Here is a 57,671-nt window from a genome sequence, read left to right on the forward strand (position 1 = left end):
CCCTTATCACGTTGGAGAAACGGGGATTGGAGCGACTACGGCGGCAGGTAGAACAGACCGCGACCGCTCTTCTGCCCTGGGAGGGGACCGCCGACGAGCTTAGGTCTCTGAGAGTGCCCGAACCTCGGCAGATGGAGGCTTGGCGTCAGCAGTCTGCGGAGTTGGACCGGCAGACGGCCCGCATGAAGGAAAGCCTGCGCGAAACCCGCACGCGGCTTGCGGAGACGGAGGCGCGTCTTGCTGCATCGCGTAGCGAGGCGGAAAATTTTGATGACGCATCCGCCGCCGCGCTACGCCAGCGTCGAAACGAGGCATGGCAGCAGCATCTAAGGAGTTTAACTCCGGAGACCGCGCAGGCCTTCGACGCCTTGATGCAAGAGTACGACAAGGTCAACGACAGCCGTCTTTCCCACTCCGGGGAGTTGGTTGAGTGGCGGCGGCTGCGGCAAGAGCGGCAGGCGCTCGCGGTGAAACTACGGGAGACCGAAGAGGCTCTCGCCGAGATCAGCCAGGAACGAACGGATCTGTTGCATCGTCTGATGGAGGTACTGCCTTTCGAGCGTGGAAAGGAAGCTGACATCCCGGCTGTGATCTCATGGATCGAAGGTTTCTCCAGAGCGCGGGCAGACTACCTTTCCGCTTACGACAGCTGGGCCGAAGCCAACGATAAAGTGGAGGAGTTACAGGAAACGGAACGGCAGCAGCTAGAAGAACTGAACCTGCTGCTTTCGGATATTCCAGACATTCAAACTTCACCAGCTGATTTCGAGGGCAAACTCGACACCATCAGCCACTGGCTGGCTGCAGGTCAGGAACAGGCCCGGGAGCGGCACCAGCAAGCGAACAGACTTGGCGAGCTGAAGCGTGATTTGAGTGAGCGCCAGCAGGATCTGGCGAACGCGCGCCAGGCGCAAGATGAATGGCACGCAGAGTGGACCAATGCGCTGAACAGGACGTGGTTCGCGGACGAGACGGACCCCGCCGCGGTGCGCGGCATTCTCGATCGACTGGCAGATCTGCCCCGTCTCATTGGACAGCGCGATCAGCTGGCCCATCGCACGGAACTGATGGCACGGGACATTGCGCGGTTCACAGAACAGGTTCGAGAGCTTGGCGCATCTGTCGGCTGGACTGAGACTGATGAGGATGTGATCGCCCTTGCCGGCCGACTGGAACGTGGCAGACAAGAAGTGGAACAGCTGCAATTGCACCGGCAGTCCCGGATGGCCGATCTTGGAAGGCAGAAGGAAGCGCTGGAAGCTGTCGATCTAAGGCTTGCGGCCCATGCATCGCGCAAGGCAGAATTCACGTCATTCTTTGGGGTCGAAAGTCTTGAGGCCGTCAGCCAACATCTGGAGCGGGCCGCAGAGCGCGACAGGTTGGACGTACGCGCGGCCGAACTTCGCCATCAACTGCTAGACATGCTGTCTGTGAATAGCCTGGATGATGCTGTTCGCATGCTGACTGACCTGGATGCAGAACGCGCGGCGTCGGATGTTCAACAGTTGACGCAAACGATTGAGAACCTGTCTCAGCGATCGCGCGAACTTTACGCAGAACTGACGCGTGCGCAGGACAAGATCGACGCGGTTGGCGGCGATGATGCCGTGGCTCGCCTTGAAGCACGACGCGCGACCATCATTCTCGATACTCAGGATCAGGCCCAGCGTTATCTTCGGTTGCGCGCTGGCACCATGGCTGCTGAGACTGCATTGAGCCTTTATCGTGAGAAACACCGCAGTTCGATGATGACCAAGGCCTCTGCTGCGTTCCGGCAGATGACCCGAAATGAATATTCAGGCCTCAGCACCCAGCCCGATGGCGGCAAGGAAATTCTGATCGGCGTAACGAGGGATGGAGGCTCCAAGCTATCGGATGCCATGTCGACCGGTACGCGCTACCAGCTCTATCTGGCACTGAGACTTGCGGGCTACGAAGAATTCGCGGCCGTTCGCCCGTCCATTCCCTTCGTCGCTGACGACATCATGGAAACATTCGACGAACCGCGTTCCGAGGAGGTTTTCCGGCTGTTCGGACAGATGGCGACCATGGGTCAGGTGATCTATCTGACCCACCACCGGCATTTATGCGATATTGCAAGATCCGTGGTTCCCGATGTTCAGATCCACGAATTATAGGCAAACGGCTATGCAGTTATCCTATCCTGCCCTGCCATGGCATCGCCCGCGCTGACGAATTCCGAATAGGCCATCATAAGCGGTGCAACGCCCTTGATGTCGTCATCGCGCAAAACCTCGGTCAGATAGTACTCAGGCGTACCGTCCCGGTAATTGCCATCGAAACCACCAAGCCCGGCCACGCAGCAGATGTTGCCGAGAACCGTTCGGCCATCTGCGTTCTTGATCATGGCGTTGGTCATCAACCCATCCAGAGCTTTCTGACCGGTATCTGCCAAAGCGGGTGAAAGTCCGGGCAGGCGCGCAGCCTTCATGTACGCATAGGCCAGCATCGCCGTTGCGGAACTCTCTGCATAGTTGCCGGCGAGTTCCGGCTGGTCGATGACCTGCAGCCAGCGACCATCGGGAAGTTGCAGTTCCTGTAGCCGCAGCAGCAGGGACAGCAACCTGGCAGAAAGCTGATTGGTGGAAGCTCCCGGTGGCAAGGCATCGATCAGATCGACAAGCGCCATGGCCAACCAGCCAAGGGAGCGTCCCCAATGTGCGGGTGAAAGACCTGTCGCCGGATCTGCCCATTTCTGTTGCCGCGATTCGTCGTAGCCGTGGCGATAGAGATTGGCATCCTTGTCTTCAGTCAGGCGAAGAGCCGTCAACATTTCGCCAAGTGCCTGCTCGGCAAGCCTGGACTGCCGAGCGGCAGCCGCATATTCCGCCTTGAATGGCAAAGCCATGTAAAGGCCGTCCAGCCAGACCTGATGCGGGTAGCGCAGCTTGTGCCAATGTGGTCCGGCCTCAATCCTGGGATGCTTTTCCAGCTGTTTCGCCAGCAGATCCGCCGCCTTGCGATAGCGATCGTCGCCGGTGCGCCCCGCAAGGTAGAGAAACGCACGACCGGGAAGCACGTTGTCGATGTTGTATTCGTCAACTGTGTAGCCAGCCAGTTCCCCGTTTGGGCCGACCTGAGCGTCTGCGAGCCGCTTCAGATGACGGAACCAACGCTCCTCGCCCGTTGCCTCGTGCAGCATGATGAGACCGCGATAAAGACAGCCGTCTTCGTAGCAGGAGGCTCCTCCCTTGTAGAGGCTGTAGTCTCGGGCATAGGCGTCGAAATAGTCAGGCAGGTTGATGTTCATGCGGAAACACTCTGCAAAGAAGGAGTCAGGACGATCCCATCACGGCGATCGAATGCGGCATTTTCGGCAATGATCCCGCCATGACGAAGGGGGATGAAGCCGCAGGCCATGTCCGGCACATCCGGTTTGGCATTCGGATCGAATGTGAACCGATAGTTCTCGATTGAGATTCCTGTCACGGGCGCTTCTGGCAGGCCATAAAATGCGGCTGCGGCAGTGCCCACGTTGTCCGCCACGACATTTCGAAGATGAATTCCGGATATCTTCGGCGTAGCATCGGTAACAGGAAGCGGCGAGCGGGATTGAACGTAATCGGACTTTCCGTCCGCGTCACAGAAGTAAAATGCGTTGATCACGAGCGGCGTTGCAACCCGGTCCATGTAGCAATCATCCAGTGAGATATTGCTCACCTGACCACCGCGTCCGCGCCGGGTCTTGATGCGTAGGCCGCGGTCGGTTTCCCGCAGAGAACATCTGCGGATGGTAACGTCGCGCACCGTGCCGCTCATTTCGCTTCCGATCACGACGCCGCCATGCCCGCGCTGCATATGGCAATTCTCGATGAGGATGCCTTCACAGGGTTGGTCCAGTCCACCTTTCGGATCCCTCTTGCCCGCCTTGATGGCGATACAGTCATCGCCGACGGAGAAATGAATGCCCGCCAATCTGACATCCCGGCTGCATTCCGGGTTCAAACCGTCGGTGTTGGGCGAATGGGGATCGTTGGATATGCGCAGATCCGCAGCCAGAAAGTCCCGACAGAAGACGGGATGAACTGTCCAGGAGGGTGAATTGCATATCGTCAGACCGGTCACTTGCACATGGTCGGAATGCGAAACGAACAGCGTGCGGGGACGCCGGGCGCCATCGCGGGTTTCCTTCGGCCACGTCCACCAATCGGCCGCATCGGCGCCACCGTTGATCAGCCCGGCTCCGGTGATGTTCAGTTTCTGGCAGTCGATGGCAGTAATGAGACTGGCAAAGCAGGCTTCCGCCACCCCTTCCCAGGTTCCAAGAACCCGACCATCGGCATGGCGTGCAGGCAGGATAGGATAGTGCTTCCGGTTTTCATGACCCAGCAGAACAGCACCTTGCTCCAGAAGCAAAGTCATATTGCTCTTCAGAAACAGAGGCCCTGAGCGGAACGTACCAGCGGGAATGACAAGGGTGGCATCATTCGGAAGCGTATTGATCGCCGCCTGTATGCGTGGCGCATTATCGTCCAGTTCCGGTGATGCTCCCTCGTCGACGATGTTGACGAGCCTGCTCTCCCTACTGGTATTGATGTCGAGCTCGTCTTTGTCGCACACAAGTCGATATCGTGTCGAAGGTTGCAGGTCGTAGATCGTGAATACGGCCTGATCGGCAACTCCGGTGGCAACGGTCTCATTCTCATCGTTGATGAGACGCCAGTTCACCAATGCGGGCAGGAAAAAGTGGCTCTGTTCGGCATCAATGCTGATAGTCGCCGTGCGGGTGCTCACGGCAATCAGCGCTAGTCGCGACATGGACAGGTCCTCGGAAAACGGGAGATCGGCCCCGCGCGACATCTACGCGCGAGGCCCTGGGAGGATCAGAATTTCTTCAGGACACCGTTCACGCCATCAATGATGGTTTCTGCAGCTTCCTTGGAATCAATCTGTCCGTAAGCGTATTCTTCGAGCGCATCGAGGAAGACGGAGCGGATTTCCGGATGCTCGTTCAGCGGGGAAACGGTAGGGCCGCTGGCCTTGACGATGATGTCATGCGCCTTCAGAAGTTCCGCCTCGATCTTACCGCCATCCGTCAAGGTCTTGGCTGCAATCTTGCTGGCGGGAAGACCGCGGGATGTACCGAGGATCTTGATGGCTTCCGGCTCGTTCAGCAGGCAGTTGACGATCTGGGCAGCAGCCTTCGGATCCTTCGAACGCTTCGAGATCGAGAAGACCATGGAAGGTTTGCGGTAGACACCATCGGTCTTCGCATCACTTGCCTTCAGGATGGCGACAGGCTCCAACTTCTGGCCCTTCAGTGGGTCAGCATATTTGGAGAAGGTCGAATCCCATTCATAGGAACCGGAAATGCGGCCATCCGCCCACTTCGGGCTTTCGAACAGGTTGAGGTTGCCTTCTGCCGCGACAGACTTCTGCGACATCACGACACCCTCCTTGACCATCTTGCCGTAGAAATCGATGGCCTTGGCCAGTTCTTCAGGCTTCCAGGCAACCTTCTTCGTTGCAGGATCGACAAGATCCTTGCCCGTCGACTGTGTCGCATTCAGCGAGATCAGAAGAACCGCGGTCTCCTTGACCGCATTCATCGGATAGGCATCAGGCCCGATCTTTTCCTTCACCGCCTTGGCGGCCTTGAAAAGTTCGTCCCAGGTGGTCGGGATTGCAACGCCTGCCTTGTCGAGCGCCGTCTTGTTGAACATGAACACGCGGCCCGTCGTCGATACAGACAGGCCGTTCAGCTTACCGTTCATCGTGCCAGCGGCAAGATCATCGGCGGACCATTGGCTGAGATCGATCACATCCTTGAACTGGTTGAGATCGGCGAATCCATCACCCTTGATGGAAAAGAGTGGCAGCCATGGCCAGTTGATCTGCATGATGTCGGCTTCGGTACCGCCTGCGATCTGTGTCGTCACCTTCTCCAGATGACCATCGAAACCGGTAAATTCAGCAGCGATCTTGTGGCCATATTTGTCACCGCAGACCTTCAGGGCCTCCTGTGTTACCTTATGTCGGCTGTCGCCACCCCACCAGGACATGCGCAGATCAGCAGCTTGGCTGACCTGCCCAAGGCTGGTGGCTGCGAAGGCTGTAGCAAGTAGAAGTTTCGTCAGTTTCATGGTCGTTCCTCCCCGAACGTGTTTAATCAAGCTTGGCTAGTGAGATGTTTTCGCCGCTCACGCGGTCGAACAAATGGATGTTTTCCGACTGCGGCGCGAGATAGACCGTATCGCCACTGATCTTACTGCGATCGTACTGGGCAGACGGCACCACGGCGATGACCTGAGAGCCCTCGACCTTCACGTAGAGATAGACCTCGTGGCCCATGAACTCGACGTGGGAAACCTTGCCCGCAAGCGTGCCGGTCTCATCGGATGACGCCACGCGGAAGTGCTGCGGACGAACGCCGAGCGTCAGGCGCTTAGCTGCACCCTGGCTCAGACGGGCCATGACGTCCGATCCGAGCGGAAGGTGCTGGCTGCCGATGGAAAGCGTTGAATCTGCCAGATCGGCTTCCAGCAGGTTCATTTCAGGGCTGCCGATAAAGCCTGCGACAAAGGCATTGGCCGGGCGATTATAGAGTGTGACGGGGTCGGCCACCTGCATGATGCGGCCTTCCTTCATCACGCAGATGCGGTCGCCCATGGTCATGGCTTCCGTCTGGTCGTGGGTGACATAAACGACGGTAGATTGCAGACCGTCTGCTTTCAGCTGCTTGTGAAGATCGGTGATGCGAACGCGCATCGAGGCGCGAAGTTTGGCATCGAGGTTCGATAGCGGCTCGTCGAACAGAAAGACCTGCGGCTTTTTGATGAGCGCGCGGCCCACTGCTACGCGCTGCGCCTGCCCGCCAGAAAGCTGCTTCGGCAGGCGTTCCAGATAGTCCCCAATTTCGAGAATATTGGACACGTCGCGGGTCGCCTGCTCGATCTCCTCCTTCGGACGACGCTTCAGGCGCAGACCGAAGGAAAGGTTTTTCCGGACCTTCATATGCGGATAGAGCGCATAGTTCTGAAACACCATGGCAATGCCACGCTCGCCGGGCGCCTTGTCGTTGACGAGGTTGTCGCCGATACGGATTTCTCCGCCCGTGACCCGCTCGAGACCCGCGATCATGCGCAAGGTCGTGGATTTGGCGCAGCCGGATGGCCCGACCAGAACCATGAACTCGCCGTCATTCACATCGAGGTTGATCCCATGCACGGCTTTGAAGCCGCCATAGTCCTTTTCCAGATTTCTAAGCTGCAAGCGAGCCATCGTCTTATCCTTTCACGCCACCGGCGGAGATGCCTTCGATGAAGTATTTCTGGGCCACGAAGAACACGATCAGCGCAGGCATGATGGTGAGCACGGACATGGCCAGGATGCGGTTCCACTCGAAGGCTTCGGTGGTATCGATCGAGAGTTTGAGCGCCAGCGAGACAGGAAATTTGTCGACCGACGAGATGTAGATGAGCGGGCCGAGGAAATCGTTCATCGTCCACATGAACTGGAACAGGCAGACCGAGATCAGGGCGGGTGTCAGAAGCGGCACCACGATGAACAGCAGAACCTGCCAGGTGGAAGCGCCATCAACACGGGCGGCCTCTTCCATGTCGCGCGGAATGGCGCGCAGGAACTGCACCAGCATGAAGACGAAGAATGCATCCCCCGCAAACGCAGACGGAACCCAGAGCGGCAGGAAGCTGTCGAGCCAACCCAGATCCCGGAACAGGAGATACTGCGGAATGCGGGTCACGACGTTTGGCAAGAGCAGCGTCGCGATCAGGGAAGCGAACAGGATCTTCTTGCCCGGAAAATCAAAGCGGGCGAAACCGTAGGCCACGGCGGTGCAGGAGATGGCCGTGCCGATGATCTTCGGAATGACGATCAGGAACGTGTTCCAGAAAAAGCGACCGAACGTGTAGGGCGTCGAGGTTTGCCAACCGTTGACGTAACCGGCCACCGTACCCTCGTGCGGAATGAAGCCTGCGCCCGCAAAGATTTCCGAGTTGGGTTTGAACGACGCCCCAATCAGCCAGATCAGCGGATAGAGCATGACCAGACCAACGGAAAACAGCACGCCATAGCGAAGAGTAGCACTGATGATCTGGCGGCGGCGCTGCGCCTTCAAGATCTGTTCCGCTTCGCGATCAACGGAGAGTGGTGTGGAAAGTGCGTGATCTGTCACGGGATCAGCTCCTCTTGTCGCCGGCGTAGTAGACCCAATGGCGCGAAGACCAGAAGGCGATGACGGTCAGGACCATGATGATGGCAAAGAGAACCCAGGCAATTGCGGAGGCATAGCCCATATCGAACCGCTTGAAGGCCTCCTCATAAATGTACAGAGGCAGGAGGTAGGTGGACTTCAGCGGACCGCCCTGCGTGATGATGTAAGGCCCGTTGAACTCCTGGAAGGCCTGAACCATCTGCATGATCAGGTTGAAGAAGATGACCGGCGTGATCAGCGGCATGGTGATGTGCCAGAAGGTGGCGAATTTGCCCGCGCCGTCAATGGAGGCTGCCTCATAGAGAGACTTATCGATGCTCTGCAAAGCCGCGAGGAAGATCACCATGGCCGAGCCGAACTGCCAAAGCCGCAGAAGCGTGATGGTGAACAGCGCATTGGTCGGGTCGCCGAACCAGTTGACCGGCTCGAAGCCGATGGCAGCCAGGCCCATGTTCACGATGCCGACATCCGCAAACAGATAGCGCCACATGACCGCAATGGCGATCGATCCACCGAGAATGGAAGGTACGTAGAAGGCGGTCCGGAAGAAGTTGATGAACTTCAGCTTGTAATTCAGAATGACCGCTATGAAGAGTGCGAAGGCCAGCTTCAGCGGAACCGTCGTGAACACATAAACCAGCGTAACCCACAACGACTTACGGAATGTGCGATCGCTGGTAAACAGCTTCACGTAGTTCTCGAGACCGGTAAAGACCGGAGCGCTCATCAGGTTGTAATCGGTGAAGCTGAGATAGAACGACGCTGCAAATGGCAGTGCCGTAAATACCATCAACCCGATGATGTAGGGCGCCAGGTAGACCAACCCCAGGAAACGGCTATCCCCGCTCATGCCCAACCTCCGCATTTCCTGCGGCCGAAGAACATGTCATACAGGTCTAGGTAGCCGGCATTCGGCATTTGCTGCACCGGACCAGCATCAGAAATGGGTCTGAAGGCGCTTACGCAGTTAGCCGGACGATGAATAATCTTATAGTCTGAAATCTGCATCTAAAGTCGTCGGTAAAATCCTATCCCCTCAGCGAAAATTCCCCTGATTGGTACGATCTTGACCCGCTCCTCCCATTGAACAGGCGATAGAGCTATGCAACTCCATCAGTTGGGCGTAATATCCTTGTCATACGAGTTGAAGAGAATAGAGGCTTCAGGACAAAAAGATGGATAAAAACGAACATGGGCCTTTGGGCGCAATTCCGGTTCATGCCCTGACTCTGAAGCTAACCCGTTCTACGATCAAGATGTTGCACTCACCCAGCTGGATGATCGACAAATCGAATAGCGTTCACGATCTTATCATATGTCTTACAGGATCAGCGACCTATGCTATTGGAGATGAGGTTATCGAAATACGGCCGGGAATGGCTCTGCTGATCGATGCCAACACCCGTTTTATCGGCCGGTCCACATCGTCCGAACTTTATACGGGTGCTGCACAGCACTTCACGCTGGATGTATTCGGTCGGATGGACATGATTCAGCAGATGGAACTGCGGCGCGCGGTGCATCTGCCCCGCTGGGACATGCTGGAACCACTCGTCAGGCATTATCGAGAGACCGCACCCTTGTCATCCACAACGCTTGCCCAGCATCACATGTTCATGGTGTTCCTGATTGCCTATATCGAGGCGGCGTTCCTGGGGTGGCGTCAGCAGGTGGAAGCGACCGTCGACAATCCCGATGCTCTGTCACTTGCGGTCATGGTCGCTGCCAGCCGCATCGCTGCCGAACCGCTCAACAACGAGATCGTGGACCTCGTCCTGGCGTCCATCCCCTATAATGTGGATTACTTCCGCCGCATTTTCAGACGACAGGTGGGTCTGACGCCGACAAAATATCAGGAATTCAAAAGGATGGAGCGCGCGATGGGCCTGCTGGCAGCAGGCCGTTCAGTGAAGCAGACGGCGGAAATGGTGGGCTATCTCGATAGCTATTACTTCTCCCGCATGTTCAAGCACTATATTGGCGTTTCCCCCGCGGGCTACAAGGAGGCCGAAAAGCGACACCGGGATGGACACTTTCCCCGCGGGGAAGAGGACGGTCAGGTTGTCTATCCGATTATCCGCCGCATCGAAGAAGACGGAAAAGAAGCCGTCGCGCTATGAAATCCACTGGCTAATTTGACAGTTGCCGCTATTCGGTGAAGCATCTATTCCATTGAACTGATTTAGTTTCCTTCAGTACTCGCATCCAGCGAGGGAGTTCCCCGATGACCAGCACGTCCCACCGCCACTCCTTGGACATCAACCCGAGTTCAGCGGCAGAGGTGGCCATCCGTCAGGAGTTGACGCTCGTTGCACTGGGCAAGCAACCCGCAGATACCGCCTTGCGGGTGGGTCGTCTTTTGGATGTGGCGACGCGCACCTGGAGCATGGATCAGGAGATTGTCATCAAAGGGCGCCGCATCGCCTATGTCGGTCCGGCAGGAAGCTATACGGGCCAGGTCGAAAGGCGCGTCCATGAACCGGATCTGGCAGCAATCCCTGGTCTGGGCGAGGTCCACAAGCATATCGAAAGCTCGCATCTGACACCGGAATACGAGGCAGCACTTGTGCTCCCCCGTGGCAACACCTGGACTTGCGAGGCGAGCCACGAGTTTTCCAATGTGAATGGCGCGAAGACGCTGGAATTCTGGCTGAAGGCACGCGAGGCCGGATCGCCGCTCAAAATCTTCCCACTGCCCGGCTCTGCCGTACCGCCGACAGGCTACGAGCATGGTGGCGGCTTTCTTGGTTATGACGAGCAGAAGGCCTTTCTCAAGGAGAGCCTCATGGTTGCCGGTCTTGACGAGGTCATGGACTGGCCCGCCGTCTGGAATCGCGACAACCCCTCCTATGACCGACTTTGGGGGATGATCCGCGCCACATTCGAGCAGCGCGGCGTCGTGGAAGGACATGCCGCAGGCATTCGCGATCTTCCGACCATCAACGCCTTTGCTGCCGCCGGACTTTCGTCAGATCACGAAGCTTGGACGTTCGAAGAGTTCTGGGACAAACTCACCCATGGACTGTTCATGGAATTGCGTCCTCACAGCCTGCCGGATGTCATCAAGGGTCTCCTGCAAAAGGGCCTCCAGGACTGGTCGCAGATCGCCTTCACCACGGACGATCGCAGCGCATCCGACACACTGAAAATGGGCGCGACCGACTATAACGTCCGTCTCGCCATCGAGTCGGGACTTGCACCAGAGATCGCCATCCAGTGCGCCACCATCAATCCTGCCCGTCATATGCGCCTCACACCCTGGGTCGGATCGATCGCGCCGGGACGTTACGCTGACATCGTCCTCTTGTCTGATGTACAGCGGCTGGAGATCGCAAAAGTCTGGGCAGATGGGCAGCACGTATCCGAGGGCAAGAGCTATCTGCTCGATGTTCCCAGGATTGACTGGCCGGAATGGGCAACGAAGACAATCAATATTGGACGCGACCTCACCGCTGCGGATTTCGCCATCCAGGCTGAGCCGGGTCGAGAAACCATGAAGGCCGCGGTCCTTCGCCCGTTTCATTGGGATGACGATTTTCTGACATTCGAGCTGCCGGTCGTGGATGGGCAGGTCCAGCGGGATGAAGCGCGCAACATTACCAAGTTTTCGGTGATTGATCGCTTTTCGGGTAAGGGCGCCGTCTCAAAAATGTTCTGGATCGGTTGCGGACCGCGCACGCCGAATACGGCTCTTGCCTGCTCCATGGCACATGACAAGCACAATATCTGGTGCGTCGGCTCTTCCGATGAAGCCATGGCGAAGGCCGTGAACGCCATTGCCGCCAACGACGGTGGTTGGGCGCTTGTCAGAGGCGGAGAGGTGGTCGCGACTGTTCGCTACGAAGTAGCGGGACTGATGACGTGCCGCCCGCCAGAAGAATTGCATGAGGAGATGCAGACGCTTTATGCGGAAGGCGAAAAAATCGACTGGATGTATGAGCCGACCTTCAGCCCGCGCTGGTTTCCCGGCTTTCCGGAGCGACTCGCCTTTGCGACACTGACTTGTGCACCTTGGCGCTGGGTACTCGTTGCGCCAAGCAATTACGCTCCGCAAGGGCTCGTCAACGTTCAGACAGGACAGGTGCAGCCGGTCGTCTTCTGACCGGCTGATTGAAGGTCACCCGTCAGCGGGTAGAATGCAGCACTGCTCCGGCACTGGAGAGAGAACGGCGCGATCCCCCGTCTCCAGCGGTTCGCTGAGAGAGCCATTACCGAGATAGCTCTGCCCCTCGGCTGCGCACTGGTACTGATAGGCGCGGCCAAGATAGGTGCGGATTCCGAGGGTTACCGGAATTCCGTTCCCGTCTCGCGTAACGGCCAGACCATCCGGTCGTGCAGCCAGAATGAAGCGATCCGGTATTGCACCGAGACGTTCCTGGGAAAGCTGAAGCAGTGCGCCGTCCTTGGTACGGGCCGTGACCGTTTCGCCGAGACGCTCAACGACGGTCATGTCAATCAGGTTTTCAAACCCGACGAACCGCGCGACGAAACTATTGGCAGGCCGCTGGTATAGCACTTCTGGCGTATCAAGCTGCATGATGCGGCCAGCATTCATGATCGCAACACGGTCGGAAATCGAAAAGGCCTCTTCCTGATCATGCGTGACATAAAGCGAGGTCGTGCCGTTTGCCCGTTGCAGGCGGCGGATCTCGACCCGCATGTCGACGCGCAACTTGGCGTCCAGGTTGGAGAGTGGCTCATCGAACATCAGCAGAGGCGGCTCGATGACGAGAGCACGAGCCAGCGCGACGCGCTGCTTCTGACCGCCGGACAAGGCCGCAGGCATGCGGTCTGCGAAGCTTGAAAGACCGACGCGCTCCAGCATGCGGTCTGCGCGCTTTTTCCGCTCCGCCGCGTCAGCTCCCCGCTGCTTCAAGCCGAAGGCAACGTTATCGCGCACAGAAAGATGCGGGAACAGGGCGTAATTTTGAAACACCAGACCGATATCGCGCTGATGCGCGGGAAGGCGTGTGAGATCCCGGTCGCCGAGGCGAATCGTCCCACTACTTGGTTGGAGAAACCCAGCCACAAGCCGCAATGTCGTGGTCTTGCCGCATCCGCTGGCGCCCAGAAGAGACACGAGTTCACCTGCAGCCACCGCAAGCGTGAGATCCTTCAGCACCTGCGTGGAGCCGTAGTGGGCGGAAACATTTTCGAGCGTCAGAGATACGGTCACAGCGATTCACTTTGTCAGGAAGGTAAGGCCAAGGGTGGCTTCTACAATGGCCATGACGCCAACAGTCAGCAGCATCAGCAGAACCGAAACCGAGGCGATGGTGGGGTCGAAGAACTGTTCCATATGCGCAAGAATCTGGATCGGCAGCGTGGAGACACCTGGACCGGTGAGAAACAGCGAAATCGAAACATCGTTGATCGACGTGATGAAGGCGAGAATAAACGCGGCGACCACCCCGGCGCTGATGTTGGGTAGCACAACAGTGAGGAAGGTTTTCAGCGGCGGGCACCCCAAGCTGATCGCGGCCTCCTCAATGGAGAAATCAAAAGACGCAAGGCTTGCGCCCACCACACGCACCGCATAGGGGAGCACCAGAAGCGTATGCCCCAGCAGCAGCGTGGTATAGACCGGCAATTGCAGACCGATCGTGATGTTCTTCATCAGAGAGAAGCCAAGCACAATCTCCGGGACAAGAATTGGCAGGACGAAGACGTTGGAAAGCCAGGATGGCAGGCGGATCTTGAACCTGTTCAATGCATAGGCCGCAGGAATACCGATGAGCAGCGCCAGAAATGTTCCGAGAAACGCGATCTGGAGGCTGGTGATGGCGGTGGTGCGGAACGCCTCGATCTGGAAGATATTGCTGAACCACTTCAGCGTGAAACCCTGCGGGGGAAAGGTCAGGAAAGGCGTATCGCTGACAGCGGCGCCCAGGATGATGAACAAGGGCGCGATCAAAATCAGGAAGATGAGAGACGCAATCGCGATCAGCGCGGGATGAAGCTTTGTCTGCATGATCATGCTGCCATGGGGTTCATGCGGCGCGCAAGCCGCGTCATCAGGACAACGATGGCAATCGTCACGACAACCATGATGGCGGCAACCGTTGAGGCACCAGTCCAGTCAAACGTCACCATTGCCCGCTGATAGAGGAAGGTACCCATCATCATTTGTCGCTCGCCGCCCAGGAGTTGCGGAGTGGCATAGGAGGTAAAGCTTCCTGTGAAAACGAGCACGGCGCCGATGATGAGGCCCGGCATGGCAAGCGGCAGGATGACTTGGCGGAACACCGCAAACGGCTTGGCGCCAAGCGAAGACGCGGCCTCAACCACATCCTTGGGGATACCTTCCAGGACGCCCGCAAGGGTCAGGATCATCAACGGTACGAACAGATAGACCATGGCCGCAATGACAGCGCCCTTGGTGTAGAGCATGGAAAATGGCTCTGCGATCAGGCCCAGCGAAAGAAGCGCAGAATTCAAGATTCCGTTCTTTCCGAGCAGGATCAACCACGCGAATGAACGGACAACAACGCCCGTCAACAGCGGGAAGACGGCGGCGATGATCATGATGCTCTTCAGGCGCCCCGGCATATGCGCGACCACATAGGCGGCGATAAAACCTAGAACGACGGAGATAACCGTCGTAATCAGCGAAATCTCGATCGTCCGCATCAGGACCGTGCGTCGCAGGCTGCTGTTGAAGAACGCCATGTAGGGGGCAAGCCAACCCTTGGCATCCGTCAATGTTGCAAAAAGCGTAGAACCGACAGGAAAGATCAGGAAGATCAGGACCAGCAATGTCGCGGGACCCGCCAAAAGCCAGGGGCTTAAACGTTTAACCATCTTGTTTCGAAGCCACCTGTCCGCAAGCATTCATCGGAAGCGATTTCCAGATTTCAATGGAGAATTTTCGCGGCACATACCGCATCTAGAGCGCAAGAATGCCCAAATGTTGCAATGCAATCAAGTGCGTCGGCCCGGCAAAATACCGGGCCGACGCAAATATCATCAAATATCCGCACTTACTTGCTGAAGATTTCGTTCCAGCGATCAATCCAGTCGGTTTTCGCCTGATTCAGCTTCACATAGTCCAAACGGTTCAGCTTGGAGATCATGTCTGCGCCATAGGTCCAGATCTTGGCCTGTTCCGGCGTCAGTTGCACCTTGGTAGACACCGGCGCGTCAACGCCCTGCTCTGCCTCGATCTGCTGGATTTCCTTGGAGAGAATGAAGTTGATGAACTGATAGGCCAGTTCGACATTCTCCGCGCCCTTTGGAATGTTGACGGTGTTCAGCGTCGCGATATCACCGTCCGAGAGCTGCGCCCAGGTCATGGTCGGGACCGCAGCCTTCAGCGAGGCCAGCGTGAAGTCCTGCGTCACCGCAACCTTGGCTTCACCCGTGGAAACGAGGTTCACCATTTCGGATCCGGTATTGTAGTTCTTCGCAACGTTGGCCTTCAGCTTGCCGATGGATTCGAAAGCCTTGTCCGCATCGCTGAAAGCATCAACCTTGGCATTTTTGCCAGCCTGCAGAACCACCATCGGACCAGCCGTCGTCGTGATGCCCGGAAGCGTGACGGCACCCTTCAGATCGGCGCGCCACAGATCGTTCCAAGAGGTAATCGGAGGATTGACCTTGGCACTATCGTAGACGATGCCAACACGACCAATGGTATAGGCTGGGCCGTAACCGCCTTGCGGGTTCTTGGCGATGTCATAGAGATCGGCCAGGTTCGGCAGCTTCGCCGGATCAACCTTCTGGAAGAGGCCTTCGGCGATCCCAATCTGCGAGAAACTGTCGGTCAGGTAAATGACATCAACGCCCTTTCCATCGCGAAGCTTCAGCTTGTTGAGGCGATCAGCGTTGTTGCCCGTCTCGAAGACGATGTCGCAGCCGCAGATCTTCTTGAACGGCTCGATGATGTTGGCGTTCAGCTTGTCGCCGTTATAGCCCCACCATGAAATGGTCAGGGTCTTGGCCTGTGCGGCCGCACCAAAAGTGCCGGCCATGACAATACCAAGCGCCATCGCAGAAGCGCGCAGGCGGTTCGAATAGGTCATCTTGTTGTTCCTTCTCTGGGGAGGTCGGGTGAACCAAGCGTGCTCAAGGCCCACCGCTCGCTAAAGCATACCGACAGATTCCGGAACATTTCAAGCCAGAGAATCAAAGACCTTATAGTTCAACCTGGAAGGGTATCATGCAAGAATCTCCCAGAAGCCACGATAAAGCATGTAAAGAGCAACGGCGAAAATCAATCCGGCAAAGAGGGTATTCAGAGTTCCCTTTTTTGTAGACAGATGATCGGCAACGACCCCACCCGCTAGCCCGCCCGAGATGCCGCCCGCAATGAAAATTCCTGCAAGCGCCCAATCCACATAACCCGAAATCGCATAATTCAGCGCGGTCGTGAGTCCGAAGGCCGTGACAGCCACAAGGGAAGAACCAATTGCGAACAGAATAGGCATGCCCGTGGAAGCAATAAGCCCCGGGACAATCAAAAAGCCTCCGCCGATGCCGAAGAAACCGGAGAAAATTCCCGTCATTCCGCCAAAACCGGCGACTTTGGAAACGTTCTCTCTCGAACATTGGGCACCCGGGTTCCCTTCCGATCCCCGTTTCCGGAACATGAGAACACCCACGAAAATCATCAGGAAAGCGAATAGCATCAGCAGCTTTTGACCATCGACCAGCTTGCCGATACTAGAGCCGATCAAGGCTCCCAGAATACCGGCCACGCTGTACACACCGGCGCAACGCCATTTCACATGACCGGCGCGTGCGTGGCCCAACAAGTTTGTGAACGCATTCGCAGAGACGGCAAAGGCGCTGGTACCGATTGCCATGTGCGCATTTGGGACCCCAACCAGATAAACCATAAGTGGAACCGCAAGGATCGACCCCCCGCCCCCGAAGAGACCAAGGGTAAAGCCAACCAGTACGCCTGAGAGCCCGCCGAGCCCGTATTGCATCGGATCAAGAACCATGGTGAAAGCTCCCTGACCTAAGCAAAACGGTTCTGGAACAGGCGATGGATCGCCATACCACCGATCATCGCGGCGACGAACAGAACGATTTCCCATCTGCCAAGAGCAAGACCGGCGAAAGCCGGCCCTGGGCACAAGCCCACGAGACCCCAGCCCAGTCCGAAAAGGGCAGAGCCCGCGATCAACTTACGGTCCGGATTTCGATTCTTAGGAACATGAAATGAAGTATCGAACACGGGGATTTGGCGGCGAGCCTTGATGCGATACGCGATCGCCGACGGAATCAAGGCACCTCCCATGACGAAAGCGAGAGACGGATCCCAATCACCGGCAACATCGAGAAAGGCAAGGACACGCGCCGGATTGATCATATCCGAGATAACCAGGCCGATTCCGAAAAGGATACCCGCAACGACTGCGACGATAACCCGAGCATTCATGAGCTTACCCCCGGAAAGTGACGCATGATCAGGACGGTGACAGCGGCAACCGACATGAAAACCACCGTCGCGACGATGGAGCGCGGAGACAGGCGCGCCAGACCACACACACCGTGACCGCTGGTACAACCGGAGCCGAGCCGTGTGCCGAAGCCAACGATGAGACCGCCCGCGACCAGAAGAAGCGGCGACGAAGACACTTCGATGATTGGGAACCGAAGGAATGAGGCCGCAAATGCAGCCCCTGCCAGGATGCCGCCCAGAAAGCCGACGCCGAGCCAACTGATGCCTGAGCCCGTCAATCCAAAGGCGGACGCGGCAAGACCGGAAATCCCGGCGATGCGGCCATTTAGCAGCAGATAAATCGCCGCCGACAAACCGATCAGCAGACCGCCGGCCAAGGGCAAGAGGAATGAACTATAAGACATCGCTTGCTGCCGCCCTCAAAGCGTATTGATCGGGATTTTCAGGTACTGCACGCCATTGTCTTCCGCCGCAGGCAACTTGCCCGCCCGCATGTTGACTTGCACCGACGGCAGGATGAGCTTCGGCATCGCAAGTGTAGCGTCCCGCTCCGTCCGCATTTTTACAAATTCGTCTTCGCTAACCCCGTCATGGACATGAATATTACCTTGACGTTGCTCCGCGACCGTAGTTTCCCACGCATAGTTGTCTCGACCCGGCGCCTTGTAGTCATGGCATAGGAACATGCGCGTAGAACCGGGTAACTGCATCAACCGCGTGATAGAGCGATACAGGGTGCGGGCATCGCCGCCGGGGAAATCACAACGCGCCGTACCATAGTCCGGCATGAACAAGGTATCGCCGGGAAAAACGGCATCGCCGATCACATAGGCAAGACATGCGGGCGTATGTCCTGGAACATGAAGAACAGTCGCATCGAGTGAGCCGATCTTGAATCGATCGCCATCCTGAAACAGTTGGTCGAACTGGCTGCCGTCGCGCTGAAACTCCGTACCCGCATTGAAGATCTTGCCGAAGACTTCCTGGACACGAATGATTTCGCGGCCGATAGCAAGCTGCCCACCAAGCTCCTTCTGCAGAAGCGGGGCAGCAGACAGGTGGTCGGCATGCGCATGCGTTTCAAGAAGCCATTGAACCTCGAGACTTTCGGATTTTACGTAATCAATCACTTCTCGTGCAGAGGCATTCATCGTCCGACCTGAGGCAGGATCGTAATCGAGAACGCTATCAATGATGGCACACGCGCTTGAGCGAGGGTCGCGCACGACATGCGTAACCGTATATGTTGCAGGGTCAAAGAACGATCTCACTAGCGGTCTAGAGGAAGGCTCTTCCAGAGCTGAAGCAACGATCTTCGAGGCAAATTCCAGCGGCGCATCCAACATGGCGACAATCTCCGTTTACGCCAATAATACATATTTACGGTAACTATGCAACTATGTATGTTTGGTTTTGGGTTTGGCGCCTGCCGCGATATGTTTTCTCGGCAAAACAGGAGATTCGCTTGTCAGAAGATTGCACCGTGGAACGAGCAGTTGCTCTGCGCATCCATGATCCCGCTCCAGAATTTACAGCGCGCTCAACCCGCGGCCTCGTGAAGCTGTCAGATTACCGAGGGCGCTGGCTGCTTCTCTTCTCGCATCCAGCCGATTTTACGTCGGTCTGCACAAGCGAGTTCATAGCCTTCGCAAAGGCGGCCCCCGAATTCGAACGCTTGAAATGCGCCCTTCTGGGGCTCTCGGTCGACAGCCTCTATGCTCATCTCGCCTGGCTGCAGGATATAGAGACGCGCTTCGGCGTCAGAGTTGATTTCCCGCTGATCGAAGATTCCGGCATGGCCATTGCACGCGCCTACGGCATGCTGGACCGGCATTCCTCCGGAAGCGCCACTGTCCGCGCAACCTACGTTATTGATGCATCCGGCATAATCCGCGCCATTGTATGGTATCCGATGACAGTGGGGCGCTCTGTTGCGGAGCTTCTGCGCTTAGTTGAGGCCTTGCAGACATCAGACCGGGAACAGGCGCTCACCCCTGAAGGCTGGAAAGTTGGCGACAAGCTCATGGAACCTGCCGCTGCTTCGCTTGACGACGCATCTGCTGTCCCACACGGAGATATCTGGTACTTCAGGGAGCGCTCAAAATGAGGAAAACGACTCTCCCACTCGAGCAAATGATAGAAGCATCGGGCGAAGCGGCTGAATTCATTCGCCTGTTTTCAACCTCAAGCAGACTGATGCTGCTCTGCTTCCTGTCGGGACGCGAAGTCTCAGTCGGCGAAATACAGGAAGGGCTTGGTTTCAAGCAGCCAGGCCTCTCCCAGCAACTGGCAGAGTTGCGCCAAGCTGGCGTGGTCCAGACGCGACGCGAATCACGTCAGATCTACTATTCAATCGCGGATGCACGCGTGGCGCGAATACTGGATGTTCTGGTCAGCATGTTTTGCAAGGGCGAGGAACCGCCACCGGCGCATGCATCTATTGAAGGGTCATCCTCTTGCGCACCGACACTTGGCGAGATGGCACAATGGGCCGTCATCACATCGGACACAGGTTTGAAGTAGTGCAGGAAAAGAAAAGGGCCGCGATTGATGCGGCCCGAGTGGATGCTTCAAATTTTCTTTGCTTCTCTGAACGGTTACGTCAGTGAATACATGCATCGGCAGGATGTACGAACGTTAAATTCTTCACTTTGCTTCGAACAGTGGTTGCGACTATACTGCGCAGCAGCATATCCCACAATTACCAATATTCAGGTATATATCAGATAAATCCAATATTAACTTCGTGGCGCATGGGGATGACGCTATTCAGCCTCCGTTGCGCGGCTGATGTCCATTTTGTGTGGAACCTGCTGATCGCCTTCCGCTCTATCGCGGTGAAGCGCAGCCCTTGCCAAAAGCATGAAAGTTATCGGCGTTGTTACCGTGACAAAAATTCCGATCAGAATTTCGTGGATGACAAACCGCTCCGCACCCACGGTGAAAAAGATCATGGAAGCAACCATCGTACCGCCGACGCCCCAACTCGTCCCGAGGGTCGGCGCATGTAGCCTCTCGTAAAAACTCGGCAAACGAAGAAGTCCGATCGTACCGATGAGTGTGAGTGCCGCACCCAACAAGAGGAAAAAAGCAACCGCGATTGCGGCCCACACCGGGAAATCGGAAATTGGCTGTATCATTCAATGACCTCCCCTCTCATCAGAAACTTGGCAAGAGCAACCGTTGCAACAAAGCCCAGCATGCCGATCACGAGGGCTGCCTCAAAATAGACCGTTCTTCCAGTACCAATCCCGAATGTGACAAGCAGCAGCATTGCGTTGATGTATAGCGTGTCCAGAGCGATAATCCGATCCTGAGCACGCGGTCCGCGCAACATCCGAACGGAGGCGATGACCATCGCGAGTGCGAATATGAATTGAGCCAAAGAAACGGCTGTCAGCAGAATGATTGCACTCATTCGAAAATCTCCAGCAACAGCACTTCGTACCGGTTTTTGATCATCGCAACCCACTCGTCTCGATCAATGAGATCAAGCACATGCAAAAGCACTGTCTTGTTGCGCGAGTCATATTCCAGCCAGGCAGATCCGGGCGTGGATGTCAGAATTACAGCAAGAACTGCGAGCGCAAAGGGATTCTCCGTTTGGACGGGCAAAAGGATAAACCCGGAGGAATCGGGCCTTTTCTGTCCCATGACAATCAATCGCGCCACGGAGAAATTGGAGCGGATGATATCTACAATCACGATCGCGGCCAGTTTCGGCAAAAGATACCATTTTTTGAGACGAGGCTTCTCCGGACGCAAGGATGCGAGCGCCCAGCCAGCAACGAATCCGACCAAAGAGCCGAGGATTAGGTGACCAAGCGTGAAGCCGTTGAGTAGCATCCACATGATCATCAAACAGAAGGTCAAGATCGGGAACGGAAGCATCAGGGGTCTCCCACCTTTGTCGGTGCGCCTTGATATCCCGGAACCCGATACGCCTTCTGGACGGCCTCAATGTAGTTGGCAGGGTTGCCCAGTGTGCGGATGGTCGTATCCATGTACTGCATCGCAGGCCCCGCCCATACGGTCAGCAGCAATGTCAGCGCCAGCAGGAACATGACAGGCGTCAATTCGATGACCAGGACCCGTGGCACCGTTCCTTCAAGCGAGCCCCAGAACGTCCGGATACCGACGCGTGTCATGGCGATCAGCGATGCAACGCCGGACAGGATAACGAGAACGATCAGGGTCCATACCGCAGCGGTAGGCGGCACCCCAATTGCACCGGCACCAAGCATGGCTGAGAGCATTGCGAATTTTGCGATGAACCCCGAGAGGGGCGGCAGTCCGGCAAGCAATATGCCACAGGCGGCAAAGCAAAGACCGAGAATAGCCATGGTTCCAGGCATAGTCACGCCTTCGGCTTCGTCGATCCCGTCCTCGTCACCCTCGCCATAGGCTTCCATCGTGACGGCGAGAACGTTTGCGCCCGCATCCTGCCCTCGTTCCACAAGCTCGATCAGCATGAAAAACGCACTGATGGTGAATGTCGAACTGACCAGATACAACAAGGCTCCGGATGAAACGACCCCATCATTGATGCCGAGAACCATCAAGAGCGTACCGGACGACACGAGTACCGAGTACCCGGCCAGACGACCAAGAGCCTGGGAGGCGAGCACCCCGATAATGCCGTAGATCAAGGTGACCATGCCACCCAGCAACAGCGCGTTGGCGCCAAATCCATCCAGCGGCCCATCGCCAAACAGCAGCATGGTGAGCCGAAGAATGACATAAATGCCGAGCTTGCTGAGAATGGCGAAGATTCCGGCAACGGGCGCCGAGGCGGCACTGTAGGCCGTTGGCAGCCAGAAGCAGAGCGGCCACATACCCGCCTTGATCAGGAACGCCACGCCAAGTACGCCCGCCCCTGCCTGCAACAGCATGAGCCGATCCGGCTCGATCTGAGGAAGGCGGGCGGCCAGATCCGCCATGTTCAGTGTTCCAGCCGTTCCGTAGATCAGGCTGACACCAATGAGGAAGAACAGCGCGGCGACCAGATTGACCGCAATGTAGTGCATGCCTGCCTTGACGCGAAGCGGACCGGATCCGTGGAGCATGAGCCCGTAGGACGCAGCCAGCATGACTTCGAAGAAGACGAAGAGATTGAACAGGTCACCGGTTAGAAAGGCGCCGTTCAGGCCCGCAAGCAAGAGCTGGAACATGCTGTGAAAATGCGCGCCTTTGGCATGCCAGCGTGCAAGCGAGAAGACCAGCGCCGCAATTCCGAGTAGAGCCGCCAGGAAAAGCATGAGTGCGGAAAGCCCATCCAGCACTAGGACGATGCCAAATGGCGCAGCCCAGTTCCCGAGCAGATAAACGCCGCCAAAGTCGTTCGGTCCGCTTTCGATCTTCAACAGGATGAAAGCAATGAGGACCAGAAGCAGCGTCGAGATGACGCTGATCATTGCCTTGGCAACGCGTTGACGCTCGTCCAGAAAGAGCAGCAGTGCGCTTGCGAGGAGAGGCACTAGAATGGGTGCGATGATCAGATGATGCGACCACTGGATCATCGCTGTTCCTCGCGTCCATCGACATGGTCGTTACCGGTCAGCCCGCGCGATGCGAGAAGGACAACGAGAAACAAAGCTGTCGTTGCGAAACCGATGACGATAGCCGTCAGCACCAATGCCTGCGGAACCGGATCGGAAAGGGTGGCAGGCAGAACATCGTCCGACAGAATCGGAGGCATGTTGCTCTTCACTCCGCCGACGCCGAAAATAAACAGATTTACAGCATAGGACAGAAGCGAAAGCCCGACGATCACCTGATATGTGCGTGGACGCAGGATCAGCCAGACGCCGCATCCCGTCATCACACCGATGGCAAGAGATAGAATCAGTTCCATCAGGTTTCCTCCGCCTTGGCCGCTTCCATGGCCCGCAAGCGATTGATGCGGATCGACTGGTGCGCAAGTGCCACGAGTATCAGCACGGTCGAGCCGACAACGAGCATGAAGACGCCGAGATCGAACAAGAGCGCGGTCGCTGCCGGTACTTTGCCAACAAGAGGCAGGTCGAGATACTGGAAATGCGAGGTGAGGAAGGGATAGCCAAGTAGCCAGGCTCCCATTCCTGTTGCCATCGCAGTCAGGAGACCAACTCCCATCCAGCGAAGCGGTAGAATACGGATGCGATCTTCCGCCCAGCGCGTGCCGCCCGCGAGATACTGAAGAAGGAAGGCGATCGACATTGTTAACCCCGCCGAGAATCCACCGCCCGGCATGTCATGTCCGCGCATGAAAAGATAAACCGCGAATGTGATGATGACGGGGAACATCCATTGCATGATTACGGATGGTACGAGCAGGTAGTCGCGTACGGTGTCACCCGGAGCACGTTCCGGCTGCTCCTCGTCGAACCGAGCCTGAATACGTTGTTGCTCGGGCACGGCAAAGCTGTCGGCGGCGGGGCGGAAACGTCGCAGAAGCGCATAGACTGTCAACGCGACGACACCAAGCACCGCAATTTCGCCCATCGTGTCGAAGCCGCGAAAGTCGACCAGAATGACATTGACGACGTTACGCCCGCCCCCTTCAGAATAGGCATTCTCAAGGAAATAGTTGGCAATCGCATCGGGCACCGGCATCGTCATGACCGCAAACGCGATGAAGGACATGCCGATGCCACAAGAAACAGCGAGCACCAGATCCCGGAAACGCCGTGCGCGTGCGCGAATCGTCATCTGATCGACCAATAGAGCATTTCGTTTCGGCAACCAGCGCAGACCCAACAGGATCAGGACTGTCGTCACGACTTCTACCAGCAATTGGGTGATCGCCAGGTCAGGTGCAGAGAGCCACACGAAGGTTACGCAAACGACCAGACCGACGCCGCCCAGCAGGACAAGTGCCGCCAGCCGGTGGTATTTGGCGAGATAGGCTGCGGCCAGCGACATTCCAGCACCCAGCGCCCACAGCACGGCGAATGCCGGGTCGACGCCGGTGAAGACGAAGGGGCGCGCTTCGAAACCCGCCAACCATAGCGGTAACAACCCGGCAAGGAACCCGATGAAAACGATCCAGCGAAGTTGTGGCTGAAGATTGCGGGTGCCAATCCTGCTCTCGGCCCAGCGCGCCCAGCGCCAGGAAACGGCGACAAGAACGCGCTCGAATATTCGTTGCCCGCGTAGACGGCGAATGAAGGGCGGTCCATCCTCACACATTGCCAGGTAGCGACGAATAGCAACATAAATCAGAACACCACCGATGAGAGCGATGGCGCTCATCAGAAGAGGGATGTTGAAGCCGTGCCAGATCGCAAGGCTGTATTCAGGCGTTTTTGCGCCGAGTACGCTCATGACCGCCGTCGCCAAAAAGGGTGCGATCGAAATCGAAGGAACGATCCCGACGATCAGGCAGACGATAACGAGGAACTCGATCGGAAACCGCATCCAGTGCGGCGGCTCGTGCGGCTCCGACTTCGGCAAGCCCTCAGGCTTCGGTCCGAAAAACACCGTATGAATAAAGCGAAGCGAATAGGTGACGCTGAACGCGCCAGCAAGCGTGGCAACGTAGGGAAGAATCCGGTCAAGCCAGGAATCGGCATGTGTTTCGACGGCTTCTGCGAAAAACATCTCCTTCGAGAGAAACCCGTTCAGCAGCGGCACCCCGGCCATGGCTGCGCTGGCGACCATGGCAAGCGTTGCCGTAATGGGCAGGTAGCGCAAAAGGCCGCTCAGACGGCGCATGTCCCGTGTTCCGGTTTCATGGTCGATGATGCCCGCCGCCATGAAGAGCGACGCCTTGAAGGTCGCATGGTTCAGCATATGGAAAATCGCGGCTACGGTCGCGAGCGGACTGCCAAGGCTGAGCAGAGTGGTGATCAGCCCCAGATGGCTGATTGTCGAATAGGCCAGGAGCCCCTTCAAGTCCTGCTGGAAAATGGCGAAATAGGCGCCTAGTAACAGCGTAAGCATTCCGGCAAGGCCGACCAGGAAAAACCATTCATAGGTACCGGAAAGCGCGGGCCATAGACGCACCAGCAAAAACACACCAGCCTTTACCATGGTTGCCGAATGGAGGAAGGCCGAAACCGGGGTCGGTGCCGCCATCGCATTGGGCAGCCAGAAATGAAAGGGAAACTGCGCGCTTTTCGTCAAGGCGCCGAGAAGAATGAAAATCAGCGTCGGAAGATAGAGTGGATGTTCGCGGATCACGTCGCCGGAGGCAAGGATCTTGTCGAGATCATAGGTGCCGGTGATATTACCCAGGAGAAGCATTCCGACCAGCAGGCAAAAGCCACCGATCCCGGTGATGGTGAGCGCCATTCGCGCACCATCGCGTGCCGCAGCATTGTGGTGCCAGTAGCTGATCAGCAGGAACGAGAATATGCTTGTGAGCTCCCAGAAGACGGAGAGCAGGATTACGTTGCCGGATACGACAATCCCGAGCATGGCGCCCATGAACGCCAAGAGAAACGAGAAGAAACGAGGGATCGGATCGTCTTCCGACATGTAATAACGGGCGTAGAGAACAACCAGCAAACCGATGGCGGTGATCAGCGTGGAGAAAATCCAGGCGAAACCATCCATGCGCAGCGTGAAATTAAGGCCGAACTGCGGAAGCCACTCCGCCTCGAAGCGCAGAACGTTTCCGTCAACGACGTTCGGATAAGCCAGTATGCACAGGGCGAGACAGCACGCGGTTACCGTTGCGGCAACCGCCACGGGTAGATCCCGAGAGGTCGTATTGAGAATGAACGCCGACGCCAGGCTGCCAAGAAATGGCAACAGAACAATAAGTACAAGAATGTAGGGCCCGAGCGTTATCCCAAGGACTTAAACCTTTCTGGTTGAGAACGCACCATCCAGACTTGCAAAGCAGAGCCTCTGGAAATCAGCGCAGAAACGATTTATATGATCACTGTCGACCAATATGGGCAGGTTGTTGAGATGGGTCAACCCGGTAGCAGCAGAATATTGACGCCTGCGCTCTGTCGCGCGGCCCGTGGCTTTCTGGATTGGACGCAGACGGATCTGGCGGATCGGTCAGGTGTATCCCGAAGCACGATCCGGGATTACGAAGGCAGCCGTCACGATGTTCATCGCGCGACCGAGGCACAACTTCGGCAAGCATTTGAAGCGGGTGGCGTGCGGTTTATTTCAGCTCCAGGAAATTCAATCGGTATTGGCGGAGCTTCCCCTTGAGCAAGGCGGGCGACTAGAGCATTTCCGGCAAACTCGGGATCACTCTGACACATCGATTGTGTGACGGGATCAAGCCGAGACACGAAGGGCATATCCCTTGAGACCTTCGAGTGTATCGGCGTGGATATCGGTGCAAACGCGCAGTGGAGTTTGCCGGAAATGCTCGGCTTTTCAGGTCGGACCGATGCTTATGCCCTGCCAACCATCAACGCATATCCAATACCGCGTACAGTCAGAATGGGTGCGTCTTTGCCATCCAGCTGCATCTTCTTTCGCAAACGGGCGATGAGGTTGTCGACGGTATGTCCGCTAATCGAGGTCGGATCGCGATTGGCAATAACGTCCAGTAGAAAGTCTCGCGAAAGCGGCTCACCCGGCCTTGAGGCAAGGGCGACCAGTATATTCATCTCACCGGCGGTCAATTCCAGCAATTGTCCATTCGGGCGAAAGAGTTCGCGGCGAACGACATCGAGGATCCACCCGTCGAACGTGATCACCGGCTCGCGTGAGCGTCGGAGCACACTTCGAATCCGCGCATGAAGCGTTTTCAGATTGATCGGCTTCGTAACATAATCATCGCCGCCAGCGTCCAGGCCTGCCAGAATATCGTCATCGGAATCGCGCGCAGTGACGAAAATCAGCCCGTAAAGAGAACCGAGCCTGAGCTTGCGAGCAGCTTCAATGCCGTCACCATCTGGCAGGTTCACGTCGAGAAGAATGATGTCAGGCTGATGGCTCTGCAGACGTTGACGCATCTCCGCCAGGGAGCGGGCTGCGAAAGTTGTCATGCCGTTCTGTTTGAGAAATGAGCAGATCAGCTCCAGGCTCTCAGGCGCATCTTCAACCACAAGAACCGTTGTACTCATGACGTTACTCGATACTCCGCCGCTGACTTGCGGCACTGACTGCGTTTATTCGGGATATGCTGAAATAAACGGCGTCCCGCAATTTCGAGCACGTTTCTATGTGATGCTGCGGTTCTGCTGTCAACGCCTGCGCTGCTGCTTCGGCAAGTATCTGATCTCCCATGTTCGCAGCACTTCCTTTCAAACGATGGGCAATCTCCCTTAATCCGACGTCAGTCATGTCGGCATTCTGAAGAAGGTCGTGCTCATCTGCCAGGTGCTTCAGGAACAGGTCGTTCACGTTGGAGTATATTTGTTCACCGGGCAGGATAATGGAATCGTCGTCGCTTGATGCACGCAGCAGACGCGCGGCGAGCTCTTCGTCAGACATCGTCAAGCTGAGCGAAATTGCCGGACTTTGCTGAGGATCTTTGCCATGTGACACGGGCATTTCGTTCCTGAACATGACGAGGGAGGCTGATGCGGGCAGAAGCGGCTTGAGATCTCGCAAATCATCTGCCCCGTCGAGTGCAATCACGCCTGGGAAGGACCGGGCTTTCAACATGGCTTGAGCAGCCGAAAAATCCCGCGCAGGGAACAAGCGCAAATCCAGTCTGCGCAGCCGTAATTGCAGCGTCTTGGGAACTTCCCCGACGAGCAATACATCATCGCCTCTTTGCAGAAGACCAGTCGACTTTTTTCTCTCCGGCAGAGAGGCCAGAAGATGCAAGAGAGCGTCGATGTCAATTGGCTTGGAAAGATGCCCGTCCATCCCTGCGGCGAGTGACCGATCGATATCTTCGCGCATCGCATTGGCCGTCAATGCGATGATGGGGAGGCCTGTGCACCGGCCGCCAAGCGCCCGAATACGTCGGGTGGCTTCGAAACCATCCATTCCCGGCATCTGTAGATCCATAAGCACGACATCGAACGAGCGTTGCTGGATACGTTCGAGAGCCGACAGACCGCCATCGACAACCTCGCAGCGATGCCCCGCTGCCGTCAAAAGACCAGAGGCAACAGCCTGGTTCACCGGATTGTCCTCGACGATGAGGATATTCAGCCTTTGCCTTCCAACCACATCTTCCGTGCCAGCAGCATTGGCGACGGTGAGTTCCGGCGCCACTGGCAAGAGTGGCAGGCTCACGAGGAAAGCGCTCCCCTCTCCGGGCGCGCTCTGAACCGCAATCGTTCCCTTCATGGTCTCTACTAGACGCCGCACGATAGCCAAGCCAAGGCCCGAACCGCCGAAGCGCCGCTTGATGGTTGCATCAACCTGCACGAATGGCTGGAAGAGATTAGGAATTTCGTCTGAGGGAATGCCGATACCGCTATCCTTGACTTCAATCGTGACCTGGTCCCCTACCGGATCCCGCTGTATATCGATAACGACATAGCCCTTTTCGGTGAACTTGACCGCATTGCCTACCAGATTGAAGAGGATCTGCCGTAGACGCGCTGCATCACCCAGCACCCAGCCAATGGAGGCTGTCTCCTGCACAAGCCTCAGTTCAATCGCCTTTTCCCTTGCGCGCGGCATCATGAGGTCCACAACATCCTGGGTCAGGCGTCCAAGATCGACCGGTTCATGCAGAACGACATCCACGCCGCGCTCCAGACTGGAGAGATCCAGCACGTCATCCAGAATGGCACGCAAAGCCTCCGCGGAGCGACGGACAACGCTCAATCGCTTGCGCACCGAAGCGCTGAGTTTCTCGCTCAGCAAGAGCTGAATCATGCCAAGGATGCCATTCATCGGCGTGCGGATTTCATGGCTCATGACCGCGAGAAACTCGCTCTTGATCCTTTCTCCAGCCTCGGCCCGATCCTTCGCAGCGATCAGTTCGCGGTTGATGCGTCGCATCTCTTCCATGTGCAAGAACTCGACGCGTCGCATGCGGTTCAACTGGATACGGGCCATATTGCCTGCGACATAGGCGACGGTCGCCACCAGAAAAATAGACGAGAGATCCAGCAGGCTTTCAGGATCTGGCCGCAACACGCCCCAAAACATAAGGCTGATAATCCAGGCATAGGCGCTGGCCAGAGCAACCGGAAAAGCGCGGCCAGGCAGATACATTGGCAGCGCAATCGCGATCAGCGGGATGAGAGTCCCGCCATGCCGTGTCAGAGCAGGGTGATTGAAGATCAGCGCATTGAAAAAGAAGAAGATGATGGTTTGCGCATAACTCGCGAACACGATCTCCCGCTGAGAGTTGGCTTTCGCCAGGGCAAGCAGCGTCGCCACGCACAAAATCGCAAGACCGAACCGAATGCCGAGGAACTCATAGAGTATCGGCGGTTCGATCATCATCAGGTCCATCGGGGCAAACGATACGCTCGCCACTGTCGTCGCAATGACGCAAAGGCGGGCAATGTTGAGTGTTTCGGCTCGCGCAGTTTCTGCATAGCGGGCCTCGACATCACGGTCGCGAAATTCGCCGGTCCATATGATCGCATGACGCTGATCAACCGGTTGTTGTTGCATTGAGGTCATGGAGACAAACGCTACTGAGGAAACTACGCCTGTTATGGCACAGTTCCCTCAGATGACGAAAGGCTGCCGGTTCTCACATAGCTTGAGACGTCAGTACTTTCTCCAGCGCAATCTTGACCTGTTCCTGATGGTAAGGCTTGCGCAAAAGAGTGGATCGCTCCGGCGCGCCAGGAGGCGCATGTGTTTCGCCCGTTGCGAAAACGACATGCAGTGCCGGATTATGTTCCACCGCACGTTTCGCAAGGCTTCCGCCATCAATGTCGGGGAGGCCAACATCGGTCACAAGCACGTCGATCGGTTCGGAAGAAAGAGCCGCCAGAGCTTCCGCTCCATTGGCTGCCTCGATGACCTGATAGCCGAAATCAGCAAGCATTTCCGCTGTGCTCGACCGGATCAGCATATCGTCTTCCACCAGCAGAACAACTGTTTCGCTTGCCAAGGCTTGTGGCACGACCGCTGTGCGATCACGCAGAACAGTTTCGGCAACCTCAGCCTGCTTCTGGTTGGCAATCACATGACGAATGCGTCGCGCAAGCGCCTCCCGCGAATAAGGCTTCGACAAAAGCTCGACGCCTGCATCCAGAATTCCGCCATGAACGATAGAGTTCTCCGTGTATCCGGACGTGAAGAGAACGGCGAGGTTCGGTAGGCGTTCCTTCGCACGTCGCGCCATCTCGCGGCTTTTCATGGGACCGGGCATGACGACGTCCGTGAAGATGACGTCGATGGGCAGGCCGCTCTCGACGACATTCAGACCCGCCTGCGCGTCCTTTGCCGTGAGAACTCTGTAGCCGAGATCTGCAAGAGTTTCGACGACAGTGTTGCGAACCTCTTCGTCGTCCTCAACGACAAGGACCGTCTCCGTACCGCCAACGATGGGACCGGTCTGGATCGTGACCTCGCGATCTTCGTCAGCGATGGAGCGTGGAAGGTAGATCTTGACGGTCGTCCCCTGACCTATCTCGCTGTAGATCTTGATATGTCCACCGGACTGCTTGACGAAGCCGTAGACCATGGACAGTCCGAGACCTGTTCCCTTGCCTTCAGGCTTGGTGGAGAAAAATGGCTCGAAGACCTTTTCGAGGATTTCGGTAGGCATGCCCGATCCGGTATCTGTGACGGCCAACATGACATACTGACCGGGCGAGACTTCCGCATGGGTGCGCGCATAGTCCTGGTCGAGGCTTGCATTGCCAACTTCGATTGTCAGCTTGCCCGAGCCATCCATGGCGTCGCGCGCATTGATGGCCAAATTCAGAAGCGCGTTCTCCACCTGCGCCGGATCAGCATAGGTATTCCATAGACCGCCAGATGTTATGACTTCGATCTCGATTGCTTCACCCAACGAGCGTCTAAGCAGATCATCCATGCCGGCAATGAAACGGCTGATGTTGATGACCCTCGGTTCGAGTGCCTGACGCCGCCCGAAGGCCAGTAGCTGGCTGGCAAGCTTTGCACCGCGGCTGACACCTGCCAGCGCATTGCTGACACGCCGTTCAGCCCGACCGTTACCGGCAACATCCTTCAGCAAAAGCTGGAGGTTGCCTTGGACGACTTGCAGCAGGTTGTTGAAGTCGTGCGCGACGCCGCCGGTCAACTGGCCAATGGCTTCCATCTTCTGCGCCTGCTGCAGCGCCCGCTCCGCCTGACGACGTTCAGCCATCTCTGTTTCAATACGCGCCTCAAGGCTTTCGTTGAGCTGCCGCAACTGCTCTTCGGCACGCTGTCGGTGGCGGATCTGCCTCTCCAGACTGCTTGCATGCTCCTGAAGGCTGAGTTCCGCCTGGCGCTGCTCGGTAATGTCGGTATGGACACCAACCCATTCCTCGATCTCGCCTTGCGCGTCCAGAATGGGCACGGCCCGGATGATGAAGGTCCGATAGACCCCATCGTGACGGCGCACCCGATGCTCCCAGATGTACGTCGTCTTTTCAGCGACAGCCTCCCGCCAGCTGGCGATCGATCCCGCCCGGTCATCCGGATGAACGGCATTGGACCAACCATATCCCTGGTATTCTTCAAAGGTCTGACCCGTCAACGCCGACCAGCCAGGCTGCGCACCCACCATTCGTCCGTCAGCCGTGTTGGTCCAGAGAACACCATGAACGGCGCTCACCGCGGCCTTGAACCTGTCATTGCTGCGACGAAGTGCAATTTCGCTCTGCTTGCGGCTTTCGATGTCGATAATCAGGATGTAGAGACCGTCGACCACGCCCTCAGACGTCGAGCGCGGAATGTAGCGAACCTCTGCGGTGCGGCTTTCGCCGTCTGGACGCCGGATCACAGTGTCCGTGATGACAACCTCACCCGCCAAGGCACGGTCCAGAAGCGGCTTTCTGGCCTCGTAATAAGCTTGCCCAATCACCTCTGAGGCGTGTTTGCCTACCACCTCGTCTGCGTTCAGCCCGAACCACTCGATGTAGCCCTGATTTGCAAAGCGATAGACGTGGTTGCGATCGAGAAAGCCGACGAGGATCGGCATTGCATCGGTCAGCCGGCGCAACTCCTCACGGCTCTCTGCCAAAGCGCGAACTGCGATGACTTTCTCGGTGTTTTCAAGAACCGTGCAAAGGACGCCGTCCACACGGCCGTCTTCGCAATAAATCGGCGTGTAGAAGAGATCGAAGATCACATCTTCTGCTTCACCATGGCGGTACAGCGTCATGACCTGATCGCGGAAAGACTGCACCTCGCCACGGAAACCGGCTTCCAGGATCTTGCGGTTCCAATCCCAGATCTCCGGCCAGATATCCTGCACCCGCGCACCCAGAGCGCTTGGGTGATAACTCCCGGCAATTTCGACATAGGCGTCGTTATAGATCATCACATGATCCGCACCCCACATCAGAACCTGCGGGATGGGAGAATTGACGATCGAATTGACCTTGATCCGCAAATGTTGCGGCCATTCGGAAATGGGGCCCAACGAAGTCTGCGACCAGTCGAACTGCCGAATGAGTTCACCGGTCTCACCGCCGCCGAGAGGCCAGTGCGCGGACACGAACTGAAGGTTCATCAGAAACCCCAAATATAAGGAAAATCGCTGCGGCGTGATATGGTGCGCAATCGGTTTTGTCCAAGGGATTCTGAGTGCCAATCCGATATTTTTTCAGGTTCGGAAACGGCAGCAAAGAAACTTTCGGCAAGCGTGGCCGTTTGACCACGCCTTTCAGGTCAACAAATGCTGGAAATCGCGATCGTCATGATCTTCCGCCAGCGGGAGCTGGACGATGGTTTTTCCGCGCGCTGAAGTGTAGATGGCCGTCATCAACTCCGCTGAATGATAGCCTTCGGCGATGGTCGGGAGGTATGTATCCGGCTGTCCCGTTAGTGCACGATGGATATCGGCGAAGAAGCCAGGGAAGCGCGGTGGCACCTCTTCCGTGCCTGCCACGATGGCATCCACCTCAGCCTGAAGCGATGGGTCACGCGCTATAAATGTCCATGGCGCCGAGCAGACGTTGTAAGGCTCATCGCTTGACGTGATCGTCACCTGTTCGAAGCAGGCCCTGAAGCGCGAAATGTTCCCGGCAGATCCGAGCGTAATCGACGAGGTGACCATCGCGCCTTCGGTGGTGCGCATGGAAATGGCGGCGCAATCCTCTGTTTCGATGGGGTTGACCCGCGTATCCAGGAAAGCGGCGACTTCGCACACATTGCCCGCCAGATGCGTTGCGAGATTATGCAGATGGCACGCGTGGCTGACGATGACGCCGCCCAGCTCTCCCGCCCATGTTCCTCGCCAGCGCTCTGCGTAATAGTCCGCGCCGCGCTGCCAATGGGTTTCCAGTGAAATCACATAGGGACGCCCCAGCAGTCCTACCTGTTTCAGCCGATGCGTTGCGAGATAGCTCCGGCCATAGCGGTATTGGAACACCGGGAACAGCCGACCGGTGCTATTTCCGGCTGCTAACATGAGCTTTCGCATGTCTGCAAGCGATCCGGCCAAGGGCTTTTCGCAGACCACATGCTTGCCCGCCTCAAGCGCCTTGACCGACATGGACACATGCAGCCCCGGGGGCAGGCAAATGTCGACAATATCGATCGACGGATCAGCAAGCACCGCATCAAAACTGGTGACGGCCTGCGCCCTGGGCGCAAGGCTGGCTGCGTCCTCGGCGCGGGCAAGGTTGAGATCGCAAACGCAAGCGACCTCGAACGCCTCTGGCAGTTGCAGATATCCGACCACATGGGCCTTGCCGATACCGGCTCCGATGACTGCCACGCGAAATCGACTGCTCATTCTACTGCTGACTTTCTGCCTTTGCCTGCGCCTGAAGCGCGAGTTGCGTCGCAAGAAACGCATGCGCCTGCGTCATCGCAACCTCGGTTCGCTCGATGATATCGGTATAGAATTTGCCGAAGAATGGCAGTCCCGCGCCGGTCGCTTCGAAATGCTCGACACCCTTCTGATCCGCCAGAAACACATGATCCTTGCCGGGTCGTCCCGCGATATCAATGTATTTACGAAGCTCGATCGTGCCATGCGTACCGAGGATGGTCATCCGGCCATCTCCCCACGTCGGCAGGCCATCCGGGGTAAGCCAGTCAACGCGCGCGTAACCTCTACCGCCATTGCCTTCCAGCAAGACTTCGCCGAAATCCTGAAAGTCCGGGCGGTCGGGATTAGCCACATTCCCAATATGCGCAGTGACGACGCTAGCTTGCGTCGATCCGGTGAAGTGTAGGAACTGATCGAACTGATGGGCACAGATGTCGGTCAGAATTCCACCATAGCGCAACCTTTGCCAGAACCAGTTAGCGCGGAGTGATGGATTATGGCGGTGCGGTCCCAATCCGACCGTTTGCACCACTTTGCCAATGCGCCCTTCCCTGATCAGTTGATCGGCCAGCGTGACGCTTTCAACCTGCAAACGCTCCGAGAAGCATACAACCCACTTTCGGCCCGTGGCGTTGACGCACTCGCGGATTGCCTCAAGTTCGGAAAGCGTCGTACAGCCGGGCTTGTCTACGAAAGCGTCCTTGCCCGCCTGCATGACGGCAATGGCGATGCCTGCCCGCTGGTCGTTAATCGCGGCCGATACGATCAGTTGCACGGAAGCATCGTCAAGCAAGGCATCCGGCTCTACCATCGGCACATCAGGATAGGATTCGCCAAATCTCTGGCATTGAGAAAGCGGGGTTTCAGCGCTGGTGGCCCAACCGGTGAATTCCGCCCCCTCGCCTATGAGACCATTGATCATGCCGTAGATATGGTTGTGATCAATGCCGATGACGGCAAATTTCAGGGGCGGCCTCATCGCTATCGCTCCAGTTGAATGCCGCGTGCGCGCAGCATGGCTTGGATTTCGACGACCGAACCCGTTTCGATCGACGCATTTGCCGCTATGCCGGTCAGGATGGACCAGGCACCTGCAACATGATCGGATGCACGATTGAAACGGTCCGGCTCCATGCCTTCAGGATCGAAGATATAGCCGAGCATCACCGGATCAGCTCCGCCGTGATGCCCCTTGGCCTTTGGCACCTCCAGCATCCGGGGCTGCTCACCCGCCAGATGAAGCTCCGTGGTGATCGCATCCTCGTCAGCATGCGCGCGCTCACCCCCGAAGACTCCATGTACTTCGACGTGGCGATGAGTGATGTCGCCCTTGGTGCCTTGGAACTTGATCTCCAGACCTTCCCACGGCGAATAGGCGGTCAGCGTGTAATTCGCCGTAACACCGGATGCGTAGCGGATATGCGCCTGCATCGTATCCTCGATACCGATTTCCTTGTCGAACACACAGAGGTCGCGGTAGTAGCCATCGGCAGCTTCCGCATCCAAATAGAGGCTTTTGAGTGCTGCGTCTTCCGCCATATTCAGCTCAAAATCGCACTTGTGCGCGACAGGACAGTCGGCACAGCGACGACCGCGATCCTCAAGACCAAATTCGATAGCTGTCTCCGGACGATAAAAGACGCGCTTTCCTGAAGCGAACACTTGGGTCGGAACAGTGCCCAGCCACCAGTTCAACAGATCGAAATGGTGCGTGGACTTGTGAACCAGAAGCCCGCCTGAGTTCTCCTTCTGGCGGTGCCAGCGTCTGAAATAATCCGCACCATGGACGCGATCCAGATGCCAGCGGAAGTCTACGGCCGTCACGGTGCCAATCGCGCCGGAAGCGATCAACTCGCGGATCTGCGTACGGGCTGGAGAGTAACGATAATTGAAGGTGACCTTGACCTGACGACCGGTGCGTTTCTGCGCATCGATGATAATCTTCAGGCGTGAGAGATCGATGGTGAGCGGCTTCTCGCAGATGACATCGCAACCAGCTTCGAAGGCCCGAACGATGTAATCCGAATGCAGGAAATCAGGCGTTGCGACCACGACCGTGTCCGGCCTCTGCTCGGCAATCAGACGGTCGAAATCCTCAGCCAGATAGGTTGCCACACCGTTGGTGCCGGGAACCGATGCGGCTTGGGCTGCTTCGCTCAGCCGATGCGGATTGCTATCGCACAAAGCCACGATTTCATGTTTATCGGAGTAGTCCTCGATCACGGAATCCCGGAACATCTTGTGCCGCGATCCGCATCCTACGATAGCGATTTTCACTGGATTCTGCCTTCAATCTCTGTGGGTTCGACGCGTTGCCCCGCCGCATCGAAGTAATGCAGGTCGAATGGGTCAAAGCCAATCGTGACAGGGTCTCCGGTACGATAGCCGACCTTGCCATTGTCGCTGACCAGCAATACCTGACCCGAAGAGAGCGTTACGTGCATGAGCGTTTCGTTGCCGAGATATTCCACCAGCTTCACAGTTCCCTCGGCGGTGACTTTGCCTGATCCGATGCGGACACTTCCCGGGCGCACACACAGCGTCAGTTCCTGATCGGTCGTGCCAAGGGCTGGCAGCGCAAAGGCGGGAAGGCCATCCACGACAGCCTGATTATCGGAAACCTTGGCCTTCAGCATGTTGATCTTCGGGGAGCCAATGAAGCCCGCGACGAAAAGGTTCTGCGGCTTTTCGTAAAGCTCCTGCGGCGTGCCTACCTGCTCTATCTTGCCGCCGCGCAGCACCACGATACGGCTGGCCATGGTCATGGCTTCCACCTGATCGTGCGTCACATAGATCATCGTTGTGCCGAGGCGCGTGTAGAGAGAGGCAAGCTCGGCGCGCATTTGAACGCGCAGCTCCGCATCGAGATTTGACAGCGGCTCATCGAACAGGAAAAGCTTCGGTTCGCGCACGATGGCGCGACCAATCGCAACGCGCTGCTTCTGACCACCGGAAAGCTGGCGCGGCTTGCGATCCATGAGCTTTTCGATCTGCAGAATACGTGCGGCTTCCGCGACACGCCGATCCACCTCAGCCTTCGGCATCTTGAAGTTCTGCAGGCCGAAAGCGAGGTTCTTGGCCACGCTCATGTGCGGATAGAGTGCGTATGACTGGAATACCATCGAAAGCTCGCGCTTGGACGCAGGCAGATCGTTCACGATCTTGTTGCCGATCGCGACCGTGCCCTCGCTGATGTCCTCCAGCCCGGCAATCATGCGAAGAAGTGTCGACTTTCCGCAGCCGGATGGCCCAACCAGCACCAGAAACTCGCCATCATGAATATCCAGGTTCAGGCCCTGGATGATCGACAACGCACCGTAGCGCTTGCCGACATTACGAAGTGTCAATCCAGCCATTTCAAGCCATTCCTTACTTCATTCCGGAGGTGGCGATGCCACGAACAATCAGCTTCTGGAACATGATGAAGGCAATCACCACCGGAACCAGGGAGAGAACAGACATTGCAAACATCTGCCCGTAGGATGACTGGCCTTCCTGATCGAGGAAGAGGCGCAGCGCCAAAGGCACGGTGTAGCTCTTGATGTCGTTGAGATAGATGAGCGGAGCCAGGAAATCCTCCCAGGTCCATATCAGCGAGAAGATGGCCGCCGTGCCCAGTGCCGGAAGGGAAAGCGGCAGGATGATCGCCCAGTAGATCTTGAAGGGAGAGCAGCCATCGATCATCGCCGCCTCATCCAGTTCCCGCGGCAACTGGCGAAAAAACTGCACCATCAGGAAGATGAAGAACGCATCCGAGGCCAGAAACCGCGGCACGACGAGCGGCAGATAGGTATCAACCCAACCCAGACGGAGGAACTGCACATACTGCGGAATGAGAACGACGTGATAGGGGATCATCAGCGTCATCATCATGAGGCCGAACAGAAACGTGCGTCCCGTGAACTGCAAGCGCGCAAAGGCGTAGGCCGCAAAGGAGCAGGAAATCAGATTTCCGATGACGGACAGGACCGTCACGATCGTTGAGTTGATGTAGAAGGTCGTAAAGCTTACCGGAAGGCCGTGCCAGCCATCGACATAGTTGTGCCACTGGAATTCGGTCGGCCACAGCGTAAGGCTGCCGAAGATATCATTCTCGGGCTTGAGCGACGAGGCGAGCAGCCAGAGCAGCGGATAGAGCATCACAATCGAGACGCTGATCAGGAAGAGATGCTTGAGCAGACGCCCCATGCGGGCGCGCTGATCGCGCTTCACGCGCAACTCATGCGCCACGCGCGCGGCTTCCTCCATCTCGTGCGCGAGGGTCATGTCAGTCGCGCTCGTTTTCATAATGCACCCAGTATTTCGAGGTCAGGAAGGAAATGGCCGTGAAGATCGCGATGATGATCAACAGAACCCAGGCCAGCGCCGAGGCATAGCCCATGCGGAAGAACTTGAAGGCTTCATTGAACAGGTAGACCGTATAGAACAGCAGACTGTCTGCCGGAGCGCCCGTACCGTTCGAAATAATGAAGGCGCTCGAAAAGGTCTTGAAGGCCTCGATTGTCTGCAGAACGAGATTGAAGAAAATGACAGGTGCCAGAAGCGGCAGCGTGATGCGGGTGAACTGCCGCCATTTGGGCGTTCCATCGATCTCTGCGGCCTCATACAAATCTTTCGGAATGCCGCGCAAACCGGCGAGGAAGATCAGCATCGGCGAGCCGAACTGCCACATGGCCAACACCACGAGCGTATAGAGCGACGTATCGGGATTGGTGATCCATGCAGCGCCCTGAATGCCGAAATAGCCAAGAACAGCATTCACCACGCCGTCGGCGGCAAACAGCTGGCGCCAGAGAATGGCAATCGCGATCGAGGCACCCAGAAGCGACGGCAGATAAAAGATGGCGCGGTAGAGCCCGATTGTGCGCAACCCCTTATCCAGCAGCATGGCGACACCAAGCGCCATGATGAGACGGGCCGGAACAGCGAGCGCCACATAGGTAAAGGTTACGTTCAACGCCTTCCAGAAGCGCCGGTCACGCGTGAACATGTATTCATAGTTGGCGAGACCAACCCATCTGGGCGCGTTCACCATATCATAGCGCGTGAACGAAAGATAAAGCGATGCCAGGATAGGGCCGAGCGCCAGCAGGAAGAAGCCGAGCAGCCAAGGCGTCAAAAAGGCATAGGCAGGCGCGTTTCGCGCGATGAAACGTCTCATGAAACTTGCTTTCAGTGGAGAGGTGGAGCCCCGCGACACCTGTTGCGGGGCTCTTGCAGGTCAAACCCTTTACTGGGCGCGTTCCACGATATCGGACGCATCGGCGATAAACTGTTCCGCCGCATCCTTCACCTTGGCACGATCAAGCACGACACTGGTGCCAATGCGCATGAAGGCATCACGCACTTCGCCCGCACCCTTTGGCGCCGGGAGTGGAAGCGCGCCGACCTTGCTCTGGATCGCATCGAAATAGGCGACCGACAGCTTTTCGGTTTCGTTCAAGCCCGGTGCCAGAGCATCACGCACCGCCTTGGAGGCTGGAATGCCGCGTTCGAGACCGAGGATCTTGGTGATGGCCGGATCCGTGACCCAGGCATTCATGTACTTGATCGCGCTTTCCGGATCCTTGGTGTCGCGAGAAAGCGACATGAACATGGAAGGCTTGATGAACTGGCCGGGCTTGCCACCCTTCTTGTGCGGAACCATGGCCGCACCGATCTTGTCCTTGGCAACGGCCTGAATGCCGACGAGCTGGTTCGACCAGTAATGCGACATGGCGGTGTCGCCAACGGCCACGCCGGATTCCGCGATCGGCGGGTCCAGGATGACAGTCTTGTCCTTGGAGCGCACGACATCCTTCTTGCGCAGGTCCGCCCACATCTGCCAGTAGCTGGCAACATCGTCCACAGTGGCTGCAACCTTGCCATCAGCCCCGTAGAACTCGCGGCCGTTCTGACGAACCCAGGATTCAAACGCCTCGATCATCAGCGAAAGGTCGTCTGAACCTTTCACCTTGCCGCCGCTCTTCGCAGTGATCTGTTCGCAAGCCTTGGCAAAATCATCCCAGGTCCAATTGATCAGATCCACATCCACGCCAGCTTCCTTGAAGACGCGCGTATTGTGCACGATGACCTGGCTGTTGGAGCCGATATTCAGGGCATAGAGCTTGCCGTCTACCATGCCGCCGGCGATTGGCCCCTGATCGAAATCCTTGATCATCAGGCTCTTGCCGACATATTCATCCAGCGGCTTCAGCGCGCCGCGGCGCACATATTCGAACAGATAGCGGTAGTCCATCTGAACGAGGTCCGCCATGTTGCGGCCCGCGGTCTGCGTTGCCATCTTGGTCCAGTAGTCGCCCCAACCAATGGTTTCGCCGGACACCTCGATACCGGCATTCGCCTTCTGGAAGGTTTCGATGACAGCGAACGTGCGCTTGTCACGCTCCGGGTTACCCCACCAGTAGTGGCGAATACGGGTTGCGGCCTTGGCAGGCACGGCCGAAAGCGCACTTGCCGCAACGCCTGCCCCGACAGCCCCCAAAAGCCGCCGACGTGTTAATTCCATCATGTCATCCTCCTCCAGATTTCGGATTTATCGATCCGGCGGCTTCTGCCGCTTGTTCACCTTGCTTACCAGTTCGCACCCTTCTCCCGGGGATGCGCTGTATTCTCTCACGTCAGATGTGGCTTCTCAGAAGTTCCGTCAGGCAAAGCATGGCCATCGCCTGTCCATAGGGCATCGAAGTCAGCTTGATCTCGCGGTAAAAATCGAGGTCATTGCCCATGGCGGTTCCAAAAGATACCTGCGTCAACTCACCTTCCGGATTGATTTTCTCCACAACGCCGCGCATCGCCCGTTCCGCCGTTTCGAGATAATCGCGACTCAGGTAGCGCTTGCGAACGCCCTTCATCAGGCCATAGGCGAAACCTGCCGTCGCGGAAGCCTCCAGATAGCTGCCCGGATCGTCGATCAGGGTATGCCAGAGACCCGAAGCGTGCTGATGTGCCTTGAGCGCTGCAGCCTGCCGATCGAGAACCGAAAGCAGATGCCTGCGCAGGAAATCGCCTTCCGGCAGATCCAGCATCTCGATGAATTCCGGAATTGCGATCGTGATCCAGCTATTGCCGCGCGCCCAGCGAGCACGGGCAAAATTGTGATTGCCGTCAAACGTCCATCCGTGGAACCACAGGCCTGTCTGCGTATCCATGAGATACTGCGTATGGATCAGAAACTGATACTTCGCCTCTTCTACGAATTCCGGGCGGTTGAGAACGAGACCGATCTTGGCGAGCGGCAGAACGCTCATCATCAGCGTGTCGTCCCACATCTGCTGATCATTCACGTTGTTGTAGACGATGTGCTGCAAACCGCCTTCACGAGTGCGCGGCATTTCGTACATCACCCACTCCGCCCAGGTTTCCAGGTAGGGCTTCCAGTGAGGGTTCGGCGAAAGTTCCATCAGGTGAGCGAGCGTCAGGAATGGCGCTACAGTGTTGATGTTTTTGGTTGGCGTTCCTTCTGCCAGCCGCGCATCAAACCAACCGGTGATGGTATCCATCGCCTGCTTGCTGCCGGTAAGCTGCCAGTACTTCAACAGCCCGTAGAGACCGATGCCGTGCGTCCATTCCCAGCCTGCCCAACCCTTCGTGTCGATCACGCGGCCATCTTCAAGGCGCAGCAGGAACTCGCCCGTCCTGTCTTCGATGTTGACGAGATTATGCGTCAAACGCTCGATGAGAGCGCATACTTCCGCTCGCTGAATGAAATGCTGTTTCTGCCTCAGCAGCGGGTGCATGCAACAATTCCTCGCATAAAAAAATTTTCGGAACATCATTCCGGAAAATAAGAAATCACATCCCTTAACGCTTTTCAATCCTGTTTTTTCGGTTAGGCTTGTGAAAGAAGGCTCTGCTAGACACCCTGCTCGTCAGCCGGTTGACAGACTGAGCTTTAAATTTCAGAATGCAATTCCAAATTTTGTGAAACGCGCCTCATGTCCGATCTTCAAGTCAAAACCGAAAATGTTGCCGCCGTGCTGAAGGTCTTTGCGGTGATGGAGGCGCTCGTCGAAGACAAGCGAGCGAGCCTTGCCGATCTGGCGCAAAAAGCGATGACGTCCAAGACCACGGCCCATCGCCTGCTGCAGACAATGGTGGAGCTCGGCTATGTCGAACAGGATCCGGAAACGGAGAAATACGGCCTGACGCTCAAGCTGTTCAGCCTTGGGGCGCGCTCCTTGAACGAGCATGCGGATATGCTGAAAGTGGCCGATACCGCCATGGGGAGGTTGTCACGCGCCACAGGCGAGGCAGTCAACCTGGGCATCCTGGATGATCGCGATCAGCGCGTGGTCTACATTCACAAATATGATTCCGTCTTCAATCTCTCGATGAAATCGACGCTTGGTCTGCGCAACCCGCTCCATAGCACATCACTTGGCAAAGCGCTTCTTGCATGGCGCAATGACGAAGAGATCAGCGACCGCCTTGCCAAGATGGAGTTCACGCCTCTCGCACCGAATACGATCACCGAGCGCGGTCGCTTCTCAGAAGAATTGAAGAAGACACGTGAACGTGGCTTTGCCGAAGAGATAGAGGAAAGCGAAGCAGGCGTGCGATGCATGGCCGTTCCGATCTTCAATCATCTTGGAAAACCAATCGCGGCCATGTCGATCTCGTTTCCTCTCTTCCGTTTCCAGGAAGATCGCAAGCCGGAATATATTGCGCTTCTGAAGGATGCCAGTTCCGAGGCCTCCCGCTCGCTCGGGTTCGAAGCATAAGCCTGGCTTCAAACGTCCCATGTCGGGTTGTCATGCGTTGGGAAAACGGTCACAACCAAGCGAGTTCGACAGGGGAAACACATGCGTCTCGGAGGCCTTGATCTGAACCTCGTGGTTGCGCTTGAAGCCATACTGCGGCTGAGATCCGTCTCGGCAGCAGCACGCGAGACGCATCTCACACAGCCTGCCTTGTCCCGCGCACTGGCCCGACTTCGGGATCACTTCGGTGATCCAATCGTCGTTCAGGTGGGCCGCCGATTCGTACCGACGGCTTTCGGCGAAACACTTTACCTGAAGGTACAGGGACTGATCCAGGAGGCACGAAGCTTCAGCCAGATGCGTGCTGATTTCGACCCTTCAAGGGAGGTGCGAGAGTTCTCGATCCTGTGCTCTGACTACGTCACCGTCGTATTCCTCACGCGTCTCATCCAACGACTGTGTCTACTGGCCCCCGGCATCACCATTCGCTCGATCTCCATCGACAATCACAGCGAGGAGCTGTTCCTGAAGGGCGATATCGACTTTCGAATCTTGCCGGACGACTTTATCGATCCGACATTTCCCGGCAGCCCACTGTTCGAGGATCATTTCGTCAGCATCGCCTGGGACGCGAACCCGGACATCGGCGAGACGCTGGACGAGAAGACCTTCCTGACCTCCCGGCATGTTGCAACAGCCTTTGGTTCGCACCGATTTGACAGCCATCTCGAAAGTTATCTCAAAGTCGCAGGGATTGATCTCAAGGTCGCAATGTTCGTGCCGAGCTTCGTCCTTCTGCCCAGTTGCGTCATAGGTACGCCGCTTCTGGCGACGATCCACGCCCGTCTGGCAGCCCAGCTTCCCACCAACCTGCCCTTGCGGCGAATGAAACCTCCCATCGACATTCCGCCGATTCAGCAGACATTACAATGGCATCCCAAGCGGGCTGATGACCTGGCCTTCAGATGGGTGCACACCGTCATGAAGGATGTACTCCAGGAGATGCAGGGAGAGCCCGCACCTATAGCATGATCAGAAATCATGCATTGAATGATTTCAAGTCATTCGACACATATGTCGCAATCGCCTACCAGTGTTGTCCGGGACGCTGGGAGGCAAGGAATGAAACAGGACGCAGTTCGCCTGACCGGTGAGGCCGAAGCCAAGGCGCAGCGACGCGTAGCCTTGCAGTTGCAGCAGGCGACGGTGCGCTTCGGTGCAATCGAGATACTGAAAAATATCGATTTCAGCCTTCATGAGCGAGAGTTTGTCTGTGTCATCGGCCCGTCGGGCAGCGGCAAGACGACTTTGCTGCGCGTGCTGGCCGGGCTGCAGAGGCCAAGCGAGGGCCTCGTGCTTTACCGCGACAGGCCGCATATGCAACCGTCCCCGGAAATTGCGATTGTTTTTCAAGATTATGCCAACGCACTTCTGCCGTGGCGAGATGTAGCGGGCAACGTCGCCTTAGCGCTCGAAGCAATAGGCACACCCAAGGAAGAGCGTCGCGAAAGAATTGCTGATCTTCTGGAGACTGTTGGTCTGCATGGGCATGCGCATCATTACCCGTCGGAACTTTCCGGTGGCATGCAACAGCGGCTACAGATTGCCCGGTGTCTGGCACAGAACCCCAGCGTTCTGCTGATGGATGAACCCTTCGGGGCCCTCGATGCAATGACCCGCCAGCGTCTTCAGGACGAACTGCTGCGGATCGTCAGCGATAGGGGTATCACCGCGTTTTTCGTAACGCATGATCTTGAAGAGGCAATCTATCTCGGTGACCGGGTTATCGCACTTGAGCCAAGACCCGGCCGCATTGCCGAAGATTTTCCTGTCTGCCTCTCTCATCCGCGAGATCAATTGGAAACCAGGGAGAACCAGGCCTTCGTTACCCTGCGTCGACAATTGTTCGACTTTGTCTGGCGGTACGAGAAATGAGGAGCTTACGTGGCCTTTATGTCCCTGTTTGTCTCATCGTCCTCTGGCAGGGCCTGGCTCTGATCTACGGCATCAGGAGTGACAGTCTTGCCGCACCGGTCGAGATCGCCTCTGCTCTTGTGGCTGCCATTGTGAGCCCATCTCTCTGGTTGGACGTGCGGGACACCGTCGCTGCCGCGACCTTGGGCCTGCTCGTCGGGGGAATGCTCGGATTTGCAACAGGCATCAGCCTCGGGTTGCTGCCTCCGGCCTCGCGGTTGCTACGTCTCACAATCGAAGTGCTTCGACCGGTTCCGGCAATCGCGCTCGCACCGATTGCCATTCTGGTCTTCGGCTTCGGCTACACGATGGAAATTGCGATTGTGGCCTTCGCGACCTTCTTTCCGATGCTGATACTGACGGAAAGCGCGGTCGGACAAATTGCGCCGAGACTTTCGGAAGTAGCCCGCGCATTGAACCTCTCGACTTATGGCTACATCAACAAGATCGTCATTCCTTCAGTCATTCCACGTGTCTTCATTGCGCTTCGCCTGGCGGCCGGCTTGGCGCTGATCGTCGCCATCACCGTGGAAATCGCTGCCAATCCGATCGGTCTGGGCAACCGGCTGATCAAGGCAGGTCAGTCACTGCGACCGGCGGACATGTTTGCAACTCTTTTCCTGGTGTGCCTCCTGGGCTGGCTTGTGAATTGGCTTTTTCTGCAGATCGAGAAGTTTCTGTTTCCAAAGCGAGGGAGCGAAGCACAATGACCAAGGTCGAAAAGTTTGCGTGGTCGCTCGGCTCCTGTCTGGTCTTCGCAGGCCTGATTTTGGCATGGCAGATGGTTGCAGATGCGCAGCTTCTCCCCAAGGCCTTCTTTCCCGGTCCGGACAGAACATGGGCCGCTCTGCAAAAGGGGTTCTCGAACGGATCTCTGTGGGCGGATACTCTTCTCACGCTTCGCCGCATGGCGCTCGGCTGGGCTCTGGCCTCTTTGACCGGCATCGCACTTGGCGTTGTGATCGGCCTTTCGGAGCGAGCGCGGATCTTCATCCTGCCGATGTTCGAGGCGATACGTCCTCTTCCCGCCTCTGCCATTGCGCCATTGGCAATCCTGCTCTTTGGCCTATCCGATACGATGATCCTGATTCTCGTGGCATTCGGTGCCTTGTGGCCGGCTCTATTGACCACGGCTCATGGCATTTCCGTCGTGCATATCCGCAGGCGCGAGGTGGCCCGCTCGCTTGGAATGACACGTCTCAGTTTTGCCTGGAAGATCGCTCTGCCTGCCTCGATGCCGGATATTCTCAGCGGATTGCGTCTGGCACTGACCGTTGCGCTCATCCTTACGGTCGTTGGAGAGATGATCACCGTACAGGGCGGGCTTGGTGCTCTCATCATCAACGGTGCGCGACGCTTCAATTCCCCGAACATATTTGCAGGCATCGTCCTCCTCGGTCTGATCGGCCTGCTGACGAACGCGGGATTGTCCATCCTTCAAAATCATCTCTTACGCTGGCAACGCAGATAATTCACAATTTCAAGAGGGGGGAGACCATGATGAAGTTTCTGAGGGGCATAGCCGCGTCGATGCTACTGGCATTCGCTACAACGGTTCACGCCGATGAGGCAAAGACGGATGTGAAGCTTCTGTATACTGCGGCTTCGCCCTTTGTGGCCGTATACGTGGCGAAAGAACAGGGGTTCTTTGACAAGAACGGTGTTCGGGTTGAACTGCAACTGGCGCAGAACGGTTCGGTTCTTCTGGCGGGGATCCTGTCCAACTCCGCGCAAGTCGGCTTGCCGACCCCAACCGTCATTCTGCAGGCCATCAACAACGGTATGGATTTACGCGTTTTTGCTGCCACAAACATTTTCCCGGATTCCACCGCTGCCAGCCTGATTGTCGGCACCGACAGCGGAATCCGAAAAGCGGCAGACCTGAGCGGCAAGAAAGTAGGCGTACCGGGCATCGGAGGGCTTCTGGATGTCGTCATGCGGAAATGGGTCGACGAAAACGGCGGCGATAGCGGCAAAATGAATATTGTCGAAGTCATTCTGCCTCAAACGGGTGACGCACTCAGGTCGAAGCAGGTCGATGCGGTCACCTCGGTGGATCCGTTCGCAAGCCGCGCCGTTGAGAGCGGAGCAGGCACCATCCTCGGCAGCTATATGAGCGTCATCGAACCAGGCTCGCCAGCTGCACTTTTGACAACGACAGGTGAATGGGCCTCGTCCCATCCGGAGGCGATTGCCGGCATGCAGCGCGCGCTTGAAGAAGCGGCGGCATTCATCGCAACGCATCCTGGCGAAGCACGTGCTGCCATTGCGAAATACACGTCGCTGCCTTTGCCCGTGCTGGCAAACATCCCCATGCCGAACCTGACAAATCTTCGCCTCGACCCGAACAAAAGCCTCGGCTTCTGGCAGAAGATTGCGCTGGAACAGGGCCTCATCACAGAACCGGTAAACCTCACCAAGGTTGTCATTCCGTTCCGCCCCTGAGGAGGCATCGCGGGCATTCATCTCTATCTCCAAGCCTTTTCAATCAAGGAAACACATTCGCATGGCCAAACGCATCATTGACCTATCCGTACCGCTTATGAGCGGCATAGCATCGGACCCGCCCGGACTTGGTCCAAAAATCGAATACATGGCACACGATCAGGGTGCGCGCGAGTTTGAGCAGATTTTCGGCATCCCAGTCAGCTCACAGCTGGAAGGCAAGGGTGCCGCGGCTGAAAAATGCATTATCACAACGCATAACGGCACGCATATGGATGCACCGTGGCACTATCACCCGACCATGGATAACGGCAGGCGGGCCCTCACCATAGATGAGGTACCGCTGGAATGGTGCATGGGCCGAGGCGTGAAGCTGGATTTCCGCCATCTGCCCGACGGCCATGTTGTGACTGCTGCAGAGGTGAAGCAGGAACTGGTACGCATCGACCATGATCTGAGGCCCGGTGATATCGTCCTGGTCAACACGCGCGCAGGCGAACGCTATGGCCAAGATGATTATGTCTCCGCCGGGTGCGGAATGGGCAGGGAGGCAACTCTATGGCTGACCGGGCGCGGCATGAAGGTCTGCGGCACCGACGGATGGAGTTGGGATGCGCCGATAGCCTCCCAGATGGAGCGGATTCGCGAAACGGGAGACTACTCCCTGTTCTGGGAGGGCCATAAGGCCGGAGCCGAGTGCGTCTTTTGCCATATCGAAAAACTCGGCAATCTGGAGACGCTTCCGTCGACCGGCTTCGATGTCATCTGCTTTCCAGTCAACGTGAAGGCCGCGTCAGCCGGCTGGTGTCGTCCCGTCGCAATTCTCGACGAATCCCATTGATCGAACTTCAAAAGGAAATCCAATGCGTTTCGCCACTTTGCCTGATGGCAGCCCCGATGGCCGCCTTCATCTCATTTCCCGTGACAATGCCTTTGCCGTGGCCGCCGAGGCGTGCACAACTCTTCAGTCACTGCTCGAAAACTGGGACGCCTTGATCCCTCATCTGGAAGCACAATCCAGCGCCTTGAACAGCGGGCAGGCCAAGACTGCGTTTTCATTTGAGCCGACGTCAGCGCTGGCGCCACTGCCCCGCGCCTGGCAATGGCTGGATGGATCGGCCTTCGATAGCCATGGCGATCTGCTGGCGTCGGTCTTTGGCTTCGATGCAAAGCAGGGTAATCCAGACACCATTCTCATGTATCAGGGGATTTCCGACCGCTTTCTGGCTCCCACCGAAACAGCAGTCTTCCCGAGAGAGGACGACCAAATCGACTTCGAAGGTGAATTCGGCGTGATCGTGGACAAGGTTCCGATGGGTGTGAGCCCTGAACAGGCGGGTCGCCACATCCGTCTGCTCGTGCAGATCAATGACTGGAGCCTGAGAGCGATCGGTCCGCATGAGATGAAGACGGGCTTCGGTGTGTTGCGTTGCAAACCTCGTTGCTCAATGGCGCCTGTCGCCGTGACGCCAGACGAACTCGGTGCATCCTGGCGTGACTACCAGCTGGATATCGATCTGGCAGTCGATTTTCGGGGAGAGAGGTTCGGGGCGGCAAACGGCTACGCAATGTCCGCCGGTTTCGATCGTCTCGTCGCACATGCGGCATATTCTCGCGATCTCGTCGCCGGGACGGTTATTGGCTCCGGCACAGTGTCCAACGCAACTTACCGCGAAGTCGGCTCTTCGTGCATAGCGGAGCGGCGGGGCATCGAGATCCTGGATCATGGTCAAGCTTCGACTCCGTTCATGCGTAACGGAGAATATGTCCGCATGGAGGCCAGACTACCCGGCGGCCAGCCGCTTTTCGGCGCGATCGACCAGACTGTCAGCGTGCTCTGAATTGCCCGCTATTTGGTAGCATCCCGCATCATATCATGGATGACTTATCTAAACGGCAGACTTAGAGTGACAGGCGGCGCGCCGCCAGTGTAGCGCGCGCCGCCAGTTCCGGCTCCGTAAGGCGCTGCCGTCAGTTACGCATCTTCAGCAGGGATGAATTCGAAATGTATGTTGGTACACAGGTCACGGCCCGGGACGACGATGATTTTCGCGTCTGGGCGCAGTTGGGACTGAAACACATCTGCGCCGATCCGCCAGGAGACCCGGCCAGCTGGACGCTGGATGATATCGAGCGGCACAGAGACAAGGTCGAGAGCTTTGACCTGATCCTGGATATGATCCAGCTGCCTCTGCCTTCGCAGCCAATCGAAAAGGCATCCTATCCGGATATTCTTCTGGCCGGACCAGATCGCGACCGTCAGATCGATGCCGTATGCCGCATGATCGAAAACATCGCGAAAGCGGGCATTCCCGCAGCGAAATACAATCTCAACCTCATTGGCATTCCCCGCACCGAGATGGAGCGAGGCCGCGGCGGCTCGCTGAACGAGGCATGGCGCTGGGAAAAGGCGGACCCGAACGCTGCGCCGGGCCTTGCAGGCGTCTTGTCCGAAGACGAGAACTGGGAGCGGATAGACTACTTCCTGGAACGCGTCGTGCCCGTAGCCGAAAGCAATCGCGTTCGTCTGGCCTGCCATCCGCATGATCCTTACACGCCGCCCGGCTACAAAGGGGTAACCCGCGTTCTGGGCACCGTGGAAGGTCTGAAGAAGTTTGTGCTCATGCGCGAGAACCCCTACCACGGCCTCAACTTCTGCCAAGGGTCGATCGGGGAAATGCTGGACAATCCGCATGACGAAATCGACGATATCATTCGCTGGTTCGGCAGCCGCGACAAGATCTTCAACGTCCACTACCGCAACATACGCGGCGGCAAGCTGTCCTTTATGGAAACCTTCCCGGACGAGGGCGACATGGACATGGTTCGCTCGCTCAAGGTCTACAAGGAAGTCGGCTATAAGTACATGATCATGCCCGATCATGTTCCAACGATATCGGGACGCGATCCCGTCGGCGTCGCCTTTAGCTTCTGCTATGGCTATATTGCCGCCCTGCTGGAGGCACTGGATCGCGGCCACCTCTGAACAGGCGGCGGCCTGCCTAAAAATAGATTACCGCGCGGGCCTCTCCTGGGAAGAGCCCGCGCGGCATGGATGCCAACTTACTCCGCTGGAGAGAAACCCGGAGAAGCTGGCACCTCACCATGCTGCCGCAGTGGGCGGCTGCCGGTTAGCAAACGGGCGAGCATGTAGAAGACAGGCGTCATGAAGATCCCGAAGAAGGTGACGCCGATCATGCCTGAAAAGACGGCGATGCCCATGGCAACGCGCATTTCCGCACCGGCACCCGTTGAAAGCACGAGCGGAACGACACCCATGATGAAGGCCATTGAGGTCATGAGAATTGGACGCAGTCTCAACCGGCTGGCTTCCACCGCTGCCTGGAAGGGCGTTCGTCCATCGAACTCAAGCTCTCTCGCGAACTCTACGATAAGGATCGCATTTTTCGCAGAAAGCCCGACGAGCACCACCAGCCCGATCTGTGTGAAGATGTTGTTGTCGCCACCGGTCAACCAGACGCCTGTCAATGCAGCGAGTACACCCATCGGCACGATCATGATGATGGCGAGCGGCAGGGTCAGGCTTTCATATTGCGCAGCCAGAACGAGGAAGACGAGCAGCAACGCGAGCGGGAACACGACGATACTGGAATTTCCGGCCAGGATCTGCTGATAGGTCAGATCTGTCCACTCGAACTCGATACCGGCGGGAAGTGTCTCATTCAGGATCTTGGTGATCGCCGCCTCTGCCTGACCGGAGGAAAAACCGGGTGCCGGACCACCATTGATGTCTGCGGCCAGGAAGCCGTTGTAACGGGTCGTGCGTTCCGGACCGGTCTGGGCATCCACCTTCAGAAGAGCCGAAAGCGGTATCATCTGCCCCGACTGGGAACGAACCTTGAGCTGGCCGATATCCTCCGGCTTGGCGCGAAATTTCGCATCTGCCTGAACCCTGACGCTGTAGGTGCGCCCGAACGCGTTGAAGTCGTTCACATAGAGCGAGCCCAGATAGATCTGCAGCGTCTCGAATACATCGGTTACGGATACGCCCAGTTGCTCGGCCTTTGCACGATCAAGATCGGCGTAGAGCTGAGGTACATTGATCTGGAAGCTCGAGAATATTCCGGCCAGTTCCGGTGTCTGATAGGCTTTTGCGAGAACTGCCTTGACAGCTTCATTCAAAGCCTGATTTCCAAGCCCGGCACGATCTTCGATCTGGAGCTTGAAGCCACCCGTGGTGCCCAGGCCGTTGACGGGCGGCGGCGGGAACATGGCGATGTAGGCATCCTGGATTCCGGCAAACTTCTGGTTCAGCGCCATGGCAATCGCACCACCTGAAAGCTCAGGCGACTTGCGCTCCTCGAAGTCATCGAGCACAGCAAAGACGATGCCCGCATTCGAGCCGATTGTGAAACCATTGATCGACAGGCCGGGGAACGCGATGGCATGGGCAACGCCAGGCTGTTCCAGTGCAATATCGCTCATTCGTTTGATCACGGTTTCAGTGCGGTCGAGGGTTGCTCCATCGGGCAATTGTGCGAAGCCGATGAGATATTGCTTGTCCTGAGCCGGGACGAAGCCACTCGGCACCGCGCTGAACATGCTGTAGGTCGCGCCCACGAGTGCCAGATAAAGGATCATGACCAGGCTTTTGCGCGACAGAAGCCCGCCGACCGTTCGCCCATATCCATTGGACGCAGCGCCGAACGCACGGTTAAAGCCGCGGAAGAACCATCCGAAGATCGCATCCATGAACCTCGTCAGCCAATCCTTTTTGGCGTGGTGGTCCTTGAGCAGAAGCGCTGCAAGCGCGGGAGACAACGTCAGGGAATTGATGGCCGAAATGACGGTCGAAATAGCGATCGTCAGTGCGAACTGGCGGTAGAACTGACCGGACAGGCCGCTGATGAAGGCGAGAGGCACGAACACGGCAACAAGCACAAGTGCAATCGCGATAATCGGGCCGGAAACCTCCTTCATGGCCTTATAGGTTGCATCGCGTGGACTGAGGCCGCTCTCGATGTTTCGTTCGACGTTTTCCACTACAACGATGGCATCATCGACGACAATCCCGATCGCCAGAACGAGGCCGAACAGCGTCAACGCGTTGATGGAAAAGCCGAAGGCATACATCACGGCGAAGGTACCGATGATCGACACGGGAACGGCGATCAACGGAATGATGGAGGCACGCCATGTCTGGAGGAAGACGATGACGACGAGGACAACAAGGGCAATCGCCTCGAGCAGGGTATCAACGACCTTTTCGATTGAGGCACGTACGAACTTGGTTGTATCGTAGACGATCTCGTATTTGACGCCCTGCGGCATTGCGAGCTGAAGCTGATCCATCGTCGCCTTGACGTTATCGGCGATCTCGATGGCATTGGAGCCCGGTGCCTGAAGCACGGCGACAGCAACAGCCGGGCGACCGTCAAGCAGCGAGCGCAACGAGTAGTCGGCGGCACCGAGTTCGATCCGCGCGACGTCTCGCAGACGCGTGATTTCTCCGTTGGCACCGCTTTTGACGATGATGTTTCCGAACTCTTCCGGCGTACGCAGACGACCCTGAGCGTTGACGTTGAGCTGCAGGTTGACCCCCGGCTGGCTTGGCGATGCGCCAATCGTGCCTGCGGCGGCCTGTACGTTCTGGCTCCGGATGGCATTAGAGACGTCGCTTGCCGCCAGACTATGTTCGGCAGCCTTCTGGGGATCAATCCAGACACGCATCGAGTAATCGCCAGCGCCGAAAACCTGCACCTGGCCGACGCCCTGGATGCGGTTCAGCCGGTCCTTGACGTTCAGTGTCGCATAGTTGCGAAGATAGGTGATATCGTAGCGCTCGACATCCGAAACCAGATTGACCACCATGATGAAATCCGGTGAGCTCTTGACCGTGGTCAGTCCCAAGGCACGCACTTCGGCGGGCAGGCGTGGCTCTGCCTGCGATACCCGGTTTTGCACGAGCTGCTGGGCCTTGTCAGGGTCGGTCCCGAGCTTGAACGTGACGGTGACGTTCAGAACGCCGTCAGATGTCGCCTGGCTGGACATGTAGAGCATGTCTTCAACGCCGTTGATCTGCTCTTCGAGCGGGGTGGCAACCGTTTCGGCAATGACCGTCGGGTTGGCCCCAGGATACGTGGCCCTCACGACAATCGAAGGCGGAACGACATTCGGGTATTCCGAAATCGGCAAAGATCGCAGACCGATCAATCCGGCGATCACGATAAGGATCGACAAGACGGCCGCGAAAACAGGCCGGTCGATAAAAAAGCGGGAAATATTCATCTCGAAACCCTCTCTCCAGAGGTAAGCAGAAAGCTAAGCGTCCCTGCCCCACGGCCAGAGGGCCGCAGGCAAACAGGAGGATCGGTGGATTGTGTCAGGACAGACGTGCGTTTGCGCGCGCGGCGATTTACTTGTTGGCGACCTGAGCTTCGTCCTGCGGCGCGACGACGACACCGGGGCGAACGCGCTGCAGACCATTGACGACGATACGGTCGCCCGGATTGAGGCCCTTTTCGACGATTCTCAAACCATCGACTGCAGAACCAAGCTCTACCTGCCGATAGTCGACTTTGTTTTCACCGTTGACCACGAAGACGAATTTTTTGTCCTGGTCGATCCCGACAGCCTTTTCGCTGACCATCAAATGATCCTGCGCTTTCGGCTGCCCCATACGCACGCGCACGAACTGGCCGGGAATGAGCTTCGAACCGGGATTGTCGAAGACTGCCCGAACCCGGATCGTACCGCTCGCGGCATTCACTTCATTGTCGATCAATTGTAGCTTGCCGCGAACCGGCGCATCGGCTGCGAGGGTTACAACTTCCACCGGAACCTGATCGATTGCCGGAACGCCGTTTGCGACCGGAAGATCGGCAAGGATGCGTGCCACCAGTTCTTCACTGGCATCGAAGCTGGCATAGATCGGATCGCTGGAGACCAATGTGACCAAAGGCGCGGAAGCAGAACCTGCCGCCACCAGATTCCCAACGGTAATTTCGAGCTTGCCCGCACGACCGGCAATCGGCGCCCGGATTTGCGTATAATCCAGGTTCAGTTGCGCGGTCTTGAGAGTAGCCTTTGCCGATTGCAGATTGGCAAGAGCTTCGCTCTGTACGCTTTGACGTTGGGTCAGATCACTCTGGGAAATCGTGTTCCTGGCCGCGAGACTCTTTCCACGCTCGAGTTCGGAGCTTGCAAACTCAAGCTTTGCCTCAGCCGAAGCCACCTGCCCCTGGGCCTGCGCTACCTCGGCACGATAGGGTTCGGGATCGATCGTCACCAGAAGGTCGCCAGCTTTGACGAGACCACCTTCCCGGAAATGAACCGATTGTATGGCACCCGCGACGCGCGGGCGGACCTGAACGCGATCAACGGCTTCAAGGCGCCCCGAGAATTCTTGCCACGTCGTGACGTTTCGCGGATTGACGACTGCTACGGTTACCGGAACGGCTGGTGGCGGCGCGGCAGCTGCCGTCGCTTGTGCTGCGACTGCTGACTGCGACAGATCCAGATAGATCGATCCGCCTGCAAGCAGGACGGCCGCAACCGCTCCGGTGCCCCACAGGGCCCAGCTTTTGGACTTCGATATCATTGTTACTCTCCTTGCGACCCTGGGAGTCGGTCGCCTTCATTCCTCAATGCAATTCGTTTTATTCACTCAACACGTGGACGAAGTTCGCGAATTCATCGCGCAAGACGTCCATCCACCTGCCACTCTCGCCTCGATAAACATCGGGCCATTCAAGAGCAGGCGGGAAAATCTTTTTGGTAACCGAGACACCTGAGGCTGCCAGCCGATCCGCATATCCATCCACCTCATCATGCAAGGGGTCGTCGTCTGATGTCACAACAAGTGCAGGCGCGACACCCGAAAGCCGCGAACAGATACAAGGCGCCGCATAGGGATGCTGGGAACCGCAAGCATTCCCCAAATAGTGGCTCCATCCTTCAGCCCATCGACGGGCCATCCCGATTTCGTCCGCCCTCCGAAAGGATTCGGACGTCATCATCGGATCAATCATCGGCGACAGGAGAAGCTGCCCGGAAAGATCCCCCGGCAACACGTCCCTCGCCTTCAAGGCAACGCCAGCGGCAATATTGCCCCCGGCTTCCTCCCCGGCAACAAAGAGCAGGGATTTGTTCATGCCACTATAAAGCTTGCGTTTGGTGCTAAGGTAGGCCAAGGCCATGAACGCGTGCTCCATGGCCTGCGGAAACCGGTTGTCAGAGCCGCGCGCATAATCGGCTTCAATGACAGTCGCACCCGCCGCAACCAGCGCTGTCCCAACCGGACGCTCAGCTTGAGACATGCTGCGTCCTTGAAACGCATCACCGCGAAAATACAGAACGATTGGCGCACCCTTGGTTTTCGACACCTCTCCGTAGAGCCGCATTGGGATAGGCGGCGTCAGAGGGCCATTCACTCCAATGTTTTCCCAACGATCGGTCATAGGCATCCTATCGGTCGGCATGAGACCGCGCTTGCTAAAGTGTACCGTTGCATATTATTGTTCGGCGAAATTTGCACAAGTCATCCTCTTGGGCATCACTATTCGCAAAATCCGAACAATGAGGCACGCCCATGGATCAGCTTTCGGCAATGCGCGTTTTTGTGCGCGTCGTGGAAACTGGCAATTTTACGCGCGCTGCCGCCGCGCTCGACATGCCCAAGACCACAGTGACGAACATGGTACAGGGCCTTGAGCAGCATCTGCGCACGACGCTTCTCAACCGCACGACCCGGCGCGTGATGGTCACCACCGACGGCGCCCTCTACTATGAGCGCGCGCAGCAAATCCTGTCCGAGATCGATGAGCTAGATGGGAGCATGTCGAATTCGCAAGCCCAACCTTCCGGCCGCTTGCGCGTGGAGATGGCAGGTGCCTTTGCGGATTTGCTCGTCTTGCCCAATCTATGCGATTTTCATAACCGCTTTCCGCAGATCCGGCTCGACATCGGGGTTGGTGATCGCCTTGTTGACTATATTGCGGAGAACGTTGACTGCGCACTTCGGGCAGGCACTCCAACCGATCAGTCGCTGATTGCACGCAAGGTCGGGGAACTTGCCATGAATGCCTATGCTGCACCCAACTATATCCAGAAATTCGGTGAACCGCAGCATCCGCGAGATCTGGAGCAGGATCATTTCTCCGTCGGTTATCTCAACGCAACTTCTGGCAGGGTCATGTCGGCAGAATTTCAGAACAGTCAGGAAAAGATCGAGATCAGTCCGCGCTATCTAGTCTCGGTCAACGATGCGCGCTCCTATGTCAATGCGGCGATCGCGGGACTGGGCGTCGTGCAGTCACCGCGTTTCATGGTGCGAGACGCTGTGGCGCGAGGAGAGCTTGTCGAGGTATTGCAGGATTGGCATTGCGAGAGCCTGGCGCTCTATATCGTCTATCCGCAGACCCGTCACCTGTCGAACAAGGTCAGGGTATTCGTGGACTGGCTTGCCAGGCTGGTTCACAATCTGCGCGTCAGCGATCAGCACTGAAGGGTGAGCAAAGGCACAAGCTTGCTTTTCCGCGCCTACCGAGCAATTCGCGTTGAAAGTATGATTGAAGACAGCGTCCGCTCCACGCCGTCGATGGTCCCGATCTCGTCAATGGCTTGGTCCAGTTCGAGAATGGATGGCGCGGCGAGAAGCGCAATGAGATCAAAGCTGCCGCTGACGGAATGAAGAGTAGTCACCGGCTTCAACCTATCAAGCGCACGGACAACCTGTGACAGGGCCTTGGGCGCAATCGTAATCAGGATATGGGCGCGGATGAGCGAGGAGGCATACTGTTCTGACAGACGGATGCCGTAGCCCGCAATCACACCCTCACGTTCCAGCCGCTCTATCCTCGCCTGAACCGTAGTTCGCGACAAGCCGAGTTTCTTTGCCAAAGTCGCTACAGGGATACGGCTGTTTTCGCCGAGAAGTGCAAGAAGCTCGCGATCTTTTTCAGTCAGCATCGAAACATCATTATGATCAGATTGATCGGCGTTCTGCAAAATTTGATACCACATAATGCTCATAATCTAGCTATGAATCAACAGTCTCTCCTTGCACACTTCTAATGTTGAAATCTGAAGGGGACGCTCGGTGAAAAACATTATTGTTATTGGTGGCGGCAAGATCGGTGGGGCCATCGCGCTCATGCTGGCATCGACAGGAGACTATCAGGTCACGGTGGCCGATCGTAACGAACAGCA

Annotated in this window: 52 protein-coding genes (2 of these 52 running past the window's edge); 17 read left to right on the forward strand and 35 right to left on the reverse strand. The window is 57.1% G+C overall.

Annotation, left to right across the window (positions count from 1 at the left end; genetic code table 11):
- Window positions 1-2,138, forward strand: partial view of an AAA family ATPase gene (locus tag ASD54_RS22455; RefSeq protein WP_062556777.1) — the 3' portion only. The gene continues 1,330 nt to the left of window position 1, outside the view; the window shows 2,138 of its 3,468 coding nt (coding positions 1,331-3,468); its start codon lies beyond the left edge, outside the window; its stop codon occupies window positions 2,136-2,138.
- 8 nt (window positions 2,139-2,146) lie between these two features.
- Here the strand turns inward: ASD54_RS22455 and ASD54_RS22460 are convergent, their stop codons facing one another.
- The 6 genes from ASD54_RS22460 to ASD54_RS22485 form a co-directional block, all read right to left on the reverse strand.
- The gene (locus ASD54_RS22460; RefSeq protein WP_162249605.1) at window positions 2,147-3,265 is read right to left on the reverse strand and encodes a glycoside hydrolase family 88 protein; all 1,119 of its coding nucleotides are present in this window, start codon (window positions 3,263-3,265) and stop codon (window positions 2,147-2,149) included.
- A gap of 2 nt (window positions 3,266-3,267) precedes the next feature.
- Complete coding sequence (locus tag ASD54_RS22465) at window positions 3,268-4,779, reverse strand: glycoside hydrolase family 28 protein (protein WP_062556924.1); 1,512 nt, start codon at window positions 4,777-4,779, stop codon at window positions 3,268-3,270.
- Between the two features lie 65 nt (window positions 4,780-4,844).
- Window positions 4,845-6,104: an ABC transporter substrate-binding protein gene (locus ASD54_RS22470; RefSeq protein ID WP_062556779.1), complete on the reverse strand. Its 1,260-nt coding sequence runs from the start codon at window positions 6,102-6,104 to the stop codon at window positions 4,845-4,847.
- A 22-nt stretch (window positions 6,105-6,126) separates the two neighbouring features.
- On the reverse strand, window positions 6,127-7,242 hold the full coding sequence (locus ASD54_RS22475; RefSeq protein WP_062556780.1) for an ABC transporter ATP-binding protein: 1,116 nt from the start codon (window positions 7,240-7,242) through the stop codon (window positions 6,127-6,129).
- Window positions 7,243-7,246: 4 nt separating this feature from the next.
- On the reverse strand, window positions 7,247-8,023 hold the full coding sequence (locus ASD54_RS22480) for a carbohydrate ABC transporter permease (protein ID WP_082547355.1): 777 nt from the start codon (window positions 8,021-8,023) through the stop codon (window positions 7,247-7,249).
- A gap of 136 nt (window positions 8,024-8,159) precedes the next feature.
- Window positions 8,160-9,044 (reverse strand): sugar ABC transporter permease, encoded by an 885-nt coding sequence (locus ASD54_RS22485; protein ID WP_062556781.1) that lies wholly within the window; start codon window positions 9,042-9,044, stop codon window positions 8,160-8,162.
- Between the two features lie 325 nt (window positions 9,045-9,369).
- On the opposite strand from ASD54_RS22485, the gene ASD54_RS22490 reads away from it, so the two are divergent.
- Window positions 9,370-10,314, forward strand: coding sequence for an AraC family transcriptional regulator (locus ASD54_RS22490; RefSeq protein WP_062556782.1), 945 nt, complete (start codon window positions 9,370-9,372; stop codon window positions 10,312-10,314).
- Between the two features lie 104 nt (window positions 10,315-10,418).
- Window positions 10,419-12,296 (forward strand): adenine deaminase C-terminal domain-containing protein, encoded by a 1,878-nt coding sequence (locus tag ASD54_RS22495; protein WP_062556783.1) that lies wholly within the window; start codon window positions 10,419-10,421, stop codon window positions 12,294-12,296.
- A 15-nt stretch (window positions 12,297-12,311) separates the two neighbouring features.
- Here the strand turns inward: ASD54_RS22495 and ASD54_RS22500 are convergent, their stop codons facing one another.
- From ASD54_RS22500 to ASD54_RS22535, 8 genes are all read right to left on the reverse strand, one after another.
- A complete protein-coding gene (locus tag ASD54_RS22500) occupies window positions 12,312-13,370 on the reverse strand; it encodes an ABC transporter ATP-binding protein (protein WP_062556784.1) in 1,059 nt (352 codons plus the stop codon).
- Between the two features lie 6 nt (window positions 13,371-13,376).
- Window positions 13,377-14,168 (reverse strand): ABC transporter permease, encoded by a 792-nt coding sequence (locus ASD54_RS22505; protein WP_062556927.1) that lies wholly within the window; start codon window positions 14,166-14,168, stop codon window positions 13,377-13,379.
- Window positions 14,168-14,995 carry an ABC transporter permease gene (locus ASD54_RS22510; RefSeq protein WP_062556926.1) on the reverse strand — a complete coding sequence of 276 codons (828 nt, stop codon included), beginning with the start codon at window positions 14,993-14,995 and terminating at the stop codon, window positions 14,168-14,170. The genes ASD54_RS22505 and ASD54_RS22510 overlap by 1 nt, the downstream gene beginning before the upstream one ends.
- 179 nt (window positions 14,996-15,174) lie before the next feature.
- Window positions 15,175-16,182: an ABC transporter substrate-binding protein gene (locus tag ASD54_RS22515; RefSeq protein WP_062556928.1), complete on the reverse strand. Its 1,008-nt coding sequence runs from the start codon at window positions 16,180-16,182 to the stop codon at window positions 15,175-15,177.
- A gap of 168 nt (window positions 16,183-16,350) precedes the next feature.
- Entirely contained in the window at window positions 16,351-17,139 is a 789-nt protein-coding gene (locus ASD54_RS22520; RefSeq protein WP_062556785.1) for a sulfite exporter TauE/SafE family protein, read from the reverse strand.
- Window positions 17,140-17,156: 17 nt separating this feature from the next.
- Entirely contained in the window at window positions 17,157-17,579 is a 423-nt protein-coding gene (locus ASD54_RS22525; protein ID WP_062556786.1) for a YeeE/YedE family protein, read from the reverse strand.
- Complete coding sequence (locus ASD54_RS22530) at window positions 17,576-18,007, reverse strand: YeeE/YedE family protein (protein ID WP_062556787.1); 432 nt, start codon at window positions 18,005-18,007, stop codon at window positions 17,576-17,578. The genes ASD54_RS22525 and ASD54_RS22530 overlap by 4 nt, the downstream gene beginning before the upstream one ends.
- 15 nt (window positions 18,008-18,022) lie before the next feature.
- The gene (locus ASD54_RS22535; protein WP_062556788.1) at window positions 18,023-18,949 is read right to left on the reverse strand and encodes an MBL fold metallo-hydrolase; all 927 of its coding nucleotides are present in this window, start codon (window positions 18,947-18,949) and stop codon (window positions 18,023-18,025) included.
- Window positions 18,950-19,086: 137 nt separating this feature from the next.
- Between ASD54_RS22535 and ASD54_RS22540 the strand changes: the two genes are divergently transcribed.
- Together ASD54_RS22540 and ASD54_RS22545 are read left to right on the forward strand one after the other, a co-directional pair.
- Window positions 19,087-19,710, forward strand: a complete 624-nt coding sequence (locus tag ASD54_RS22540) for a peroxiredoxin (RefSeq protein ID WP_244484823.1) — start codon at window positions 19,087-19,089, stop codon at window positions 19,708-19,710.
- Window positions 19,707-20,126: a metalloregulator ArsR/SmtB family transcription factor gene (locus ASD54_RS22545; protein WP_062556789.1), complete on the forward strand. Its 420-nt coding sequence runs from the start codon at window positions 19,707-19,709 to the stop codon at window positions 20,124-20,126. Before ASD54_RS22540 ends, ASD54_RS22545 begins: the two co-directional genes overlap by 4 nt.
- 242 nt (window positions 20,127-20,368) lie before the next feature.
- Here the strand turns inward: ASD54_RS22545 and mnhG are convergent, their stop codons facing one another.
- The 6 genes from mnhG to ASD54_RS22575 are packed head-to-tail and all read right to left on the reverse strand — an operon-like array spanning window position 20,369 to window position 26,378.
- Window positions 20,369-20,743, reverse strand: a complete 375-nt coding sequence (mnhG, locus tag ASD54_RS22550; protein WP_062556790.1) for a monovalent cation/H(+) antiporter subunit G — start codon at window positions 20,741-20,743, stop codon at window positions 20,369-20,371.
- Window positions 20,740-21,021 (reverse strand): K+/H+ antiporter subunit F, encoded by a 282-nt coding sequence (locus tag ASD54_RS22555; RefSeq protein ID WP_062556791.1) that lies wholly within the window; start codon window positions 21,019-21,021, stop codon window positions 20,740-20,742. The genes mnhG and ASD54_RS22555 overlap by 4 nt, the downstream gene beginning before the upstream one ends.
- Window positions 21,018-21,494, reverse strand: coding sequence for a Na+/H+ antiporter subunit E (locus ASD54_RS22560; RefSeq protein ID WP_062556792.1), 477 nt, complete (start codon window positions 21,492-21,494; stop codon window positions 21,018-21,020). The genes ASD54_RS22555 and ASD54_RS22560 overlap by 4 nt, the downstream gene beginning before the upstream one ends.
- A complete protein-coding gene (locus ASD54_RS22565) occupies window positions 21,494-23,122 on the reverse strand; it encodes a monovalent cation/H+ antiporter subunit D (protein WP_062556793.1) in 1,629 nt (542 codons plus the stop codon). The genes ASD54_RS22560 and ASD54_RS22565 overlap by 1 nt, the downstream gene beginning before the upstream one ends.
- Window positions 23,119-23,457, reverse strand: coding sequence for a Na+/H+ antiporter subunit C (locus ASD54_RS22570; RefSeq protein ID WP_062556794.1), 339 nt, complete (start codon window positions 23,455-23,457; stop codon window positions 23,119-23,121). The genes ASD54_RS22565 and ASD54_RS22570 overlap by 4 nt, the downstream gene beginning before the upstream one ends.
- Window positions 23,457-26,378 (reverse strand): monovalent cation/H+ antiporter subunit A, encoded by a 2,922-nt coding sequence (locus ASD54_RS22575; protein WP_062556795.1) that lies wholly within the window; start codon window positions 26,376-26,378, stop codon window positions 23,457-23,459. The genes ASD54_RS22570 and ASD54_RS22575 overlap by 1 nt, the downstream gene beginning before the upstream one ends.
- A gap of 123 nt (window positions 26,379-26,501) precedes the next feature.
- Here ASD54_RS22575 and ASD54_RS22580 point away from each other — a divergent pair, with 123 nt between their 5' ends.
- Window positions 26,502-26,756, forward strand: a complete 255-nt coding sequence (locus ASD54_RS22580) for a helix-turn-helix domain-containing protein (protein ID WP_082547356.1) — start codon at window positions 26,502-26,504, stop codon at window positions 26,754-26,756.
- A 188-nt stretch (window positions 26,757-26,944) separates the two neighbouring features.
- On the opposite strand, the gene ASD54_RS22585 is transcribed toward ASD54_RS22580, so the two are convergent.
- The 11 genes from ASD54_RS22585 to ASD54_RS22635 form a co-directional block, all read right to left on the reverse strand.
- On the reverse strand, window positions 26,945-27,622 hold the full coding sequence (locus ASD54_RS22585) for a response regulator transcription factor (protein ID WP_062556797.1): 678 nt from the start codon (window positions 27,620-27,622) through the stop codon (window positions 26,945-26,947).
- 4 nt (window positions 27,623-27,626) lie between these two features.
- Window positions 27,627-30,098: an ATP-binding protein gene (locus ASD54_RS22590; protein ID WP_082547335.1), complete on the reverse strand. Its 2,472-nt coding sequence runs from the start codon at window positions 30,096-30,098 to the stop codon at window positions 27,627-27,629.
- Window positions 30,099-30,171: 73 nt separating this feature from the next.
- The gene (locus ASD54_RS22595; RefSeq protein WP_062556930.1) at window positions 30,172-33,117 is read right to left on the reverse strand and encodes a PAS domain-containing protein; all 2,946 of its coding nucleotides are present in this window, start codon (window positions 33,115-33,117) and stop codon (window positions 30,172-30,174) included.
- Window positions 33,118-33,267: 150 nt separating this feature from the next.
- A complete protein-coding gene (locus ASD54_RS22600) occupies window positions 33,268-34,341 on the reverse strand; it encodes a Gfo/Idh/MocA family oxidoreductase (protein ID WP_062556799.1) in 1,074 nt (357 codons plus the stop codon).
- Window position 34,342: 1 nt separating this feature from the next.
- Window positions 34,343-35,359, reverse strand: a complete 1,017-nt coding sequence (locus tag ASD54_RS22605; RefSeq protein WP_062556800.1) for a Gfo/Idh/MocA family oxidoreductase — start codon at window positions 35,357-35,359, stop codon at window positions 34,343-34,345.
- Window positions 35,360-35,361: 2 nt separating this feature from the next.
- Entirely contained in the window at window positions 35,362-36,618 is a 1,257-nt protein-coding gene (locus ASD54_RS22610) for a Gfo/Idh/MocA family oxidoreductase (RefSeq protein ID WP_244484824.1), read from the reverse strand.
- Window positions 36,619-36,653: 35 nt separating this feature from the next.
- Complete coding sequence (gene ugpC / locus ASD54_RS22615; RefSeq protein WP_062556802.1) at window positions 36,654-37,736, reverse strand: sn-glycerol-3-phosphate ABC transporter ATP-binding protein UgpC; 1,083 nt, start codon at window positions 37,734-37,736, stop codon at window positions 36,654-36,656.
- Window positions 37,737-37,749: 13 nt separating this feature from the next.
- Window positions 37,750-38,568: a carbohydrate ABC transporter permease gene (locus ASD54_RS22620; RefSeq protein WP_244484832.1), complete on the reverse strand. Its 819-nt coding sequence runs from the start codon at window positions 38,566-38,568 to the stop codon at window positions 37,750-37,752.
- 79 nt (window positions 38,569-38,647) lie between these two features.
- Entirely contained in the window at window positions 38,648-39,541 is an 894-nt protein-coding gene (locus ASD54_RS22625) for a sugar ABC transporter permease (protein WP_062556804.1), read from the reverse strand.
- 69 nt (window positions 39,542-39,610) lie between these two features.
- Window positions 39,611-40,891 (reverse strand): extracellular solute-binding protein, encoded by a 1,281-nt coding sequence (locus ASD54_RS22630; protein WP_062556805.1) that lies wholly within the window; start codon window positions 40,889-40,891, stop codon window positions 39,611-39,613.
- Between the two features lie 109 nt (window positions 40,892-41,000).
- Window positions 41,001-42,119, reverse strand: coding sequence for a glycoside hydrolase family 88 protein (locus ASD54_RS22635; RefSeq protein ID WP_062556806.1), 1,119 nt, complete (start codon window positions 42,117-42,119; stop codon window positions 41,001-41,003).
- 198 nt (window positions 42,120-42,317) lie between these two features.
- Here ASD54_RS22635 and kdgR point away from each other — a divergent pair, with 198 nt between their 5' ends.
- From kdgR to ASD54_RS22680, 9 genes are all read left to right on the forward strand, one after another.
- A complete protein-coding gene (gene kdgR, locus ASD54_RS22640; protein WP_062556807.1) occupies window positions 42,318-43,103 on the forward strand; it encodes a DNA-binding transcriptional regulator KdgR in 786 nt (261 codons plus the stop codon).
- 81 nt (window positions 43,104-43,184) lie between these two features.
- Window positions 43,185-44,114 carry a LysR family transcriptional regulator gene (locus tag ASD54_RS22645; RefSeq protein WP_062556808.1) on the forward strand — a complete coding sequence of 310 codons (930 nt, stop codon included), beginning with the start codon at window positions 43,185-43,187 and terminating at the stop codon, window positions 44,112-44,114.
- A gap of 90 nt (window positions 44,115-44,204) precedes the next feature.
- On the forward strand, window positions 44,205-45,017 hold the full coding sequence (locus ASD54_RS22650; protein WP_062556809.1) for an ABC transporter ATP-binding protein: 813 nt from the start codon (window positions 44,205-44,207) through the stop codon (window positions 45,015-45,017).
- A complete protein-coding gene (locus ASD54_RS22655; protein ID WP_062556810.1) occupies window positions 45,014-45,766 on the forward strand; it encodes an ABC transporter permease subunit in 753 nt (250 codons plus the stop codon). Before ASD54_RS22650 ends, ASD54_RS22655 begins: the two co-directional genes overlap by 4 nt.
- Window positions 45,763-46,527, forward strand: a complete 765-nt coding sequence (locus ASD54_RS22660; RefSeq protein ID WP_062556811.1) for an ABC transporter permease — start codon at window positions 45,763-45,765, stop codon at window positions 46,525-46,527. The genes ASD54_RS22655 and ASD54_RS22660 overlap by 4 nt, the downstream gene beginning before the upstream one ends.
- 26 nt (window positions 46,528-46,553) lie before the next feature.
- Window positions 46,554-47,501, forward strand: coding sequence for an ABC transporter substrate-binding protein (locus ASD54_RS22665; RefSeq protein WP_082547336.1), 948 nt, complete (start codon window positions 46,554-46,556; stop codon window positions 47,499-47,501).
- 61 nt (window positions 47,502-47,562) lie between these two features.
- Window positions 47,563-48,342, forward strand: a complete 780-nt coding sequence (locus tag ASD54_RS22670) for a cyclase family protein (protein WP_062556813.1) — start codon at window positions 47,563-47,565, stop codon at window positions 48,340-48,342.
- A gap of 22 nt (window positions 48,343-48,364) precedes the next feature.
- On the forward strand, window positions 48,365-49,342 hold the full coding sequence (locus ASD54_RS22675) for a fumarylacetoacetate hydrolase family protein (RefSeq protein WP_062556814.1): 978 nt from the start codon (window positions 48,365-48,367) through the stop codon (window positions 49,340-49,342).
- Between the two features lie 164 nt (window positions 49,343-49,506).
- Complete coding sequence (locus ASD54_RS22680) at window positions 49,507-50,487, forward strand: mannonate dehydratase (RefSeq protein ID WP_062556815.1); 981 nt, start codon at window positions 49,507-49,509, stop codon at window positions 50,485-50,487.
- Window positions 50,488-50,564: 77 nt separating this feature from the next.
- Here the strand turns inward: ASD54_RS22680 and ASD54_RS22685 are convergent, their stop codons facing one another.
- The 3 genes from ASD54_RS22685 to ASD54_RS22695 all read right to left on the reverse strand — a co-directional run bounded on the left by ASD54_RS22685 (window position 50,565) and on the right by ASD54_RS22695 (window position 55,921).
- Window positions 50,565-53,750 carry an efflux RND transporter permease subunit gene (locus ASD54_RS22685; RefSeq protein WP_062556816.1) on the reverse strand — a complete coding sequence of 1,062 codons (3,186 nt, stop codon included), beginning with the start codon at window positions 53,748-53,750 and terminating at the stop codon, window positions 50,565-50,567.
- Window positions 53,751-53,877: 127 nt separating this feature from the next.
- Window positions 53,878-55,062 carry an efflux RND transporter periplasmic adaptor subunit gene (locus ASD54_RS22690; RefSeq protein ID WP_062556817.1) on the reverse strand — a complete coding sequence of 395 codons (1,185 nt, stop codon included), beginning with the start codon at window positions 55,060-55,062 and terminating at the stop codon, window positions 53,878-53,880.
- A 58-nt stretch (window positions 55,063-55,120) separates the two neighbouring features.
- Window positions 55,121-55,921, reverse strand: coding sequence for an alpha/beta hydrolase (locus ASD54_RS22695; protein WP_062556818.1), 801 nt, complete (start codon window positions 55,919-55,921; stop codon window positions 55,121-55,123).
- A 131-nt stretch (window positions 55,922-56,052) separates the two neighbouring features.
- Between ASD54_RS22695 and ASD54_RS22700 the strand changes: the two genes are divergently transcribed.
- Complete coding sequence (locus tag ASD54_RS22700) at window positions 56,053-56,967, forward strand: LysR family transcriptional regulator (RefSeq protein WP_062556819.1); 915 nt, start codon at window positions 56,053-56,055, stop codon at window positions 56,965-56,967.
- Between the two features lie 35 nt (window positions 56,968-57,002).
- Here ASD54_RS22700 and ASD54_RS22705 read toward each other — a convergent pair whose 3' ends face one another.
- A complete protein-coding gene (locus ASD54_RS22705) occupies window positions 57,003-57,431 on the reverse strand; it encodes an Lrp/AsnC family transcriptional regulator (protein ID WP_062556931.1) in 429 nt (142 codons plus the stop codon).
- Window positions 57,432-57,561: 130 nt separating this feature from the next.
- On the opposite strand from ASD54_RS22705, the gene ASD54_RS22710 reads away from it, so the two are divergent.
- On the forward strand, window positions 57,562-57,671 hold the 5' portion of the coding sequence (locus tag ASD54_RS22710) for a saccharopine dehydrogenase family protein (protein ID WP_062556820.1). The gene runs 994 nt beyond the window's last position; 110 of the gene's 1,104 nt are visible here — the first part of the coding sequence; it begins with the start codon at window positions 57,562-57,564; its stop codon lies off the right edge, out of view.

Origin of the sequence: Rhizobium sp. Root149 (genome assembly GCF_001427345.1) — a bacterium.
GTDB lineage: Bacteria > Pseudomonadota > Alphaproteobacteria > Rhizobiales > Rhizobiaceae > Neorhizobium > Neorhizobium rhizoryzae.

Excerpts from the sequence above, each read along its gene's own strand:
- ASD54_RS22465 (WP_062556924.1), bottom strand. The coding sequence starts at position 4,779 with ATGTCGCGACTAGCGCTGATTGCCGTGAGCACCCGCACGGCGACTATC.
- ASD54_RS22695 (WP_062556818.1), bottom strand. The coding sequence starts at position 55,921 with ATGACCGATCGTTGGGAAAACATTGGAGTGAATGGCCCTCTGACGCCG.
- ASD54_RS22475 (WP_062556780.1), bottom strand. The coding sequence starts at position 7,242 with ATGGCTCGCTTGCAGCTTAGAAATCTGGAAAAGGACTATGGCGGCTTC.
- ASD54_RS22675 (WP_062556814.1), top strand. The coding sequence starts at position 48,365 with ATGCGTTTCGCCACTTTGCCTGATGGCAGCCCCGATGGCCGCCTTCAT.
- ASD54_RS22525 (WP_062556786.1), bottom strand. The coding sequence starts at position 17,579 with ATGAATGCTCGGGTTATCGTCGCAGTCGTTGCGGGTATCCTTTTCGGA.
- ASD54_RS22555 (WP_062556791.1), bottom strand. The coding sequence starts at position 21,021 with ATGAGTGCAATCATTCTGCTGACAGCCGTTTCTTTGGCTCAATTCATA.
- ASD54_RS22620 (WP_244484832.1), bottom strand. The coding sequence starts at position 38,568 with ATGGGGCGTCTGCTCAAGCATCTCTTCCTGATCAGCGTCTCGATTGTG.
- ASD54_RS22690 (WP_062556817.1), bottom strand. The coding sequence starts at position 55,062 with ATGATATCGAAGTCCAAAAGCTGGGCCCTGTGGGGCACCGGAGCGGTT.
- ASD54_RS22605 (WP_062556800.1), bottom strand. The coding sequence starts at position 35,359 with ATGAGGCCGCCCCTGAAATTTGCCGTCATCGGCATTGATCACAACCAT.
- ASD54_RS22470 (WP_062556779.1), bottom strand. The coding sequence starts at position 6,104 with ATGAAACTGACGAAACTTCTACTTGCTACAGCCTTCGCAGCCACCAGC.
- ASD54_RS22665 (WP_082547336.1), top strand. The coding sequence starts at position 46,554 with ATGATGAAGTTTCTGAGGGGCATAGCCGCGTCGATGCTACTGGCATTC.
- ASD54_RS22635 (WP_062556806.1), bottom strand. The coding sequence starts at position 42,119 with ATGCACCCGCTGCTGAGGCAGAAACAGCATTTCATTCAGCGAGCGGAA.
- ASD54_RS22545 (WP_062556789.1), top strand. The coding sequence starts at position 19,707 with ATGAGGAAAACGACTCTCCCACTCGAGCAAATGATAGAAGCATCGGGC.
- ASD54_RS22700 (WP_062556819.1), top strand. The coding sequence starts at position 56,053 with ATGGATCAGCTTTCGGCAATGCGCGTTTTTGTGCGCGTCGTGGAAACT.
- ASD54_RS22680 (WP_062556815.1), top strand. The coding sequence starts at position 49,507 with ATGTATGTTGGTACACAGGTCACGGCCCGGGACGACGATGATTTTCGC.
- ASD54_RS22570 (WP_062556794.1), bottom strand. The coding sequence starts at position 23,457 with ATGGAACTGATTCTATCTCTTGCCATCGGTGTGATGACGGGATGCGGC.
- ASD54_RS22530 (WP_062556787.1), bottom strand. The coding sequence starts at position 18,007 with ATGTCTTATAGTTCATTCCTCTTGCCCTTGGCCGGCGGTCTGCTGATC.
- ASD54_RS22515 (WP_062556928.1), bottom strand. The coding sequence starts at position 16,182 with ATGGCGCTTGGTATTGTCATGGCCGGCACTTTTGGTGCGGCCGCACAG.
- ASD54_RS22560 (WP_062556792.1), bottom strand. The coding sequence starts at position 21,494 with ATGCTTCCGTTCCCGATCTTGACCTTCTGTTTGATGATCATGTGGATG.
- ASD54_RS22480 (WP_082547355.1), bottom strand. The coding sequence starts at position 8,023 with ATGCTCTATCCGCTGATCTGGCTGATTGGGGCGTCGTTCAAACCCAAC.
- ASD54_RS22625 (WP_062556804.1), bottom strand. The coding sequence starts at position 39,541 with ATGAGACGTTTCATCGCGCGAAACGCGCCTGCCTATGCCTTTTTGACG.
- ASD54_RS22600 (WP_062556799.1), bottom strand. The coding sequence starts at position 34,341 with ATGAGCAGTCGATTTCGCGTGGCAGTCATCGGAGCCGGTATCGGCAAG.
- kdgR (WP_062556807.1), top strand. The coding sequence starts at position 42,318 with ATGTCCGATCTTCAAGTCAAAACCGAAAATGTTGCCGCCGTGCTGAAG.
- ASD54_RS22585 (WP_062556797.1), bottom strand. The coding sequence starts at position 27,622 with ATGAGTACAACGGTTCTTGTGGTTGAAGATGCGCCTGAGAGCCTGGAG.
- ugpC (WP_062556802.1), bottom strand. The coding sequence starts at position 37,736 with ATGGCTGGATTGACACTTCGTAATGTCGGCAAGCGCTACGGTGCGTTG.
- ASD54_RS22565 (WP_062556793.1), bottom strand. The coding sequence starts at position 23,122 with ATGATCCAGTGGTCGCATCATCTGATCATCGCACCCATTCTAGTGCCT.
- ASD54_RS22655 (WP_062556810.1), top strand. The coding sequence starts at position 45,014 with ATGAGGAGCTTACGTGGCCTTTATGTCCCTGTTTGTCTCATCGTCCTC.
- ASD54_RS22535 (WP_062556788.1), bottom strand. The coding sequence starts at position 18,949 with ATGTTGGATGCGCCGCTGGAATTTGCCTCGAAGATCGTTGCTTCAGCT.
- ASD54_RS22495 (WP_062556783.1), top strand. The coding sequence starts at position 10,419 with ATGACCAGCACGTCCCACCGCCACTCCTTGGACATCAACCCGAGTTCA.
- ASD54_RS22580 (WP_082547356.1), top strand. The coding sequence starts at position 26,502 with ATGGGTCAACCCGGTAGCAGCAGAATATTGACGCCTGCGCTCTGTCGC.
- ASD54_RS22685 (WP_062556816.1), bottom strand. The coding sequence starts at position 53,750 with ATGAATATTTCCCGCTTTTTTATCGACCGGCCTGTTTTCGCGGCCGTC.
- ASD54_RS22490 (WP_062556782.1), top strand. The coding sequence starts at position 9,370 with ATGGATAAAAACGAACATGGGCCTTTGGGCGCAATTCCGGTTCATGCC.
- mnhG (WP_062556790.1), bottom strand. The coding sequence starts at position 20,743 with ATGATACAGCCAATTTCCGATTTCCCGGTGTGGGCCGCAATCGCGGTT.
- ASD54_RS22520 (WP_062556785.1), bottom strand. The coding sequence starts at position 17,139 with ATGGTTCTTGATCCGATGCAATACGGGCTCGGCGGGCTCTCAGGCGTA.
- ASD54_RS22670 (WP_062556813.1), top strand. The coding sequence starts at position 47,563 with ATGGCCAAACGCATCATTGACCTATCCGTACCGCTTATGAGCGGCATA.
- ASD54_RS22705 (WP_062556931.1), bottom strand. The coding sequence starts at position 57,431 with ATGCTGACTGAAAAAGATCGCGAGCTTCTTGCACTTCTCGGCGAAAAC.
- ASD54_RS22485 (WP_062556781.1), bottom strand. The coding sequence starts at position 9,044 with ATGAGCGGGGATAGCCGTTTCCTGGGGTTGGTCTACCTGGCGCCCTAC.
- ASD54_RS22630 (WP_062556805.1), bottom strand. The coding sequence starts at position 40,891 with ATGATGGAATTAACACGTCGGCGGCTTTTGGGGGCTGTCGGGGCAGGC.
- ASD54_RS22590 (WP_082547335.1), bottom strand. The coding sequence starts at position 30,098 with ATGACCTCAATGCAACAACAACCGGTTGATCAGCGTCATGCGATCATA.
- ASD54_RS22645 (WP_062556808.1), top strand. The coding sequence starts at position 43,185 with ATGCGTCTCGGAGGCCTTGATCTGAACCTCGTGGTTGCGCTTGAAGCC.
- ASD54_RS22610 (WP_244484824.1), bottom strand. The coding sequence starts at position 36,618 with ATGTTCCGGGATTCCGTGATCGAGGACTACTCCGATAAACATGAAATC.
- ASD54_RS22660 (WP_062556811.1), top strand. The coding sequence starts at position 45,763 with ATGACCAAGGTCGAAAAGTTTGCGTGGTCGCTCGGCTCCTGTCTGGTC.
- ASD54_RS22510 (WP_062556926.1), bottom strand. The coding sequence starts at position 14,995 with ATGGTTAAACGTTTAAGCCCCTGGCTTTTGGCGGGTCCCGCGACATTG.
- ASD54_RS22650 (WP_062556809.1), top strand. The coding sequence starts at position 44,205 with ATGAAACAGGACGCAGTTCGCCTGACCGGTGAGGCCGAAGCCAAGGCG.